Annotated in this window: 38 protein-coding genes (1 of these 38 cut by a window edge); 27 read left to right on the top strand and 11 right to left on the bottom strand. The window is 67.9% G+C overall.

What is annotated here, in order from left to right; all coding sequences use genetic code 11:
- The first annotated feature begins 668 nt into the window (after nt 1-668).
- The 7 genes from flgA to E2F49_RS16370 all read left to right on the top strand — a co-directional run bounded on the left by flgA (nt 669) and on the right by E2F49_RS16370 (nt 7,276).
- Nucleotides 669-1,355, top strand: coding sequence for a flagellar basal body P-ring formation chaperone FlgA (gene flgA / locus E2F49_RS09195; RefSeq protein ID WP_165971182.1), 687 nt, complete (start codon nt 669-671; stop codon nt 1,353-1,355).
- Between the two features lie 107 nt (nt 1,356-1,462).
- On the top strand, nt 1,463-1,777 hold the full coding sequence (gene flgM / locus E2F49_RS09190) for a flagellar biosynthesis anti-sigma factor FlgM (protein ID WP_133393626.1): 315 nt from the start codon (nt 1,463-1,465) through the stop codon (nt 1,775-1,777).
- Entirely contained in the window at nt 1,777-2,112 is a 336-nt protein-coding gene (locus E2F49_RS09185) for a flagellar protein FlgN (protein WP_133393625.1), read from the top strand. Before flgM ends, E2F49_RS09185 begins: the two co-directional genes overlap by 1 nt.
- Before the next feature lie 311 nt (nt 2,113-2,423).
- Nucleotides 2,424-4,409 carry a M1 family metallopeptidase gene (locus E2F49_RS09180; RefSeq protein ID WP_133393624.1) on the top strand — a complete coding sequence of 662 codons (1,986 nt, stop codon included), beginning with the start codon at nt 2,424-2,426 and terminating at the stop codon, nt 4,407-4,409.
- 4 nt (nt 4,410-4,413) lie between these two features.
- A complete protein-coding gene (locus E2F49_RS09175) occupies nt 4,414-5,397 on the top strand; it encodes an alpha/beta fold hydrolase (protein ID WP_133393623.1) in 984 nt (327 codons plus the stop codon).
- Nucleotides 5,394-6,125, top strand: a complete 732-nt coding sequence (locus tag E2F49_RS09170; RefSeq protein WP_133393622.1) for a hypothetical protein — start codon at nt 5,394-5,396, stop codon at nt 6,123-6,125. The genes E2F49_RS09175 and E2F49_RS09170 overlap by 4 nt, the downstream gene beginning before the upstream one ends.
- Nucleotides 6,126-6,733: 608 nt before the next feature.
- Complete coding sequence (locus E2F49_RS16370) at nt 6,734-7,276, top strand: hypothetical protein (RefSeq protein ID WP_165971181.1); 543 nt, start codon at nt 6,734-6,736, stop codon at nt 7,274-7,276.
- Between the two features lie 99 nt (nt 7,277-7,375).
- Here E2F49_RS16370 and E2F49_RS09160 read toward each other — a convergent pair whose 3' ends face one another.
- Complete coding sequence (locus E2F49_RS09160) at nt 7,376-8,878, bottom strand: MATE family efflux transporter (protein ID WP_133393620.1); 1,503 nt, start codon at nt 8,876-8,878, stop codon at nt 7,376-7,378.
- Between the two features lie 375 nt (nt 8,879-9,253).
- Here E2F49_RS09160 and E2F49_RS09155 point away from each other — a divergent pair, with 375 nt between their 5' ends.
- Both E2F49_RS09155 and E2F49_RS16365 read left to right on the top strand, forming a co-directional pair.
- Complete coding sequence (locus E2F49_RS09155; RefSeq protein WP_165971180.1) at nt 9,254-10,741, top strand: peptidoglycan-binding protein; 1,488 nt, start codon at nt 9,254-9,256, stop codon at nt 10,739-10,741.
- 146 nt (nt 10,742-10,887) lie between these two features.
- Nucleotides 10,888-11,064, top strand: a complete 177-nt coding sequence (locus E2F49_RS16365; RefSeq protein ID WP_165971179.1) for a hypothetical protein — start codon at nt 10,888-10,890, stop codon at nt 11,062-11,064.
- 36 nt (nt 11,065-11,100) lie between these two features.
- Here E2F49_RS16365 and E2F49_RS09150 read toward each other — a convergent pair whose 3' ends face one another.
- The 3 genes from E2F49_RS09150 to E2F49_RS09140 form a co-directional block, all read right to left on the bottom strand.
- Nucleotides 11,101-12,786: a hypothetical protein gene (locus E2F49_RS09150; RefSeq protein ID WP_133393618.1), complete on the bottom strand. Its 1,686-nt coding sequence runs from the start codon at nt 12,784-12,786 to the stop codon at nt 11,101-11,103.
- Complete coding sequence (locus tag E2F49_RS09145; RefSeq protein WP_133393617.1) at nt 12,783-14,513, bottom strand: hypothetical protein; 1,731 nt, start codon at nt 14,511-14,513, stop codon at nt 12,783-12,785. Before E2F49_RS09145 ends, E2F49_RS09150 begins: the two co-directional genes overlap by 4 nt.
- Before the next feature lie 164 nt (nt 14,514-14,677).
- Nucleotides 14,678-15,628 carry a carbohydrate kinase family protein gene (locus tag E2F49_RS09140; protein WP_133393616.1) on the bottom strand — a complete coding sequence of 317 codons (951 nt, stop codon included), beginning with the start codon at nt 15,626-15,628 and terminating at the stop codon, nt 14,678-14,680.
- 219 nt (nt 15,629-15,847) lie between these two features.
- Between E2F49_RS09140 and E2F49_RS09135 the strand changes: the two genes are divergently transcribed.
- The 15 genes from E2F49_RS09135 (at nt 15,848) to rarD (ending at nt 33,606) form a co-directional block, all read left to right on the top strand.
- Nucleotides 15,848-16,891 carry a rod shape-determining protein gene (locus E2F49_RS09135; protein ID WP_055251649.1) on the top strand — a complete coding sequence of 348 codons (1,044 nt, stop codon included), beginning with the start codon at nt 15,848-15,850 and terminating at the stop codon, nt 16,889-16,891.
- Nucleotides 16,892-17,119: 228 nt separating this feature from the next.
- A complete protein-coding gene (gene mreC, locus E2F49_RS09130) occupies nt 17,120-18,184 on the top strand; it encodes a rod shape-determining protein MreC (RefSeq protein ID WP_133393615.1) in 1,065 nt (354 codons plus the stop codon).
- Nucleotides 18,181-18,660, top strand: a complete 480-nt coding sequence (gene mreD, locus E2F49_RS09125) for a rod shape-determining protein MreD (protein ID WP_133393614.1) — start codon at nt 18,181-18,183, stop codon at nt 18,658-18,660. Before mreC ends, mreD begins: the two co-directional genes overlap by 4 nt.
- Before the next feature lie 14 nt (nt 18,661-18,674).
- Nucleotides 18,675-20,699 (top strand): penicillin-binding protein 2, encoded by a 2,025-nt coding sequence (gene mrdA, locus E2F49_RS09120; protein ID WP_133393613.1) that lies wholly within the window; start codon nt 18,675-18,677, stop codon nt 20,697-20,699.
- A complete protein-coding gene (gene rodA / locus E2F49_RS09115) occupies nt 20,696-21,805 on the top strand; it encodes a rod shape-determining protein RodA (RefSeq protein ID WP_133393612.1) in 1,110 nt (369 codons plus the stop codon). Before mrdA ends, rodA begins: the two co-directional genes overlap by 4 nt.
- A gap of 581 nt (nt 21,806-22,386) precedes the next feature.
- Nucleotides 22,387-23,517 carry a lytic murein transglycosylase B gene (gene mltB, locus E2F49_RS09110; RefSeq protein WP_133393611.1) on the top strand — a complete coding sequence of 377 codons (1,131 nt, stop codon included), beginning with the start codon at nt 22,387-22,389 and terminating at the stop codon, nt 23,515-23,517.
- Complete coding sequence (locus E2F49_RS09105; protein WP_133393610.1) at nt 23,514-24,884, top strand: septal ring lytic transglycosylase RlpA family protein; 1,371 nt, start codon at nt 23,514-23,516, stop codon at nt 24,882-24,884. The genes mltB and E2F49_RS09105 overlap by 4 nt, the downstream gene beginning before the upstream one ends.
- Nucleotides 24,885-24,939: 55 nt before the next feature.
- Nucleotides 24,940-26,181, top strand: coding sequence for a D-alanyl-D-alanine carboxypeptidase family protein (locus E2F49_RS09100; RefSeq protein WP_425481361.1), 1,242 nt, complete (start codon nt 24,940-24,942; stop codon nt 26,179-26,181).
- Between the two features lie 101 nt (nt 26,182-26,282).
- On the top strand, nt 26,283-26,561 hold the full coding sequence (locus tag E2F49_RS09095; RefSeq protein WP_133393609.1) for a DUF493 family protein: 279 nt from the start codon (nt 26,283-26,285) through the stop codon (nt 26,559-26,561).
- A gap of 22 nt (nt 26,562-26,583) precedes the next feature.
- Nucleotides 26,584-27,051 carry a BLUF domain-containing protein gene (locus tag E2F49_RS09090; protein ID WP_133393608.1) on the top strand — a complete coding sequence of 156 codons (468 nt, stop codon included), beginning with the start codon at nt 26,584-26,586 and terminating at the stop codon, nt 27,049-27,051.
- Nucleotides 27,048-27,704: a lipoyl(octanoyl) transferase LipB gene (gene lipB / locus E2F49_RS09085; RefSeq protein ID WP_165971178.1), complete on the top strand. Its 657-nt coding sequence runs from the start codon at nt 27,048-27,050 to the stop codon at nt 27,702-27,704. The genes E2F49_RS09090 and lipB overlap by 4 nt, the downstream gene beginning before the upstream one ends.
- A gap of 80 nt (nt 27,705-27,784) precedes the next feature.
- The gene (lipA, locus tag E2F49_RS09080) at nt 27,785-28,792 is read left to right on the top strand and encodes a lipoyl synthase (protein ID WP_055251673.1); all 1,008 of its coding nucleotides are present in this window, start codon (nt 27,785-27,787) and stop codon (nt 28,790-28,792) included.
- A gap of 335 nt (nt 28,793-29,127) precedes the next feature.
- Nucleotides 29,128-31,320 (top strand): carboxy terminal-processing peptidase, encoded by a 2,193-nt coding sequence (locus E2F49_RS09075; protein WP_055251675.1) that lies wholly within the window; start codon nt 29,128-29,130, stop codon nt 31,318-31,320.
- Between the two features lie 439 nt (nt 31,321-31,759).
- The gene (gene yedA / locus E2F49_RS09070) at nt 31,760-32,698 is read left to right on the top strand and encodes a drug/metabolite exporter YedA (protein WP_133393606.1); all 939 of its coding nucleotides are present in this window, start codon (nt 31,760-31,762) and stop codon (nt 32,696-32,698) included.
- Nucleotides 32,695-33,606 (top strand): EamA family transporter RarD, encoded by a 912-nt coding sequence (gene rarD, locus E2F49_RS09065; protein WP_133393605.1) that lies wholly within the window; start codon nt 32,695-32,697, stop codon nt 33,604-33,606. The genes yedA and rarD overlap by 4 nt, the downstream gene beginning before the upstream one ends.
- Nucleotides 33,607-33,700: 94 nt before the next feature.
- On the opposite strand, the gene E2F49_RS09060 is transcribed toward rarD, so the two are convergent.
- Entirely contained in the window at nt 33,701-34,765 is a 1,065-nt protein-coding gene (locus E2F49_RS09060) for an alpha/beta fold hydrolase (protein ID WP_133393604.1), read from the bottom strand.
- Between the two features lie 175 nt (nt 34,766-34,940).
- Here E2F49_RS09060 and E2F49_RS09055 point away from each other — a divergent pair, with 175 nt between their 5' ends.
- On the top strand, nt 34,941-35,558 hold the full coding sequence (locus E2F49_RS09055; protein ID WP_133393603.1) for a nucleotidyltransferase family protein: 618 nt from the start codon (nt 34,941-34,943) through the stop codon (nt 35,556-35,558).
- A gap of 170 nt (nt 35,559-35,728) precedes the next feature.
- On the opposite strand, the gene E2F49_RS16360 is transcribed toward E2F49_RS09055, so the two are convergent.
- The 6 genes from E2F49_RS16360 to E2F49_RS09030 form a co-directional block, all read right to left on the bottom strand.
- On the bottom strand, nt 35,729-35,884 hold the full coding sequence (locus tag E2F49_RS16360; RefSeq protein WP_165971177.1) for a hypothetical protein: 156 nt from the start codon (nt 35,882-35,884) through the stop codon (nt 35,729-35,731).
- 250 nt (nt 35,885-36,134) lie between these two features.
- Complete coding sequence (locus E2F49_RS09050) at nt 36,135-36,443, bottom strand: hypothetical protein (protein WP_133393602.1); 309 nt, start codon at nt 36,441-36,443, stop codon at nt 36,135-36,137.
- Complete coding sequence (locus tag E2F49_RS09045) at nt 36,440-37,768, bottom strand: ABC transporter permease (RefSeq protein ID WP_133393601.1); 1,329 nt, start codon at nt 37,766-37,768, stop codon at nt 36,440-36,442. The genes E2F49_RS09050 and E2F49_RS09045 overlap by 4 nt, the downstream gene beginning before the upstream one ends.
- A 10-nt stretch (nt 37,769-37,778) precedes the next feature.
- Complete coding sequence (locus E2F49_RS09040; RefSeq protein ID WP_133393600.1) at nt 37,779-38,942, bottom strand: ABC transporter permease; 1,164 nt, start codon at nt 38,940-38,942, stop codon at nt 37,779-37,781.
- A gap of 202 nt (nt 38,943-39,144) precedes the next feature.
- Nucleotides 39,145-39,834 (bottom strand): ABC transporter ATP-binding protein, encoded by a 690-nt coding sequence (locus E2F49_RS09035; protein ID WP_425481360.1) that lies wholly within the window; start codon nt 39,832-39,834, stop codon nt 39,145-39,147.
- A gap of 62 nt (nt 39,835-39,896) precedes the next feature.
- Nucleotides 39,897-41,126, bottom strand: coding sequence for an efflux RND transporter periplasmic adaptor subunit (locus tag E2F49_RS09030; protein ID WP_133393599.1), 1,230 nt, complete (start codon nt 41,124-41,126; stop codon nt 39,897-39,899).
- A 231-nt stretch (nt 41,127-41,357) separates the two neighbouring features.
- Between E2F49_RS09030 and E2F49_RS09025 the strand changes: the two genes are divergently transcribed.
- Together E2F49_RS09025 and E2F49_RS09020 are read left to right on the top strand one after the other, a co-directional pair.
- Nucleotides 41,358-42,272 carry an ABC transporter ATP-binding protein gene (locus E2F49_RS09025; protein ID WP_133393598.1) on the top strand — a complete coding sequence of 305 codons (915 nt, stop codon included), beginning with the start codon at nt 41,358-41,360 and terminating at the stop codon, nt 42,270-42,272.
- Nucleotides 42,269-42,946: the 5' portion of an ABC transporter permease gene (locus E2F49_RS09020; protein WP_133393597.1), read on the top strand. The gene runs 102 nt beyond the window's last position; 678 of the gene's 780 nt are visible here — the first part of the coding sequence; its start codon is at nt 42,269-42,271; the stop codon falls past the right edge of the window. Before E2F49_RS09025 ends, E2F49_RS09020 begins: the two co-directional genes overlap by 4 nt.

Genomic DNA, 42,946 nt, shown 5'->3' with positions numbered 1-42,946 from the left:
CAACCCTCCCCCGCAGGCGGGGGAGGGCTCGAAGTCGCTTGCGACCGCTCCACGCCGGGGCGGGCGCCTTCCCCCGTGTGCGGGGGAAGGCCGGGATGGGGGGAGCGGCCCGATCGTCTGGAAAGCGAATCGTGCACGTGGCGTGCCGCTCGAGCCGGACACGCCTGCGCCCTGATGGTTGGCCCCCACCCAAACCTCCCCCGCAGGCGGGGGAGGGGTCGAAGTCGCTTGCGACCGGTCCACGCGTCGGGGCGGACTCCTTCCCCCGCATGCGGGGGAAGGCCGGGATGGGGGGAGCGGCCCGATCGTCTGGAAAGCGAATCGTGCACGTGGCGTGCCGCTCGAGCCGGGCACGCCTGCACCCTGATGGTTGGCCCCCACCCAACCCTCCCCCGCAGGCGGGGGAGGGCTGAAAGCTGCTCGCAATCGGCGTTCCTGGCGGCGACGGATCCACAACACGCACAGGCAGAATCGACCGTCGCCCCAGCGGCTTTCAACAGACGCATGTCTGGTCAAGCTGGGGCCCATCTTGACCTCGGGCTTTACCGCGAAAATGGATGACCAGCACTTCGTGCTGTTGAGAATCGCTTCCAGCGTTCGCTGGGATGACGGCTGGTCGATTGACGTCGGCGACATGCCCCAGGCACACCCCTTGCACCTCCCCGCGCATGGACACTCCGCGCGCCCGATTCCTGACCGCCTGCCTGCCGGCGCTGTTGCTGGCTGCGCCGTTCGCATTGGCCCAGCAGTCCCCGCCGGCGCCCCAGCCGCTCGACACCATCCGCGCCGCGGCGCTGCAGGCCGTCGGCGGGCACGACGCCACAGGCGAGGCCCGCCTCGACTCGCGCCTACGCCTGGCCGCGTGCAGCCAGCCGCTCGAGGCGGTCGCCACCGGCCCGCGCATCGCCCAGGTCCGCTGCGGCGACACGCCGGGCTGGCGTCTGTACGTGCCGGTGACGCTGCGCCGCGAGGCCGACGTCGTCGTGGTCACCGGTCCGGTGCGCGCCGGCGAGCCCATCGATCCGGCCCGCCTGAGCGTGCAGCGCCGCGAAGTCGGCCAGCTCGACGGCGCGGTGTTCAGCGATCCGGCCGAACTGGCCGGCCGCATTCCCGCGCGCAGCCTCGGCGCCGGCGACGTGCTGACCGGCAACGACGTGCAGGCCGGCCAGCCGGTGAAGCGGGGCGATCCGGTCGTGCTGGTTTCGCGCGCGGGCGGCGTCGAAGTCCGCCAGCCGGGCATCGCCATGGGCGCGGCGCGGGTCGGCGAACGTGTCGCGGTGCAGAACGCCGGCTCGAGCAAGGTCGTGCGCGGGCGGCTGACGCCGGAGACCGGCGTCGTCGAGGTCGTCCTGTAGACCGCGCTGCAGGCTGAACACGGGGTCGCAGATTCCTGCACGCCGCGCCTCAAGTTCCGCCGGGGCCGGCCGTTATCGTGTTCGTACCGAGCACGAGGAGCCTCCCGATGACCCACAGGATCGACGCACCGCCCCCGGCGGCCCGCGCGGCGGAAGCCGCCGCGATGTCGTCCGTCGGACGCGCCGGCGCCCCGCGCACCGAACCCGTCGCGGCGACCCCGGCGGTCGACCGCGTCATCCTGACCGGCGACGCCGAAGGACTGCAGGCCATGGGACGCGACCTCGCCACCGCACCGCCCGGCATCGACATGGCCCGCGTCAACGCGCTGAAGGCCGCGATCGCCGACGGCAGCTATCGCGTCGACGCGGCGACCGTCGCCACGCGCATGCTCGGTCTCGAGCGCCAGCTGGAGGGCGTCTGATGACCGCGACTGTCCACCTCGACGCGCTCGAAGGCGCGCTGCAGGCCGAGCGCCAGGCGCTGCTGGAAAACGACGTGCTGGCCCTGCTGGCCTCCACCGAAGCCAAGGTCCGCGCCCTGCGCCAGGCCGAAGCCGCACCGCCCGACCTCAGCGCTGCAGACCGCATCGCCGCGCTGCGCATCCTCAACCAGTCCAACAGCGTGCTGCTGGCCCGCCGCCGCCGCGAAGTCGACTGGGCCCTGCGTCACCTGGGCCGCACCGAGTCGACCGGCACCTACGGCGCCAACGGCTACACCGGCAGCCGCGCCCAGGCCCGGCAGCTGGCGGTGGTGTGACGCGCGATCGCGCGCGCTGTCGTTGAGATGAGAAGGCCCGCGCAAGCGGGCCTTCTGCGTTGGAAAGCCCTCCCCCGCGAGCGGGGGAGGGTTGGGTGGGGGCAAACGGTCTGCCGACGAAGCGCCATCGCGAGCGCGGACCTCCCACTTCGCCCCCATCCCAGCCTTCTCCCGCAAGCGGGGGAAGCGGCGGCTTCCCCGCGGACAGGAAGCCCATAGCGCGATGGTCCGTATCCACCCGCCCCACCCCGCACAGAGCCCCCATCGCCCCCGCGCTAGACTGTGCGTCCCTGTCCGCAGTTCTGATCCCTATGCGCTCGAAGCTGGATATCCGCCGGTTCCTGCCGGCCCTGCTGCTCGCCCTGCTGGCCGTCGGTTGCCAGCGCGAATCCGGAGACCCGACCGCCGTGACCCCCACGAACGGCCCGGCCCCCGCCGCGGCGAGCGACCGCGACGAACACTCCTACGCCGAACCCGAAAAGGTCGTCACCGAAGACCTCGCGCTCGACATCGCGCTGGATTTCGACGCGAAGACCATCGCCGGCACCGCGACCTACACGCTGCAGTGGAAGGACCCGTCCGCCACGCAGCTGGTGCTCGACACGCGCGACCTGACGATCTCCAAGGTCGAGGGCGAGGCCAATGGCCAGTGGCAGCCGCTGCAGTACGCACTGGCTGAGGCCGACGCCACGCTCGGCAGCAAGCTCACCATCGAAACGCCGGCGCGCAACGCCAAGGTCCGCGTGACCTACGTGAGCTCGCCGGACGCGTCGGGCCTGCAGTGGCTCACGCCGGAGATGACCGAAGGCAAGCAGCTGCCCTTCATGTTCAGCCAGTCGCAGCAGATCCACGCGCGTTCGTGGGTGCCGCTGCAGGACACGCCGGCGATCCGCTACACCTACACCGCGCACGTCACCTCGCGTCCGGACGTCATGGTGCTGATGAGCGCCAACAACGATCCCGACGCCCAGCGCACCGGCGACTACAGCTTCACGATGCCGCAGAAGATCCCGTCCTACCTGATGGCCATCGCCGCGGGTGACCTGGTCTTCAAGCCGATCTCGGGCCGCGCCGGCGTCTGGGCCGAGCCTGCGATGGTCGACCGCGCCGTCGCCGAGTTCGCCGACACCGAGAAGATGATCGAGGTGACCGAGCAGCTCTACGGCCCCTACCGCTGGGAGCGCTACGACCTGCTGATCCTGCCGCCGTCGTTCCCCTACGGCGGCATGGAGAACCCGCGCCTGTCGTTCATCACCCCGACCGTCATCGTCGGCGACAAGTCGCTGGTCTCGCTGATCGCGCACGAGCTCGCGCACAGCTGGTCGGGCAACCTCGTCACCTTCGCCAGCGCCAAGCACGGCTGGCTCAACGAGGGATTCACCAGCTACGTCGAGAACCGCATCGTCGAGTCGGTGTACGGCAAGGAAACGAGCGACATGGAGTTCGTGATCGCGCGCAATGCACTGCGCGAGAACATCGGCACCATGCCCGAGGCCACGCAGGCGCTGGCGGTCAAGCCGGGCACCGAGCTCGACGCCGACGACGCGCTCAGCGCGGTCGCCTACGACAAGGGCGCGTGGTTCCTGCAGTTCCTCGAGCAGCGCTTCGGCCGCGAGAACTTCGACGCGTTCCTGCGCGGCTACTTCGACCACTTCGCGTTCCAGAGCATCACCACCGAGCAGTTCGTCGCGTATGCGAAGGCCAACCTGCTCGACAAGTATCCCGACACCGTGACCGATGCCGAGATGCAGGAGTGGATCTACGCGCCGGGCATCCCGTCGTACGCGCCGCAGGTGATGTCGCGCAACTTCGGTATCGTCGATTCCGCGCGTCTGGCCTGGCTGGGCAGCGCGCAGCTGCCGCCGCGCCAGATCACCGAGAACTGGTCCACACAGGAATGGCTGCACTTCCTCGACGGCCTGCCGCAGACGCTGACCGTCGAGCAGCTCGCCCAGCTGGACGAGGCCTATTCGTTCACCGGCACCGACAACGGCGAGATCGCGATGCGCTGGTATCCGCTGGCGGTGCGCAGCGGCTACACGCAGGCGAACGAGGCACTGGCCGCGTTCACCGCGCGCGTCGGCCGTCGCAAGCTGATCATGCCGATCTATACCGCACTGGTGCAGACCGAGCCGGGCCTCGCACTGGCCAAGCAGATCTTCGAGCAGGCACGGCCGGGCTACCACCCGATCACGACCGGTTCGGTGGAAAAGCTGATCAACGAAGCCAAGCCGACGCCCGCACCTGCAGCGCCCGCTGCGCCGGCCGACGGTGCTGCACCGGCTTCCACCAACTGAGCCGATGCAGGCACTGAGTCATCCGTTCGCGGCCGCCCTCGTGGCGGCCGCGTGCGTTGCGGGCCTCGCGCTCGGCGCCTTCGCATGGGTGCTGTGGTCGCGACCGCGCGATCTGCTCCGCGTCGAGTACGCGCGTCAGCGACGCGCCTTGCGCCTGTCGGTGCATCGCGAGCGTATCGACGGCCTGCGCTGGTGCTGGACCGCACGCGCCGGCCAGGACGCATCCGCGCCGGTGATCGTGATGCTGCACGGCTACACCGGCAGCAAGGAGAACTGGTACCGGCTGGTACCCGAGCTCGACGCGCGCTATCCGCTCGTCATGCCCGATCTGCCCGGCTGGGGCGAGAGCGAACGCATGGCCGATGCCGACCACGGCTTCGTCGCCGAGGCCGCGCACGTCGCGGCGTTCCTGCGCCATCTCGATGTCGGGCCGGTCGTGTTGCTCGGCCATTCGATGGGCGGCGGCATCGCTGCGCTGGTCGCGGCGAAATATCCGGATCTCGTCGCGCGCGTCGGCCTCATCGACGCCGCGGGCGTGCACTTCGAAGGCAACGCCTTCGGACTCGCCGTGCTCGACGGCCAGAACCCGTTCGGCATCGAGAACACCGCGGCCATCGACCGCTACCTGTCGGTTCTGTTCTTCGATCGCAAGGCGCGTCCGCCGATGCCGTGGCCCGGCCCCATCGCATTCGCGCGCTATCGCCGCAACGAGGCCGCCTTCGAACAGTCGGTGCTCGACCGCATCGGGCGCAGCGACGAGCGCTTCGCACCCGGCGATGCCGCGGCCGACATCCGCCAGCCCGCCGTGCTGATCTGGGGCGCGCACGATGCCGTCATCGATCCCAGTGCGATGGGCCTGTACGCTGCGCGCATGCCGCAGGCGCGTCAGGTGCTGCTCGAGCGCAGCGGCCACATGACCATCATGGAACAGCCGCGCGACGTCGCCGACGCGGTGCACTGGCTGATCGAACGAGGAACGCCCGCATGACATCCCGACACCTGCTCGCCACCGCATTGCTCGCCGCGCTGCTGCCGCTGACCGCCTGCCAGGATCGCGAGGCCCAGGCCGCCGCGCAGGCACAGGCGCAGGCGGCCGCCGCCGAACAGCAGGCCGAGGCGGCCGAACGCGATTTCGAGGCCGCCGTTTCGATCGAAAACTGGGCGCTGGCGAAAGCGCAGGCCGACGTGCTGCTCGCGCGCTTCCCCGACACCCAGGCCGCCGAGCGCGTGCGCGCAAAGTTCGACGACGTCAAGGCCAAGGGCGACGCGTTGCGCGAAGACGCGCGCACCAAAGCCCTGTGGACCTACAACACCGCGAACGTCGAAGGCGGCCAGCAGATCTCGGCGGCGATCTACGCCAAGGACAACATCGATGTCGACGGCAGCGGCGCCAAGCAGGTCAGAATGATCTTCCGCGACCATCCTTCCTGGGGCCGCAGCAGCTACCTCGTGCTACAGGCCGGCGATTTCGACTGCTATCCGAGCTGCCGCGTCAGCGTGCGCGTCGACGACGGCGAACCTCGCCGCATGGCCGCCAACCGCCCGCAGACCGACGAAGCCATCGCGATGTTCATCGACGACGAACGCGCACTGTGGCGGCTGATGGATGGCGCGAAGACGGTGTCGATCGAGTTCCCGGTGAAGGCGGGCGGCACACGCACCGCGGTGTTCGAAGTGGCGGGGTTGGACAGGACCAAGATGCCGAAGTGGGGGTGAGGCGTGTTAAGCGACTCGGCGAGGGCTCGCAACAACGTCGCTTGTGCACTTCGATTCCGGCGAATCCATCGCCACGCCGTCATCCCAGCGAACGCTGGGATCCATTTCGATCTCCGCGCAGTGTCGCCAATCTCACGATCCTAGACTTCGCGAAAATGGATTCCAGCTTGACCAGCCGTGCGGCTGTTGAAAGCCGCTGGAATGACGGTGCAGAGGTCGTCGCGGATTCCGTGAAGCCATCTATCGTCGTTCCAGCGAAAGCTGGAACCCATTCTGATGTTCGCGAAGTGCCGTCGGTCGCGCGGTGGTAGATCCGCGAGAATGGATTCCAGCGTCCGCTGGAATGACGGCGTCAGGTTCTCTTTCGAATCACCTGTCTCCACCTGCCGTCATCCCGGCGAAAGCCGGGATCCATTTTGATCTCCGCGCGTTGTTGCCAATCTCACGATCCTGGTCTTCGCGAAAATGGATTCCAGCTTTCGCTGGAATGACGGTGCAAAGTCGTCGCGGATTCTGGGAAGCCATCCATCGTCGTTCCGGCGAAAGCCGGAACCCATTTTTGATGTTCGCGACGTGCCGTCGGTCGCGCGGTGGTAGATCCCGCGAGAATGAATTCCAGCTTCCGCTGGAATGACAGTGCAGAGGTCGTCGCGGATGCCGAGAAACCATCTATCGTCATTGCGGCGTTCGCCGGAATGAGGGGCCGAATTGGGCGCGAACGCAAGGCCCTACCCGCAATTCGCCCGCGCCACCGACAACCGCTGATTCGCTGCATTTCGCTCGCGCGTCGCCGCCCGCTGCTGCGCGTCGCGTTGCGCACGCAGACCGGACTGGTCCGTCGGATCCGCCGCATCACCGCCACGCGCTGCACGTTGCGTCTCGATCGCGGCCGCACGTCGCTGTGCGCCCGCCACGCGCGCGGTGCTGGTCGGCTGTATCGAGGCGGTCGCGCGCTGCAGGCACCGCTCGCGTGCGGCACTGGTCTGAGCGGGATCGCTTGCCGAACGCGTGCCCGTCGCCGTGGGAATGCGCGGCGTCGGCTCGACCTGGCGCAGCGTCTGCCCGGCACGCGGGGGCGGGTCGGCCGGATTGCGCAGCTGCTGCGCGGCCGTGGGCAGGCAGAAGCCTGCAACCAGCAACGAGGTCGTTAACGCGGCGGCAATACGCATGGCGGGGTTCCGGAATTGCGAAAGCACCTGACGTAGATGCCGGCGACGCCGGTACGGGTCAAGGCGAGGCAATTTCGGGGTTCAGCCGCGGGCCGGCTGTCGCGTGGCCGGCGCCACGTCATTCGGGTCCACACCGGCGAGCGGCGCGGGCGGATGCGACGGCACTTCGGACGGCATTGCGCCCGGCTCGCGCGGCGCGAGCATGCGTGCCTTGCGCCAGCCGCCCCAGCGGTAATAGGCGATCGACAGCAGCATCGCCAGCAGCGCGCTCGCGGGGAAGCTCCACCAGATCGCGTCCACGCCCAGCGTCGGCTGCAGCAGCGTCGCGAACGGCACGCGCACGCCCCACAGCGTGATGCCCAGGATGATCAACGGCGGCAGCACCGCACCGGTCGAGCGCACCACGCCGAACAGCACGAAGGTCACGCCGAAGAACAGGAACGACCAGATGGCGATGCGGTTGAGATGGCGGGCGGTCTCCAGCGCCACGCTGGCGTCGCCGAGGAACAGCGACAGCGCAGCGCGGTCGAGCAGCAGCAACAGCACGATCAGCGCGCCGGTCATCAGGATGTTGAAGCCGACGCCGGTGCCGGCGATCCGCGACACGCGGTCCCAGCGCCCGGCGCCGACGTTCTGCGCGGCCATCGTCGAGCACGCCGCGCCGATCGCCATCGCCGGCATCTGCACGTAGGTCCACAGTTGCAGCGCCGCGCCATAGCCCGCCGTGGTGTCGACACCGTGCGCGTTGACCATCGAGATCATCGCGATCATTGCTGCCGACAGCATCACCATCTGCAGGCCCATCGGCAGGCCCTTGCCCAGCAGCGCGCGCACGATGGTCCAGTCGGGGCGGTAGAGGTGCCGTTCGGTGCGATGGATCCACAGCCGGTGCCTGCGATGCCGAAGCCAGGCGAGCAGGGCGGTCAGGCCGAGCGCGTTCGCGATCAGGCTCGCGAGTGCGGCGCCGGCCATGCCCATTTCGGGCAGCGGCCCGATGCCGAGCATCAGCAACGGCACCAGCACGATGTCGAGCACCACGACCAGCAGCAGGAACAGGAACGGCGTGCGCGCATCGCCGGCGCCGCGCAGGATCGCCGACAGGAACGCGAACGCGTACAGGAACGGCACCGCGAGGAAGATCAGTTTCAGATACGCATCGGCGTGCGGGAGCGCGGCGGCCGGCGTGCCCATCCACTCCAGCACGTGCCGCGACAGCGGCAGGCCGACCAGCGCCACCAGCACCGAGGCCGACAGGAAGAAGGTCGCGCTGGTGCCGATCACGCGCTTGGCGCCCGGCAGATCCTCGCGGCCGATCGCCTGCGCGACGAGGATCGTGGCCGCCATGCCCACGCCGAAGATCGCGCCCAGCAGCAAGAACATGATGTTGTTGGCATTCGCGATCGCCGCCAGCGCGCCTTCGCCGAGAAAGCGCCCGATCCAGATCGCATTCACCGACCCGTTGAGCGACTGCATGACGTTGCCGCCGAGGATCGGCAGCGCGAACGCGAACAGCGTCGGCGCGATGGCGCCGCGGGTCAGATCACGGGGGCGGGCAGGGGTGTCGGCACGTCGGCGTCGCGGCATGCGCGCATTCAAGCGGGAAGCGGATCGCGGCGTGGTGAGGACGAGGTCCGCGCCTCACGCCCGCGGCAATCAGCTCCTTCCCCCGCCCGCGGGGGAAGGCCGGGATGGGGGCAAACCCTCGTCTCGCGCAATCGAGGTCCGCTGGCCATGCCCGTGCCCGCGCTCGATTCCCCTGCACCGGAAAGCGCGCCCCCACCCAACCCTCCCCCGTACACGGGGGAGGGCTCTGGTGCCGCGACCGGTGCGTGGTCCCTGTGCCGGACTCCGAACTGTGACGCCTGCACGCTGGGGCACCCCCCATCTGTCGCCCGCCCGCTGCGCCCGGGACACTGCCTGCATCCCGGGGGGGATTGCCGCCACCAGCAGGAGCCCGTCGTGACCCTCAACACCGTCTCGTCCGATTCCACCCAGCGCGTCCAGCAGCAGGATCTTCCGCCCGCCAGCGAGGCGACGCAGTCCTACACCGCGCAGCGCGGCGACACCCTGTCGGAGATCGCCAAGGCCCACGGCGTGAGCCTCGAAGGGCTGCTCGCATCGAACCCGCAGGTGCTCAACCCCGACGTCATCTACCCCGACCAGGCGATCGCGCTGCCGGCGGGCGTCAAGGCACTCAGTGCCGACACTCCGCAGGTCAACGGCACCGCACCGGCCAACGACACGCAGGGCGCCTACACCGGCGGCCCGCTGGACCGCACCCAGCTCGCCCAGCTGTTCCACGAGGCCGGCTTTCGTGGCGAGAACCTGGTGAGCATGGTCGCCATCTCGATGCGCGAATCCAGCGGCGACCCGGCCGCGTTCAACGGCAACGCCGCCACCGGCGACAAGTCCTACGGCCTGACCCAGATCAACATGATCGGCGGCATGGGGCCTGAGCGCCGCGAAGCCTTCGGCCTGAGCTCGAACGACCAGCTGTTCGACCCGCAGACCAACGCCCGCGTGGCCTTCGAACTCTCGAACAACGGCACCAACCTGTCGCCGTGGGGCGCCTACAAGGGGCTGGCGAACACCTACAACACCGATGTCGCGGCCGCGCGCACGGCCGTGGCCGAGGCGGAGGCGCAGGGCCTGCTGGGCACGCCGTTCAACAACGCCGCACGCACCGACGGTGCCGCGCCCGTGCAGCAGAACGCACCGGCTACCGCCACGCCCACGTTGGAGCGCAACGACCGCGGCCCGGCAGTCACCGATCTGCAGAACCGCCTCCAGGCCGCGGGCTTCAGCCCGGGCACGGCCGATGGCATCTTCGGCGCCCGTACCGAAGGCGCGGTGCGCAGCTACCAGGCCAGCCGCGGCATCGAGGTCGACGGCGTGGTCGGCCCGAACACCTGGGCGCAGCTCAACGGCGCGCCCGCGGTCGGGAAGCCGCCGGCAGCCGAACCGGTCGCGCCGGGCGATGTCGCCCGCGTCAGCGACGGTCCCAGCAACGCCAAGATCGCCAGCCTGCATCCCGAGCTGCGCGGCCAGGCGGCCGAGTTCGTCAACCGCGTCGAGCAGGAACTGGGTATCACCCTGCGCGTGACCTCCGGCTATCGCACCTACGCCGAACAGAACGCGCTGTACGCACAGGGCCGCACGACGCCGGGCGATGTCGTCACGAATGCGCGTGGCGGCTACAGCAACCACAACTTCGCCACCGCCTTCGACGTGGTCGAAGTGCGTCCGAACGGCTCCATCAACTGGGACACCAACTGGGATGCCATCGGCAGCATCGGCACCAGCATGGGGCTGGAGTGGGGCGGCAACTGGACGAGCATCGTCGACAAGCCGCACTTCCAGCTCGACACCGGCCTGAGCACCCGCGACATGCGAGAGCGCGTCGCGGCGGGGAACGTCGACGCGGATGGGTTCATCAACCTGCGTTGATCGAAGCTTCCGACAGCTGCAAACGAAAAGGGCGCCGAAAGGCGCCCTTTTCACGTCCGGATGTCACAAGCCGAATTGCGTCACAGTCGAAGGCTGGAGAAGGCGCTTGCCGTCGGCAAGAATGCTCGCCCTAGATGGAGAACACGATGCTCATCCTGCAAGTCCTGCTGCTCGTCGCCGGTCTGGTCGCCCTCGTCATCGGCTACCGCAAACACAACCGCAATCTGATGCTGGCCGCGGCGCTGGCGCTACTGGTGGCAGGCTCGGTGTCTGAGGTGGTGTCGGGATTCAATGCGTCTCGAGCGCAGCATGAAGCGCAATAGGTAACGGAGCGAGTTCAGCAGGTGAAATTGGAAACACTATTCCCCTTGGTCCTGACCTCGCCAGAGGTGTACCGGAACCGGCATGCGGTAGTGGCGACATGCCATCAGAAATATTGGGCTTAGGTTTGCACGAACAGCGCTCACTCGTTCATGCAGCGGATGCTCGGTCATCACACGATTCAAAAGATTCAGAACATCCTGAAGTGAGTCTTTACACGGCAGGCCTGGTACAGACATACCGTGGTCACGGTTGCCTGCCCAGAAAACTTCGTCAGTTTGATCATCTGGAATCCAAGTCTGATGGGTCATGTGCGGCGCATGCTTTAAGAGCGTAGTACGCAATCTTTCTGCACGGTCCTGATCCCCCGTCATGGCGAGCCAAGTAAGGACGAAGGTGTAGATAATTCCGGCTCGGGTATTCTCCTCAAAATAACTATCGCTACGGTCTTTCGGGTGGGATAGGACTTCACGATATCCTATGGCTGGTGTCGGATAGTGGCGCCGGATGCTGAGCCCACGACAAAGGTGGTCAGCCGTATTTCGGATATAACCGACGACGTTGTGAAGGCGTCCGAGAACGTCTGCGAGGCGCATAAAAAGCGCAAGTTCGATAGCGAAGTCGTCGCGAACAGGAACGGCAAGGGCCGGGTTTGCGTTAATCATCCCAATTGCGATGTCAAGTGCATTGTTTGCTTCCTTCCTTAACGAATCAGCGAACTCGTTGTCCTTGCCGCCGCTGATACAGCTCAGCCATAGTCCGTGAATAGAAACTCTTCCGAGAGTCTCAAAAAGGGCGATGTTCACATCGACGGCGCTACGGGAATTTACCGCCATGGAAAGAGCGTAGCGTTTATCCGCGAAGGGGCCAATCTTATCAATAAGAAGTAGCTCGGAAATGATTAAATGAAGTTTTAAAACTTGATCGAAATGAGCCGATCTTTCATTTTGAATCGATCCCTTCGCGAGGCGGCTGGCGTCGCAGTAGGGCCAGCTGCGCAGGAGCACTAGATCAGAGGCGCGATAGGCTGCTTCTAGGTTTTTAGCGTCACGGGCCCAAACAAAAAGTATCCAAAGGCATAAATAAGCTTTTCGTAGTTGGCGTGTTCGCTCTTTATGATTGTTTGAATCAACGAAGATGGCGTTTAACAAATTTCGAAAATGACGGTATGCGACGTCGGGCTGATCGAGCATGGCGAGAGCTTTCTGAAACATCCCTCTGTGTTCGCCCTCGATCAATTCTGAACGCAGCACGCCACTGAGGATAAGGTCAGCGATCCTATCCCCATTCCATTCGGTGAAATGGATGTTGGATCTCTCGTTTGTCCGACAGAATCCGCTCCATTGCGCACGAACATCCTCACGCATCTCGCCGCCCATTCCAACACAGATGACTATGGGTAAGTTCGCCAGATGGGGTGGGATACGATTCGGAATATAGTCGTCAAGGATTTCATTCAAAGATGGCCGTAAGGCCTGTTGTCCAGTGTCCCAGTGCTCTCGCGTCAGGTCTCCCGACTTGATACTGAAGAGGAACAGGCTTGTAACGCCGCCGCGATCCGAATCAGGCCCCACGGCGGCGACGTCGACGCCAGCCTGTCGTGTGCCACGTCTGGGGCGAGTAATAACCTCAAAGCCGCTTTCGCTGAGTAGAGAGGGCAGGATCGCGTCTAGTTCATCGCGCTCGCGAAGTGAGCGTAAGTAGTGCATCACGACAATCTTCATTTAACTTCCCGCTCCTCGAGTCTGAACTGGATGAGCATGTAGTCGATTCCTATCGGATCCACTATGTTTAGAGCTGGTAGCTCGGAGGATATGGAGAATGACGTCATCTCTGTTCGGGTAAGCTTGTTTGTGCCGTCAGCCGCATACACTGGTGTCAAAGATGAGTTGCCGTAAAGCAAGTACTGTTTGGTAAAAAGCTCATCAAGGATAGATTTTCTGCTTGCCTGTTCGGAGCCTCTCTCTGCTTCATCTTGCCAATAAATCCGCTCTGTCTCGCGCTGTCTTTCGCTGGGCTGCATTTCGACTAATTGTTCAATTCCATCCATTCCACTCTTAAGCGAATCTTTTTTAGCAAGAATCTCAATGAGGCCGGCGCTGTTAGGGTGTCCATCAGCGATGTAGGCCTCAAGATGTTTGACGATTGCGCTGTCGTAGCTTAGTAGCAGTGGGTCGTAGATTAGGCTCAAGACCTCATTCGCGACCTCTCTCGATCCGTCTTTGAGTACTGCCAGTGGAATAGTAATCGCCGCCAGTGGATCTATATAGAACCACCCGATCGATTTGCGGCAGATAAATATTTGGTCTGAAGGGCTCTCCGGGAGCGAAGATGCTGCAATTGAGAACGGAGCAGAATCTTTCCCAATGCTACTGATTCTGCTCGCTACGCTGCTATGGATATGCCTTCCTCCATCGAGCAGCCAGCATAAAACCGTGTGGCCAAGGGTATCGGGCCCATCGCGCTCTAGTGCGTGGAAGGTGCTGTCGAACGAGTCTAGGGTTATTCGCCCCTCAGAGCGCTCGATCAAATTGGAGAGTAGCCGTGCCACGCGCCCGGAGTGGCCGTTGGTCACGAGTTGGTATGCGGCATGATCAATGTGCGAAATCGTACCTGCATTCTTTGGATCGACATGAGTAATCGAATTGAGGCATGACTCAACAGCATTTTCTGAAAGGCCTTCTAGGTGCATCCACAGAAGGTTTGCAGCGAGGTGTATTGCTGCCGGTTTGTGAGTGAATAGATAATGATCCAGTGCTTTGTCGAAATCTGCTGGTGCAGGCGTCTTTCGCCTGTCAGCTGCACGGTAGCCGGCCTCGAGGCATCGAAGGGTTATGGCCTCGTCGTCGTTGTGCATCGCTTGAAGGATAGTTAGGAGCGCTTCTTCATACTGATCACCTAGTTCCATAGCGCCTAGGGCTCTGATTGCTGAGAGCTTTGCTTCATGTTCGCCAGTCCGCACGAAGATTAGACTCTCCTGCACGTCGACGTTTACTCGGAGGACGGTAGATAGGTGGCGAAGCGCGTGTTCTTCTCCGGAGCGCGCAGTCTCGTATATTCCTTGGGGTCTATTCGGCGCTCTTTTTGTCCACTCCCCTAGTGCGATGCTCGGGGCGCCCGCTGCCATATCAGTGCCTCCCGCGTCTACAAGGCGGGAGGCAAATTTGAGTATTTCAAGCTGATCTACATCCAGAAGTGGTATGAGCTCGCAAAGGAAGTGCTGGACAGAGAAAAATCGTGTCCCTTCTAACTCTGCGAGTGCGTCTTCGATGTTGAGATTAATCGATGGCGCGTCCGCAGCCTTCAATAAGCGCGAAAGCATTTCGAGTAACGCAGAGTCGGTTTCTCTGGCGCGCCAGTATTCGTTAAGTGTGGCAGTGCGAACGAGGCCTTGAGTTCTAAGTTGAGAAGCTAAGCTCGGCTCGTCTATAGATGTGTTCTTGGTCGCCATCAGTCCGTCCATTGGATTTTCAAGAAGTTGAGGCGTAAAGCGACTCCAATTTCTCGTGCAAGCCCGTTGGCATCAGGGGCATTGAACGTCTTTATTCTTCTCCAAAACGAAACGGGGCGCCCAAGAGGGCGCCCCGTGTCTTCCAATTGCCGATGCGGCGCAAGTTAGCCCGCCGTCTTGCTCTCCAACGCATACCCGAACTGCTGCCGGAACTGCAGCGAGAATTCGGCGTAGTCGAAACGCTGGTTCTGCGTGCCGGGGTGCTCGACCTTCAGTGCGCCCATCAGGTTGCCGATGCGGCCGATGGTCAGCCAGTCGCAGCGCTTTTCGATGCCGAACAGCAGGCCGGCGCGGAAGGCGTCGCCGCAGCCGGTCGGGTCGGTGACACGGCGCTCGTGCGCCGGCGGGATGTCGTGGGTCTGGCCTTCGGCGTGGATGACGACGCCCTTGGGGCCGCGGGTGCAGATGTAGGCGGTGACCTTGCCGGCGATGGTCTTCTCGTCCCAGCCAGTGCGTTCCTGCAGCAGGTTGGACTCGTAATCGTTGACGACGACGTAGTCGGCCAGCTCGATGAAGTCGCGCAGTTCCTCGCCGTTGAACAGCGGCATGGCTTGGCCGGGGTCGAAGATGAAGGGGACGCCGCCTTCGTGGAACTCCTTCGCGTTCTGCAGCATGCCTTCACGACCGTCCGGGCCGACGAGGCCGATGGTCACGCCCGGCACGTCCTTCACGTGGTTCTCGTGGCTGCGCATCATCGCGCCCGGGTGGAAGGCGGTGATCTGGTTGTTGTCCAGATCGGTGGTGATGAAGGCCTGCGGCGTGAACAGGTCGGGGATCTCGCGGACCTGCGACAGGTTGATGCCGTGTTCTTCGAACCATTCGCGGTAAGGACCGAAGTCCTGGCCCACGGTACCCATCGGAATCGGATCGCCGCCCAGCAGTTTCAGGTTGTAGGCGATGTTGCCCGCGCAGCCGCCGAATTCGCGGCGCATCCGCGGCACCAGGAACGACACGTTCAGGATGTGCACCTTGTCCGGCAGGATGTGGTTCTTGAACTGGTCGGGGAACACCATGATGGTGTCGTAGGCCAGGGAGCCGCAGATCAGTGCAGACATCGGGCAGAAACTCGGTCGGTATCGGCCGCACAGATTAGCGGCCGGGGCCCGAGGAGGCCAGCGACGGGGCGCGCTGGAAGCCCGTTCCGCGCCCGCCGCGGGCGCGTCGCAGATGCGGAACCGGCGCGCAATACGGGGTGCTCCGGGGCCGCGAGGGGGCGGCTTTTTTGCTAGGCTAGCGTGCTTCGTTTCGCCCCCTAAGCCGGACGCCATCTCCCGATGTTCAAGAAGTTCCGCGGTCTGTTCTCCAACGACCTGTCCATCGACCTGGGCACCGCCAATACCCTCATCTTCGTCCGCGGCCAGGGCATCGTGCTCAACGAGCCGTCGGTCGTGGCCGTGCGCCAGGACCGGACCGCCGGCCAGAAGGTTGTCGCCGCCGTCGGCACCGAGGCCAAGCAGATGCTCGGCCGCACGCCCGGCAACATCACCACGCATCGCCCGATGAAGGACGGCGTCATCGCCGATTTCACCTACACCGAGGAAATGCTGAAGTACTTCATCAAGAAGGTGCACAAGTCGCGCTTCCTGCGCCCCAGCCCCCGCGTGCTGATCTGCGTGCCGGCCGGTTCGACCCAGGTGGAAAAGCGCGCCATCAAGGACTCGGCGCTGGAAGCCGGTGCGCGTGACGTGTCGCTGATCGAGGAGCCGATGGCGGCCGCGATCGGCGCCGGCATGCCGGTCACCGAGGCGCGCGGTTCGATGGTCGTCGACATCGGCGGCGGCACCACGGAAGTCGCGGTCATCGCGCTCAACGGCATTGTCTACTCGCAGTCGGCCCGCATCGGCGGCGACCGTTTCGACGAGTCGATCATCAATTACGTGCGCCGCAACCACGGCATGTTGATCGGCGAGTCCACCGCCGAGCGCATCAAGCTGGAAATCGGCTGCGCCTATCCCCCGGAGCACCCGGTGGAGATCGAAGTCTCGGGCCGTCACCTGGCCGAGGGCGTGCCGAAGATCGTCTCGATTAGCTCCAACGAAGTGCTCGACGCACTGCGCGAGCCGTTGTCGGGCATCGTCGAGGCGGTGAAGCAGGCGCTGGAGCAGACTCCGCCGGAACTGTGCGCCGACGTCGCCGAGCGCGGCATCGTGCTGACCGGCGGCGGCGCGCTGCTGCGCGATCTCGACCGCCTGATCAGCGAGGCCACCGGCCTGCACGTGCAGGTGGCCGAAGATCCGCTGACCTGCGTGGCACGCGGCGGTGGCCGTGCGCTGGAACTGCTGGACCTGCACGGCAACGAGTTCTTCGCGGCCGAGTGATGGGGGCGACGGCGATCGGAGTGGGTTTTCCGGTGTTCGCCGTTTGCGGTTGTTCGATCTGGAGTGACCGCGTCGAGCCTCTGGCCCCGTCATCCCAACGCAAGTTGGGATCCATTTTCGGGGCCTGCGCCAAGATCAAAATGGGCCCCAGCTTCCGCTGGGGCGACGGCGAAGGGCTTGCACGATGCGTGGGCTTGCCGCTGACATGACCCCGAGCGACCATCCCTGATGTCCTCCTACGCCAGCTCTCCCGCGCCCAGGCCCGGCGATGTCGCGGGCACGCTGCGTCTGCTCGCCTATCTCGCGCTGTCGTGTGCGCTGGTGGTCAGCGATCACCAGGGCGGCTGGCTGTCGCAGTTCCGCCAGCAGGCCAGCGTGGCGATGCAGCCGCTGTGGTGGCTGGCTGGCTTGCCGTCGCGGCTGGGCGAGAGCATGCGCAACGATGCCGCCACGCGCACCCAGCTGGCCGCCGACAACCGGCGCCTGCGCAACGAACTGCTGGTGCTCAACGCCGGCCAGGCGCGTCTGCGCGTGGAAGCGGTCGAGAACGCGCGGCTGCGTGCGCTGCTGGGCGCGGTGGAGCAGGGCAGCCTCGACGTGCAGCTGGCGCCGATCCTCGACGTCGACCAGGACCCCACGCGCCAGCGGCTGCTGCTCGATGCCGGCAGCCGCAACGGCGTGCGCGTGGGCCAGAGCGTCATCGATGCCGGCGGCCTGCTGGGCCAAGTCATCAGCGTCACGCCGCTGACCTCGACCGTGCTGCTGGTGACCGATCTGGAGCATGCGGTGCCGGTGATCATCGCCCGCAACGGCGTGCGGCTGGTCGCCTACGGCAGCGGCCGCGCCGACCACCTGGCGCTGCGCAACATCCCGCTGTCGGCCGACGTGGAAGTGGGCGACACGCTGGTGACGTCGGGTCTGGGCGGGCGCTTTCCGCCGGGGTTCCCGGTCGGCACGATCACCGAGCTGCAGCCCGACGACAGCCGCGCCTTCCTGACCGGCGATCTCGAACCCGCCGCCCAGCTCGACCGCGGCCGCGACGTGCTGCTGCTGCGCGACGTCGTGGTGCCGGTCACGACCGCCGATCTCGAAGCCGCGGCCGCCGAACGCGAGGCCGCCGCGCGCGCGCAGGCCGAGGCGGACGCTGCCGGCACGCCGCCGGAGGACGCGCCTGCCGACGGCCAGCCCGCCGATGCCACGACACCTGCCGCCGGTGAAACGCCCGCGCCGTCGCCCGCCACGCAGGCACCCGCGCCCACGCCACCGGCACCGACGCAGGCGCCGACGCGATGAGCCGCAAGCGCAATCCCTGGATCCTGCCGCTCAGCATCTTCATCGCGCTGCTGCTGGGTCTGTTGCCGTTGCCGCCGGGTCTCCAGCCGTTCCGGCCGTTCTGGTTGGCGCTGGTGGTCGCGTACTGGGTGATCGAGGATCCCGACCGCGCCGGCCTGGGTTTCGCGTTCGCGATGGGCCTGGTCGCCGATCTCGCTTTCGGCGGCCTGCTCGGCGAACAGGCGCTGCGGCTGGTCATGATGGCCTTCATCCTGCAGCGCTTCCGCTCGCAACTGCGCTTCTTCCCGGTCACCCAGCAGGCGCTGGCGATGGGCGGCCTGCTGCTCAACGACCGCATCATCAGTGCGGCGATCCATTTCGCGCTGGGCGTGCCGCAGCTGCCGTGGAGTTACTGGATCGCGCCGGTGATCGGCATGCTGCTGTGGGCGCCGCTGTATCTGGTGATGGACGCGCTGCGCTTCGGGCGCAAGTCCTGAGCGTGGCCTGACGCATGGCCAGGCGCGGGCGCCGTCCCGACATCCGCAACAACGCCACCGAAGCGGCTGCGTTCCGCACGCGTGCGCTGATCGGCTTCGGCGCGGTGGTGATCGCGCTGGGTGTGCTGGCGGGCTGGTACTTCAAGCTGCAGGTCGTCGACCACGACATCTACGCCAAGCGCTCGGAGGCCAACCGCATCAAGCCGCGCCCGGTGGTGCCCGGGCGCGGGCTGATCCTCGACCGCAAGGGCCGCATCCTCGCCGAGAACGAGCAGGCCTACCGCCTCGAAGTCACGCCCGAGGAAGCCGGCGACACGCGGCGCCTGATCACTGAACTGTCGCGGATCATCGCGCTGTCGCCCGACGATATCGAACGCTTCGACCGCGAGCGCCGCGGCCAGCGCGGGTTCCGCGCGATCACGCTCAAGCTGCGCATCAGCGAAGACGAGATGGCGCGCTTCGCGCTCGACCGCTGGCGTTTCCCCGGCGTCGAGGTGGTGCCGTATCTCAACCGCTACTACCCCTACGGCGATCTGTTCGCGCACGTGGTCGGTTACGTCGGTCGCACCGATGAAAGCGACGTCGCGCGCTACGGCCAGGCGCATCTGCTGTATCCGCAGACCGGCCGCACCGGACTGGAACGGTATTACGACGAGCAACTGCGCGGCAAGATCGGCTACGAGCAGGTCGAGACCAACGTGGAAGGCCGCGCGCTGCGTCGCCTCGGCCTGGTACCCGCGACGGCCGGCACCGATCTGCGTCTGAGCGTGGACGCCGATCTGCAGCAGGCGATGGTGCTGGCCTTCGGCGGCCTGCACGGCTCTGCCGTGGCGGTGGATCCGGCGACCGGCAACATCCTCGGCATGGTCAGCCTGCCGAGCTTCGATGCGAACCTGTTCGTCAACGGCATCTCGCACACCGACTACCGCCGGCTGATGGACGATCCGGCACGTCCGCTGTTCAACCGCAACGTACTCGGTGGCGGGCCGCCCGGTTCGACGATCAAGCCGCTGGTCGCGCTGGCCGGCGTGGACAGCGGGCTGCGCACGCCCGAATCGCGGGTGTTTTCGACCGGCGAGTTCTTCATTCCCGGCCAGCGCCGCGGTTATCGCGATGCCGCGCGCGGCGCTGGCTGGACCGACCTGCGCGATTCGATCGCCCGGTCGATCAACTACTACTACTACCAGCTCGCCTACGAGATGGGCATCGAGCGCTTCGACCAGTACATGACGCGCTACGGCTTCGGCCAGCCGACCGGCATCGACCTGCTGGGCGAGAACGCCGGCGTGGTGCCGTCGCCGCGCTTCAAGGCGCAGCGCTCGCGCGAGCCCTGGTACGCGGGCGAGACCGTCATCGCCGGCATCGGCCAGGGCTACTGGGTGGCGACCGCGCTGCAGCTTGCGCGTGGCACCGCGGCGATCGCCAACGGCGGCCGGCTCAACACGCTGCATCTGGCCGCCGAGCGCCGCGACGGCTTCGACGCCGAATGGACCGCGGTGCCGCGCCCGGCGCCGACCGCGATTACCGACAACCCCGCGCATCTGCGCGCGGTGCAGGAAGGCATGATCACCACGATCCACGGCCGCGGCACCGGCACGCGCATGGCGATCGGCGCCGAGTACCGCATGGCCGGCAAGACCGGCACCGCGCAGCGCGTCAGCCGTCGCGGCAGCGCGAGCATGGACCCGCGCAACCTGCCGTATCACCTGCGCCACCAGGCGCTGTTCGTCGGCTATGCGCCGGCCGAGAATCCGACGATCGCACTCGCGATCACCGTCGAGCACGGCGGCTACGGTGGCAGCACCGCTGCGCCGATCGCGCGGCGCATCTTCGATGCCTGGCTGCTGGGCAAGATGCCGGAGGTGGAGATCGATGCCGCCACCGGCGCGCCGGCCGCGGTCGCGGCCACGGTGCCCGACGCCACGGCCGCGCTCGCGCCCGAGCCGTCGTTTGCCGCGGTGGTCGCCGGCGTGCGCACTGCGCCGCGCGATGCCAACGGGCAGTTCCCCGGCTTGCCACCGGCGGAGGTGCGCCCTTGAACGTGATCCTGCGCTGGCTGCTGGAGATGCTGCAGCGTTTCACGCGCACGCTGGACTGGCCGCTGCTGGGCGCGCTGGTCGCGCTGATGTGCATCGGCCTGGCCGTGCTGCACAGCGCGACCAACCAGAACATGGCGATGGTGATGTCGCAGGGCAGCCGCTTCGTCGTGGGCCTGGGCGCGATGTGGGGGCTCTCGCGCATTCCGGCGGTGCAGCTGCGGCGTTTCACGCCAGCGGCGTACGTCGCATCGCTGCTGCCGCTGGTCGCCGTGCTGTTCATGGGCACCGGGCGCAGCGGCCAGCACTGGCTCAATCTCGGCGTGTTCTACATGCAGCCGGCCGAACTGATGAAGCTCTCGCTGCCGATGATGGCAGCCTGGTGGCTGGGCCAGCAGCCCACGCCGCCGCGACTCGGCACGATCGCGATCGCGGCGGGCATCATCGGCCTGCCGACCGGCCTGATCCTGCTGCAGCCCGACCTCGGAACGGCGGTGCTGGTCGCCTCGGGCGGCGTGTTCGCGCTGTATCTGGCCGGACTGTCGTGGTGGTGGTTCGTCGGCGGCGCCGCGGCCGCCGCAGTCGCCGTGCCGGCGGCGTGGTTCTGGTATTTCCAGCAGTACCAGAAGGACCGCATCCTGACCTTCCTCGATCCCGAATCCGATCCGCTCGGCACCGGCTGGAACATCATCCAGTCGAAGATTGCGATCGGCTCGGGCGGGCTGACGGGGCAGGGCTGGGGCGACGGCTCGCAGTCGCATCTGAACTACGTGCCCGAGCACACCACCGACTTCATCTTCGCCGTGCTCAGCGAGGAGTTCGGCTGGTTCGGCGTGGTCGTCGTGCTGGCCCTGTACCTGTTCATCGTCGGCCGCTGCCTGTGGATCGCAAGCGAGGCGCGCGACGGCTTTTCGCGATTGCTGGTCGGCAGTCTGGGCCTGGCGCTGTTCGTCTACGTGATCGTCAACGGCGGCATGATTTCCGGCCTGCTGCCGGTGGTTGGCGTGCCGATGCCGCTGCTGAGTTTCGGCGGGACCGCGGCGGTGTCGCTGCTCGCCGGTTTCGGTGTGGTGATGGCCGTGCAGGCGAGCGGCACGCGTCGGCGCTAGGGGGCTTTTGGCTTCTCCCGTGGCTTCGAGGACGCTTGTGCCCCAGCTCGGCTTCGGAAGCAGCGTTGCGCCGTCCGGGGATTACTCCTCGGCTCGGTCAGGCATCCATGCCTGACTCGCCGCCGCTGACCATCCATGGTCCGCTCTCCGCAACCCCCGGCCCGCACAACGCGCTGCGGCTCGAAGTTCTCGACTTCTATCAAGCAAGCGGCGCTCGATCTAGACGAAGGCACGGTCTGAAAGTTCGAGGCAGCGGACTGGCGGCCGGTGGCCGCGCCGAGCGCGCCAAGGATGGCGCGCGCCCGAGTCAAGGCAGGGTAAGAGAGGTCTGCTTGCGCGGCACTGCCGCGCGTCCTCTCGAACGCACGGCGCGCTGCGCCGGGCCGGACCGCGAAGCGGCCTTGACCGAGGGATAAGCGGCTTCCGGCCGCCAGGCCGATGCCTTCCCGAAGTCGGCTTTGCTCGATGACCAATCAATCGCTTCGCATTCGACCTGCCTGACTGTCGCGATGCTGACCGGCGGCGAGCGCGTCGGCGCAACGCTGCGTTGCCCGCGCATGTGCGTGCTACCCTCGCCGCCGATGAGCCGACGCCCGTTTTTCCGACTCGCCGTGGCCGCGCTGCCGTTCGCATTGGCAGCGTGTGCGACTCCCGTCAATCCGTCCGATGGCCATGCCGAGGACTACGGTGCGGTGACCCCGCTGCCGGAAGCCGCGCGTCCCGAGGGCGCCCTGCTGCCGCCGGTGCCGCAACCGCCCGAGCGTCCGGTCGCGCCGACGTCGGTCACCGATCCGGCGATACCGCGCGCGACGCGCGTGGACAACTTCGTCGACTACACCGTGCAGACCTACGGCGCCGATCCCGCCTATGTGCGCAGCGTGCTCGCGCAGGCGCAGGTGCAGCAGGCGATCCTCACCGCGATCAGCCGCCCGGCCGAAGCCGTGCGTCCGTGGCGCGACTACCGACCGATCTTCATCAACGACGCGCGCATCAACGGCGGCGTGGCGTTCTATCGCGAGAACCGCGCGGCGCTCGACCGCGTGGCCGCCGAGACCGGCGTGCCGGCCGAGTACATCGTCGCGATCATCGGCGTGGAGACCAGCTACGGCCGCGTCACCGGCAACTGGAAGGTGATCGACGCGCTGTACACGCTGGCCTTCGACTACGCGCCGCGCGCACCGTTCTTCGCCGGCGAGCTCGCCCAACTGTTCGCGCTGCAGAAGGCCGAGCCGCAACTCGACGTGCTGCAGCTCAAGGGCAGCTACGCCGGTGCGATGGGCATGGGCCAGTTCATGCCGTCGAGCTATCGCCTGTGGGCGAAGGACGGTGACGGCGATGGCCAGCGCGACCTGCTGACCCACAAGCCGGACGTGTTCGCGTCGATCGCCAACTACTTCGTCGTGCACGGTTGGCAGCGCGGCGCACCGGTCGTCGCGCGCGCGCAGCGCGCCGAGGGCGCAGCCGACTTCAAGCCCGAGAACTGGGAGCCGGTGTATCCGCTGGCCAATCTGGCCGCACGCGGCTACACGCCCGCACCCGGCCAGCCGACCGCCGAAGGCGCCACGCTGCTGTCGCTCGATGGCGAGGCCGGCATGGAGTACTGGCTGGCGTATCGCAACTTCTACGTGATCACCCGCTACAACCGTTCGCCGATGTATTCGCTGTCGGTGCACCAGCTGGCGCAGGCGATCCGCGCCGGGGTCGGTCCGTGATCCGCTGGCTGCTGCCGCTGGCCGCGCTGGTGCTGCTTTCGGGCTGCGCCGGCAATGCCAAGCGTGCGGCGGCCCCGGCGTCGGGCAGCACCGTGGGTTCGACCGCGCCGGCGCACGTGCCGGCCGGTCAGCGTCGCGTCTCGCCGTACGCACCGGCGCAGGAAGATCCGAACACGCGCGGCCACTACACCGCAGGCGGGCTGTATCGGCCCGGCGTGCCCGACAGCCTGCCGGACTACCTGCCGAACGTGGACGCGATTCCCGAGCCCGAAGTCGTCGATCTGCCGCGCTCAGCGGTCGGCAACCGCAGTCCCTACCAGGTGCTGGGCAAGAGCTACACGGTGCTCGACGACCACAGCGAATTTTCCGAGACCGGCACGGCTTCGTACTACGGCGCCAAGTTTCACGGCCGCCTGACCTCGAACCGCGAGGTCTACGACATGTACGCGTTCACCGCCGCACACAAATCGCTTCCGCTGCCGAGCTTCGCGCGCGTGACCAACCTCGACAACGGCAAGTCGGTGATCGTGCGCGTCAACGACCGCGGGCCGTTCCACGAAGGTCGCGTCGTCGATCTGAGTTATGCGGCGGCGGTGAAGATCGGCATCCACCCCGCCGGCACCGGCCGCGTCGAAGTGCGCGCGCTGAGCCCGGGCGAGAATGCCCGCAACGATTACGAGGCCGTCGCCGCCGCGACGCCGGCGGCCACGCCGGCCGCAGCGCCGCCGCCGGCGCGCGTGCGCGGCAGCAACCGGCGCGCGGCCACGGTGCCCGCCACCGCGACGGCCGCGCTCGCCCCGGCCGCGACGACCTCGGCCGCGGGCAGCGCGATGGACGCGATCGTCGAAGCGCTGCCGATCGCATCCGCCAATGCCGGCGAGCGTCCCGCGCCGTCGCCCGCGGCGCCTGCCGCGAGTGCAGCGGACGGTCGCTTCAACATGTACCAGAACGGCAAGGTCATGACGGCCGACGACTTCGACGCCTGGCTCGCCGCGCGCGGGCTCAAGCTCGAGAACGGTCGCCAGGTGCCGATCAACCCGGTGCCGGCCACGACCGCGCCCGCCACCCAGGCACCGGCGCCCGTCACCACCGCGGTGGTCCAGGCCGCACCGCGCCCGTCGCCGGTCGCGACGGCAGGCGGCGTGACCCTGCAGGTCGCCGCCTTCGGCGCCCGCGCCAACGCCGAGCGCGCGCTGGCGACGCTGCGTGGTGCCGGCATCGCCGCCGCGCAGCTGCAGGACGGCACCGCCGCCGGCAAGCCGGTCTGGCGCCTGCGCGTGGGCCCGGTCGAAGCGACGCAGGTCGCCGAGATGACCTCGCGCGTCGCCGGCCTCGGCTTCGGTGCGCCGACCGTCGTCCGCGATTGAACGTTTTCCCTCAACCACCGGCCGACGCGGCCGGGTCCCCGGAGTTCCGTCTTACATGAAAGTGTCCGTAGTCGTTTCGCGCATGTTGCTGGCCGCGCTGGCCACCGCCACGGTCGGCATCGCCGTTGCGCAGGATCCCGCGCCCACGCCGCAGCCGACGCCCCGGCCGGCCACGCCGGCCGCCGCCGCGCCCGCGCTCAGCGACGAACTGCCGACCCCGCCGCCGCCGAGCATCACCGGCACGGCCTGGGTGCTGATGGACTACGCTACTGGCCAGATCCTGGCGGGTGAGAACGCCGACCAGCGCGTCGAGCCGGCCAGCATCACCAAGGTGATGACCAGCTACGTGATCGCCGCCGAACTGGCCGCCGGCAAGGTCAAGCCCGACGACCAGGTGCTGATGAGCGAGAACGCCTGGCGCAAGGGCGGCGCGGGCACCGACGGCAGCTACAGCGGCTTCCCGGTCAACCAGACCGCACCGCTGCTGGACATGGAAATCGGCATGGTCGTGCAGTCGGGCAACGACGCCGCGATCGCGCTGGCCGAGCACGTCGCCGGCAGCGAGGAGGCCTTCGCCCAGCTGATGAACGCCTACGCCGCGCGCATCGGCATGAAGAACAGCCACTTCGAGAACGCGACCGGCCTGTCGGGCCCGGAGCACTACTCGACCGCGCACGACCTGGCGATCCTGGGCCGCGCGATGGTGCGCGACTTCCCCGAGGAATACGCGCACAACAAGATCAAGGAATTCACCGTCGGGCCGATCACCCAGCACAACCGCAACCGCCTGCTGTGGCGCGACGACAGCGTCGACGGCATCAAGACCGGCCACCACAGCGGCGCGGGCTACTGCCTGATGGCCTCGGCCCTGCGTGGCGACCAGCGCCTGATCTCGGTGGTCATGGGCTCGACCAGCGAATCGCAGCGCGCCACCGATTCGCTGGCGCTGCTCAACTGGGGCTTCCGCTTCTTCGAGACCCATGCCGTCTACGACGCCGGCAAGGCCGTCTCCACGCAGAAGGTCTGGAAGGGCAAGGCCAACGAAGTGAACCTCGGCGTCGCCGAGCCGATGCTGGTCTCGATGCCGCGCGGCAAGTACGCCCAGCTCAAGCCGTCGATGGACATCCCGCAGGTCATCGAGGCTCCCATCGAGAAGGGCCAGCAGATCGGCACCGTGCGCGTCGAACTCGACGGCAAGGTCATCGCCGAGCGCCCGCTGGTCGCGCTGGAAGCGGTCGAGGAGGCCGGCTTCTTCAAGCGCCTGTGGCACGAGTTCCTGATGTGGTGGAACGCCTGACCGGCGCCATCGCATGCATCAGGGAAGGCCGGCGCAAGCCGGCCTTCTTCATTCTGTAACGGACGCTTGGGTTCGGCCGCCGGCGCCCCGATAATCCGCGCATGGACATCACTTCCGACAACCCCGAGCACGGCTTCCAGTTTCCCGGCACCTTCGAGATCACCGCGATGGGCGGTGCCGACGCGGGTCTGGAAACCGAGATCCCGCGCCTGCTGACCGATGCCGGCATCACCGTGCTGCACGAGACGGTGACGTCGCGCGCATCGAGCGCGGGCAAGTACGTGTCGATCAAGCTGCAGATCCGCGCCGAGTCGCGCGCGCAGTACGACGCCGCTCACGTGGCGCTGCGCGGGCATCCCGAAGTGAAGTGGACGCTCTGACGCCCGACCGGAAGTTCTGACGATGATCCGCCAGCTGCTCTACCGCAGCGGCCAGCTCGCCGAGTTCACGGCGGCCGACATCGGCCGTCTGCTGTCGCGTGCGCGTGCGTTCAACACGGGTCAGGGCATCGGCGGCCTGCTGCTGCATCACGATGGCCTGTTCATGCAGCTGCTCGAAGGTCCCGTCGCCGCGGTGGACGCGCTGTACGCGCGCATCGCCGCCGACCCGCGCCATTGCGAAGTGCGCCTGCTGGTGCGCGCCGAACGTCACGCGCCGCTGCTGGCCGGGCCGGGCATGGCCTGGGCCGAGACGCCCTACGACGGCGAAGCGCTGGTGTTTCCCGATGTGGAGACCGACCGGTGCGCGCTGGACCGTCTGGAGACCGCGGGCGGCGATCGTGTCGCCGCGGCGATGCGCGCCTTTCTGCAGGGCGCACCGGTGCCCGGCGGCGGCCTCGGGTGCGCGCGGGTCATGGAGCGCGTGCTGTGAGCGCGTTGCCGGCGATCGTCCGCCACCTCGGCCGCCAGCCGTATGCGCCGGTGTGGCAGGCGATGCAGCGCTTCACCGATGCGCGCTGCGCCGACACCACCGACGAGCTGTGGGTCGTCGAACACGATCCGGTGTTCACCCTCGGTCAGGCCGGCAAGCCCGAGCACGTGCTCGCGCCCGGCGACATTCCCGTCGTGCAGGTCGATCGCGGCGGGCAGGTGACCTATCACGGCCCCGGCCAGCTGGTGGTCTACCCGCTGCTGGATCTGCACCGGCTGAAGATCGGCGTGCGCGAGTACGTCTGCAGGATCGAGCAGGCCATCATCGACACCCTCGCCGACTGGAACATCGAGGCCCAGCGGCGCGAAGGCGCGCCGGGTGTCTACGTCAACGACGCCAAGATCGCCGCGCTCGGCATCCGCGTGCGCCGTGGCCGCACCTTCCACGGCCTGGCCTTCAACGTGGCGATGGATCTCGAACCCTTCCAGCGCATCAATCCGTGCGGCTATCAGGGCCTGCAGGTCGTCGCGTTGAGCGATCTTGGCGGCCCGTTGTCGCTTGATCGGGTGGCGATCGTGCTGCTCGAACACCTCGCGGCGCAGTTCGGGCTGGCGCCTGCCGAAGGTCCGCCGCCGGCCCTGCCCGCTGAATGACACGCTGTATCCCTGGTCCCTCGGCAGACAGTGCCGGACCGGGGGCCTACAATGACCCTCCGACCGTCGCTGCGCCCGCCATGTCTTCCTTGACCGACAAATCGATCCCGTTGCAGGTGGTGTCCGCGCCGCCGCCGGCGTCGCTGCAGACCGGCGTCAAGCAGGTCGCGGGCGACAAGATCGCGCGCTCGCCAGTGCAGTTCGCCGACGCGCCCGTGCTGCGCAAGCCGTCGTGGATCCGCGTGCGCATTCCGTCGAACGGCGCCGTCGCGGCGCTGAAGTCGAAGTTGCGCGAGAACCGTCTGGTCACGGTCTGCGAGGAAGCCAGCTGCCCGAACATCCACGAGTGCTTCGGCCACGGTACCGCGACCTTCATGATCCTCGGCGAGGTCTGCACCCGCCGCTGCTCGTTCTGCGACGTCGCCCACGGTCGCCCCAAGCCGCCGGATGCGAGCGAACCGCTGAACCTCGCGAACACGATCGCCGACATGGGCCTGAAGTACGTCGTGATCACGTCGGTCGACCGTGACGACCTGCGCGACGGCGGTGCCCAGCATTTCGTCGACTGCATCCGCGAAGTGCGCAAGCAGTCGCCGCACATCCGCATCGAGGTGCTGACGCCGGACTTCCGCGGCAAGGGCCGCATGGAGCGCGCGCTGGAGATCCTCCAGAGCGATCCGCCCGACGTGTTCAACCACAACGTCGAGACCGTGCCGGACCTCTACCGCAACGTGCGCCCCGGCGCGGACTACCAGTGGTCGCTCGACCTGCTGAAGAAGTTCAAGGCCCAGCACCCGGGCGTGCCGACCAAGTCCGGCATCATGCTCGGTCTCGGCGAGACGATGGAGCAGGTGCAGGGCACACTGCGCGATCTGCGCGCGCACGACGTGGACATGGTCACCATCGGCCAGTACCTGCAGCCGTCCGCGCACCATCACCCGGTGCTGCGCTACTGGACGCCCGAGGAGTTCAAGGCGCTCGAGGACTACGGCATGGCGCTGGGCTTCAGCCACGTGGCGTCCGGCCCGCTGGTGCGGTCCTCGTACCACGCCGACCAGCAGGCGATGGGCGCCGGCGTCGCCGCCTGACCGTCGGATTCCGGAGCGCGCTGACGCGCGCGCCGGCTGCTGCGAAATGATGCCTGCCCGCCTTCCTCCGGGCGCAGGTTTCCTTGGATTTTCAGACGGTCACTGTCTGGCCGGGAACGCCATGCGCGCGAAGGCTTGGACCCGCGGCGGCGCCTTGCCGCATCCCTGCAGGACTCGGCGGATGACGCCCCGTTAAACACAGCGTCGTTCCACACGGTTTTGCGTGTGCCCGATTGCGCGTGGCCTGCAACTTCCGGCACTGTCGGACCGTCTGTTCACGTTCCAGGCTGCAATGCATGTCGCATGATGGCCGTATCCGCAATCCAGGACCCCGCATGAAAGCTTCCCGCGTCGTTTCCGGTTCCCTGATCGCTCTCGCGTTGGCGGTGCCGCTCGCGCTGATGGCCCGGCCGGACACCATCGCCAACGTGCCTGCGACGCCGAACGCCGACCAGGTGGCGGCCTCGAAGCTGGTCTACGGATTGCTGTCCGACAGCCGCTACGCCTACCGTCCGCGCGCGCTCGACGGCAGCCTGTCGGGCGAGATCTTCGACCGCTACTTCGAGAATCTCGACGCCGGCAAGCTGTTCTTCACCCAGCAGGACATCACCCGCTTCGAACCGCTGCGTGCCGGCATGGGTCCGGCGGTGCGCGATGGCGACGTCGCGCCGGCGCTGGAAGTGTTCACGCTCTACAAGCAGCGCGTCGCCGAGCGCATCGCCTATGCCCGCGAGCTGCTCAAGCAGGACATCTTCGACTTCAGCGGCAACGACCGCTGGGAATACGACCGCGAGGATGCGCCGTGGGCCGCCGACGCGGCCGAACTCGACGCCCTGTGGCGCCAGTCGGTGCGTAACGACTGGCTGCGTCTGGAGCTGGCCGGCAAGGCGCCCGAGGAAATCCGCAAGACCCTTGACCGTCGATACCTCAACACCGCCAACACGGTCGCCGCGCTCAACAGCGAAGACGCCTTCAGCAGCTTCCTCAACGCCTACACCGGCTCGATCGATCCGCACACCGACTATTTCAATCCGCGTGCGGCGCGCCTGTTCAACCAGAGCATGTCGCTGTCGCTCGAAGGCATCGGCGCGCAGCTGCAGAAGCAGGACGACGTGGTGGTGATCCGCGAGGTCATCGCCGGTGGTCCGGCTGCGCTGAGCAACCGCTTCAAGCCCGGCGATCGCATCGTCGGTGTCGGACAGGGCACCAACGGTCCGATGGAAGACGTGATCGGCTGGCGCATCGACGACGTGGTCGACAAGATCAAGGGCCCGAAGGACACGCAGGTGCGCCTGGACGTGATTCCCGCTGCCGCCACGCTCGACAGCGAGCCGGTACGCATCACGCTGACCCGCGCGCGGGTGCGTCTGGAAGAGCAGGCCGCCAAGGCCGAGACGCTGACCCTGCCGCCGGACCAGGCCGGTGGTCGCGACAAGCAGATCGGCGTCATCAAGCTGCCCGCGTTCTACCAGGACTTCGAAGGCCGCCGGAACCGCAATGGCGAGTACGCCTCGGCGACGCGCGACGTCGCGCGCCTGCTGGAAGAGTTCAAGGCCAAGAACGTCGACGGTGTGGTGCTCGACCTGCGCAACAACGGCGGCGGCTCGCTCAACGAGGCGGTCGAACTGACCGGTCTGTTCATCGATCAGGGCCCGGTCGTGCAGGTGCGCGAATCGGGCGGCCGCGTCGGCGTGCAGGGCGACCGCGATCCGGGCGTCGCTTGGGACGGCCCGCTGGCGGTGCTGATCAATCGCGGATCGGCCTCGGCGTCGGAGATCGTCGCCGGCGCCATCCAGGATTACGGCCGCGGCCTGATCATCGGCGAGACCACCTTCGGCAAGGGCACGGTGCAGAACCTGGTCGACCTCGACCGCTGGCCGGCCAACGAGACCAAGCGCTTCGGCCAGGTCAAGCTGACGATCGCGCAGTTCTTCCTGCCCGGCGGCAGCAGCACGCAGAACAAGGGCGTCGAGCCGGACGTGCACTTCCCGGTGACGGTCGACGCGACCGAGTTCGGCGAGAGCACCTACGACAACGCGCTGCCGTGGACCCGCATCGCCGCGGTGCCGCACACGCAGTACGGCGACTTCTCGCCGCTGATCCCGAAGCTCGAGGCGCAGCACAAGGCGCGCGTGTCGACCGACAAGGAATTCGTGTGGCTGGCCGAGGACATCGCCGAAGCCCGCACCGAACGCGAGAAGAAGTGGATCTCGCTCAATCTCGAGGAGCGTCGCGCCGAACGTGACCGCCAGGTCGCCAAGCGCCAGACGCGTCAGGAAGAGCGCCGCGCGCTGGGTCTGGAACTGGACCCGCTGTCGGATGATTACAGCGACGACGGCCTGCAGGCCAACGAGCGCGCGATCGCCCAGCAGAATCGCCTGGAGAAGGCCGCCGAAGATCGTCCGGACCCGCTGCTGCGCGAATCGGCGGCGATCCTCGCCGACGCGGTGCGCATGCTCAACGCGGACCGCGACCTGTCGGCGACGGTGCTGCCGGTGTCGACCGCGCCTGGGCGCTGGGCGCGCTGATCGGCTGACAGTTCTGTTCGAACGAAGCCGCCGCGGGTGACCGCGGCGGCTTTTTTGTGCATCGAAGGGCGAGTGGCGGCAACTCGCCGGCTCGTCTCCGTTCCCATGAAGCAACCCCTTCCCCCGCGGAGCGGGGGAAGGTTGGGATGGGGGCGAACGATCCGGCTGCGCAAACAATGATCTGCCGGCGGCAATTGGACGCCCGATGCTTCAGCGCTGATGTCTGACGGTTCGCCCCCACCCAACCCTCCCCCGTGCACGGGGGAGGGCTTTGTTCCGCGCGCGAGTCTCGTCTGGCGACATCTCCGCAAGCATTGCGGCTGTCTCGGAAGGCATAGCCACAGCACCGCTGCAACACCACCATTCCAGCCGTGCAACGGGCCGCGGGCGTAGAATTCCGCTCCGCATTCGCGGCTTCTCCTCCTTCTCCGGAACCCCCATGAGCGTCGCGCCGGTGTCGCGTCCCGCCTCGGTCCTGGCCATCGCGCTGGCGCTGGCGGCCGTCTATCTCGTCTGGGGGTCGACGTATCTGGCGATCCGCTTCGCCCTGGAGGGCGGATATCCGCCGCTGCTGATGGCGGGCATGCGTTTCATCGTGGCAGGTGGGCTGATGTACGCCGCGCTGCGGCTGCGCGGTGTGCCGGCGCCGACGCGCAACCAGTGGAAGACCCTGCTCGCGATGGGTGTGCTTCTGCTCGGTCTGGGCAACGGCATGGTCTGCATCGCCGAACAGAGCGTGTCGTCGGGTCTCGCCGCGGTCGCGGTCGCCTCGGCGCCGATCTGGATCGCGCTGTTCTCGGCCATGCGCGGCGATCGTCCCTCGCGCGTGGAATGGGCCGGTCTCGCAGTCGGCTTCGCCGGCGTGCTGTGGCTCAACGCCGGCAGTTCGCTGACCGCGACGCCGGTCGGACTGGTCGCGCTGCTGATCGCGCCGCTGGCTTGGGCCTTCGGTTCGGTGTGGAGCCGCGGACGCGACCTGCCGTCGCCGTTCATGGCGGCCGCGGCGCAGATGCTCGCCGGCGGCGTGATCATCCTCGCGGTCGGCCTGCTGATCGGCGAGCGCTTCCACGAACTGCCCACCCTCAAGGGCACGCTGTCGGTGGCGTATCTCGCGTCGTTCGGGTCGATCATCGGCTTCACCGCCTACGTCTGGCTGCTTCACAACGTGCGCCCGACGCTCGCAGGCAGCTACGCCTACGTCAATCCGGCGATCGCCGTGCTGCTGGGCGCGTGGCTCGCGTACGAGCGCTTCCACGTCAACGATCTCGGCGCGATGGCCGTGATCCTGGTCGCGGTGGTCGCGATCACGCTCGGCCGCGCGCGGGCGAAGAAGGCGGTGCCGACGCCGGCCGCCGCGCTCGCGGGAGAAGAGCCGTGATCGATGCCGCACAGAGCCGCCGCGGCCTGTGGATCGCGGTCGCGGCCTTCGTCATCTGGGGCCTGATGCCGCTGTACTGGCACGTGCTGCGGCATGTGCCGTCGCTGCAGATCGTGCTGCACCGGTCGATCTGGTGCGCGATTCTCGTCGCCGCGTTTCTGACCCTCCGCCAGGGCCGCGGCTGGCTGCGCGAGATCCTCGCGCAACCGAAGCTCGCCGGCATGCTCGCGATGTCGGGCTGCCTGATCGCGGCGAACTGGGCGCTCTACGTGTGGGCCGTCAACAGCGGCCACGTGGTCGAGGCGAGCCTGGGCTACTTCATCAATCCGCTGCTCAACGTGGTGATCGGCGTCGCCTTCCTGCGCGAGCGCCTGTCGGTGCCGCAGTGGGTCGCGGTGGCGCTCGCCGCCGGCGGCGTCGCCTGGCTGACCTTCAACTACGGCAGTTTTCCGTGGATCGCGCTGTGCCTGGCGACCTCGTTCGCGCTGTACGGACTGATCCGCAAGTTCGCGGCGGTCGAGGCGGTGCAGGGGCTCGGTGTCGAGAACCTGTTCGTGTTCGGCCCAGCGCTGATCGCGCTGGTCTGGATCGAAAGCCGGGGCGGCGGTGGTTTCTTCTCGCTGGCCTGGGGCGGCTGGACCGATGTGCTGCTGGTGATGGGCGGCGCGCTGACCGCGATTCCGCTGATCTGCTTCGCCTACGCGGTGCGCCGCGTGCCGCTGACCGTCGTCGGCCTGCTGCAGTACATCGGCCCGACGCTGCAGCTGCTGCTGGGCGTGTTCTTCTTCGGCGAGGCGTTCGGCATCGATCGGGCGATCGGCTTCGGCTTCATCTGGGTCGGTCTGGTGGTGTTCGCCGTCGACGGTTACCTGCAGGCGCGGCGGCGGATCGTGGCGCAGCAGGCGTAACAGGCACGCTTCGCCGGTGTGGGAGCGCGCTTGCGCGCGATGACGGTCACCGGGAAAGCCCTTCGCGCGCGAGCGCGCTCCCACACGGCAGCGCTCAGCGCGCGGCCAGAGCGATCTGCGGGCAGGCCGGTGCGCCGAACCAGTCGACGACGGTCGGCGCGAGGCGATCGAGGCGCATCGGCAGGCTGAGGTGATCCTCGCCGGCGAGTTCGAGGTAGCGCGCATCGGGCAGGGCGGCGGCCAGCGCCCGGCCGTGCGACACCGGCACGTGGCGGTCCGCGCTGCCGTGGACCAGCAGCACGCAGCCCGGCGTCTGGGCGAGTGCGGTGCCGACATCGATACCGTCGAGCCGCAGCGACAGCGTATCGCCGGCGCTGGCGATCGCCGCGTCGAGCACCGCCGCGTCGATGCGCCAGCGCAGCCAGGTGCGGGTGATCCGTGCATGCCAGCTGCCACCGGTCTCGGCGAGCATATGCGGGACCATGTCGCGGATCGCGCCGCCGGCATTGTCGAACGACTCCAGTGCGACCACGCGCTCGGCGCCGAGGCGCGGATCGGCGGCGGCGAACAGCGCGGTCGCCGCGCCGTAGGACACGCCGAACACGTGCAGCGGGCCGACCACCTCGCCCGACTCGCGCAAGGCGGCGACCGCATCGACCACGTCGTCGGCCTCACGTGTGCCGTAGCCGGCAGGGCCATGGCCGGAGCGTCCGTGGTTGCGCAGATCGAGGGTGATCGCGCGATAGCCGGCCTCGGCCAGTGCCAGCGACCACGGCAGCAACGAGCCGCCGTCCATCATCCAGCCGTGCAGCAGCACGACGGTGCCGCGCGGCGCCGCTGCAGGTGCGGACGGCGCGTGGAAGTCCAGATCGAATTCGACGCCGTGCAGATCATTCGCCGGGCGTGTCCACGCGTAGGCCATGCCGTAGTCGCCCGGATCGAGCGCACGCCAGTACACCGGCACGCCAGCCGAGGTGTCGACCAGTCCACTGCGATGCGGCAGCCGCGCGAATGCGGCGTCGACGCGTGCGGTCTGCAGTAGCGGCGACGCGCCCGGCGGGGCCACCAGCTTCGAGGCCAGCGTGTGCGCGATGCCCGGCCAGGACGAGAATCCGGCGAGCAGCAGACAGACGGCGATGACGGCGACGACGCGGAGCATGGCGATGGGCGAGGGCAGACGGCCGCGCAGACTATCGACGCGCGCCCGGGCGTCGCTATCGCATCCGCATGACAACGGCGTTACAGACGGTCGCCGTTCATCGGTGTGACGCGGTCCGGGGACGGCGCTTCTGGCAGAGTGCAGCGATGCCCGAGCACCACTCCGGACCCACCCGATGACCGCCGCGCACGCCGCGATCGTGCTGGCCGCGGGCGGCAGCACACGCCTGGGCCGGCCTAAGCAACTGCTGCGGCGCGATGGCGAAAGCCTGGTCGCACGCGTGGTGCGCTTGGCGGCGGAGACGCGACCGTGCCGGCTGGTCGTGATGCTGGGCGCCTACCACGACGCCGTGGCGGCGGAACTCGCGCCGTCGCGGCACACGCTGGAACTGTGCGAGGTCGCCGACTGGCGCGAAGGTCTGGCGGCCAGCCTGTTCGCCGCTGCGGCGCAGCTGAAGGCGCATCGCGGCCCGGTGCTCGTCACCGGTATCGACCAGCCCGCGCTCAACGCCCTGCATCTGCGCGCGCTGCTGGACGGTTCCCGCACGGTGCGCTCGGGTTGCGCGGCGGTGATGCACGGCGAACGACCCGGGTCGCCGGCGGTGCTGTCGCATGCGCTGTTCGCGCAGGTCGACATGCTGGCAGGCGACCGCGGCTTCGGCGCGTTGCTCGCGGCATTGCCGGAGAAGGATCTGTTCCAGCTGCAGGCGCCGATGCTGATGCAGGACATCGATACTGCGGAAGACGTGCAGCAGGCGCTGGCGGATGGGTTGCTGGATCGAACGGGGCACTGATGCGATCGATCGTTGAGAACCGTGATGGATGCTCGAACGCGCTAGTAACTGCTCCTTTCCCCGCGCGCGTCATCGTCTGTGATGGCTGACGGTTCGCCCCCACCCAACCCTCCCCCGTACGACGGGGAGGGCTCACAGCGCATCTTGCGCCGCTCGGAGACGGTGAGGCCTCACTGCATCCGCGACAGCATCCACAGCACGACCGCGGTGCCGACCCGGAGCGGGACCTGTTCCAGCTGCAGGCGCCGATGCTGATGCAGGACATCGACACTGCGGAAGACGTGCAGCAGGCGTTGGCGGATGGGTTGCTGGATCGATCGGGGCACTGATGCGATCGATCGGGTTGCGACCCGTGATGGATGCTCGAACGCGCCAGGAACTGCTCCTTCCCCCGCGTGCGGGGGAAGGCTGGGATGGGGGCGAACACCCAGATCGAAGCATCAAGAGAGACGTGCGGTCTCGTGTTTCCGCTCGCGTCATCGTCTGCGGTGTCCGACGGTTTGCCCCCACCCAACCCTCCCCCGTGCGACGGGGGAGGGCTCGAAGCGCATTCCGCGTCGCCTGGGTGTGGGAGCCTCACTGCATCCGCGACAGCATCCACAGCACGACCGCGGTGCCGACCACGCCGATCACCAGCGCCGCGCGGCGCCAGCGCTGCGCGCGACGGCGGTAGCGGGCGACGCGCTCGTCGTTGAGCGCGTTCGCGCGTGCGATCCATGGTGCGGTGTCCTGCTCGGCTTTCGCGTAGATCGCCGCGCTGCGCGCGGGATCGGCTTCGGCCTGCAACGCGGCGTCCTCGTAGCGTTCGAAGGCGCGGGCCTGCAGCGCCTGGATCTCGCGTGCGATATCGGCATTCGACAACGCGTCGGGCGCAGACGGGCTCATGCCGCGCGCAAGGCCGTGGTCACCGGCAGCTGCGCCGCGCGCACCGCCGGGAACAGGCCGCCGACGAAGCCGATCGCCAACGCCCACTTCAGCCCGCTCCACAGCAACGCCGGTGTCACCAGGAATTCGAAGGTCATCTGTCCCACGCCGCCTGCCAGTGTCGACGCACCATAGCCGTCGAACACCACCCAGGCGATGAAGCCGCCGAGCACGCCGCCCAGCAGGGCCAGCAGCATCGTCTCCAGCATCACCGCCACGACCACCGGCAGGCCGCGGAAGCCGATCGCGCGCAGCGTCGCGATCTCGCGCGCACGCGCGGCCACGGTCGCGAACATGGTGTTGAGCGCGCCGAACACCGCGCCCACCGCCATGATGCTGCCGACCACGATGCCGATGATGCGCAGCACCTTGCTCATGCCCTCGGACTGCTTGGCGAAATAGTCCAGCGTGGTGCTGACCTCGACCTGGGTGCGCGGGTCGGCGTCCAGCGTGGCCTTGAACGCCTTGAACGCATCGGCGCTGGTCAGGCGCGCGGTGATCGACGCGCGGCTGGAACCGCGGCGGTAGGTCGTCGCGACGACTTCCGCATCGGCCCAGATTTCCGAGTCGTTCGCATCGTTCGATTCGAACGCGCCCACGACCTCCCAGGTGTCGCTGCCCAGGCGAACGGTCTGGCCCGGCTCGAGGCCCGCGAACTGTCGGCGCGCACCCTTGCCGACGATCAGTTCGCGGCGTCCGGTCTCGAACATGCGGCCTTCGACGATGCGCAGGTTCGGTCGCACCTGGAAGGCCAGCTCGCCGACGCCCCGGAACTGCACGCTGCCGTCCTCGTCGGGCGCACCGCCGCGCAGCGGCAGGTTGGCGGCGACGACGAGTTCGGGCGACGCCAGCGGACGACCGCTCGCATCGCGGGCGATTTCCGGCGCCTGCACCACGGTGTTGATCAGCGAGCGGTCGATGACCGACATCACCTCGGCTGCCGAGCCGCCGCGCAGCACGATCGCCGTCGACGCATCGCCGGTGCTGCCGACAGTGTGGCGATAGCCCTCGGCCATCGACAGCAGCGCGACCAGCACCGCAACGACGCCGGCGATGCCGATCACCACCACCGACGAGGCGCCGAGGCGCTGGCCCAGCGTGCTGATGCCGACATGGCTGACCGATGCGGCCTGACGACCGCCGTGGCTCAGCAGCATCCACAGCGCGGCGATCACCGCGAGCGCGAGCAGCACGTACCAGGGCGCGAGGATCCAGACGACCAGCGCGATGACCAGCGCGAAGACGAGGCCGGCGTTCTGCAGCACGGATTTCAGGAACGGATGCATGGCGGTCTCCTCAGCGGCCCGCGAGGGCATCGACGATGTTCAGGCGCATCGCGCGCACGGCCGGCAACGCGCCGACGACGATGCCGATGGCGACCATCAGGCACAGGCCCAGCGCCCAGTTTTCCCAGCCCACGCTCAGCCGCAGCATGTCGCCGGCGAACGCGGTCACGCCGGCGCTGATCACCGTCGCCAGACCCAGGCCCAGCGTGCCGCCGAACAGCACCAGCACCACCGACTCGGCGAGCACGAGCATCAGCACCGCGGTGCTGGAAAAACCGATGGTCTTGAGCACGGCGAGTTCGGACGTGCGCTCGCGCACCGCCTGCGCCATGGTGTTGCCGGTCAGCAGCAGCAGGGTGAAGAACACCGCGCCCATGATCGCGCCGACGATCAGGCCGATGTCGGCCATCTGCTTGAGCTGCGAGGCGAACGCGGCGGCCTCGGTCATGGTGCGGGTCTCGTTGGGCGAGTTGGCCGACAGCGCGTCGATCGCCTTGGCCGCGCGGTCGGCGCGTCGCACGTCGGACACGCGGCTGATGTACCAGCCCACGTCACCGTCGACATAGGGCGTGGACTCGGCGAAGTAGTCCCAGTGCATCAGCAGCAGCTGGTCGTTGAAGCCGCCGCCCTTGGCGTCCTTGTTGCGCATCACGCCGACGATGTCGAACGACCAGTTCAGCGAGCCGTCGCTGTTGGGGAAGATCGACGACTGCAGCGGAATGCGCTCGCCGACCTTCCAGTCGAAACGCTGCATCAGCTTCTCGCCGACCAGCACGCCGGTGCGCGTGCGCGCGAAGGCCTCACGCTCGGCCTTGTCGACGACGATCTCGGGATAGAGATCGAGATAGTTCGGCGCGACCGCGAAGGTGAAGAGCTGGTTGCGCGGCCCCTGGTAGGTGCCGCCGAACCAGTTGGCGTAGGTGACCGCCTCGATGTTGTCGACCAGTTCGATGCGCTTGCCCAGGGCCTGCGGCAAAGTCTCGATGAAGGACAGCCGCGACGAGGTCTGCAGGCGCTGCGCACCGTCGGCGTTCTGGCCCATCTGCGCGAATGCCACGCGGATACCGTCGAGCAGGCCGAACAGCAGGAAGGCCGCGACGATCGACATGACCGTCAGCGCGGTGCGGGTCTTGCGGCGCATCAGCGCCGCCCAGATCAGATGCAGGTATTTCATGGGATGTCCTGCTGTGTGCTTTCAGGAGTTCAATGCGGGCTTTGCGCCTTCCCCCGCGTGCGGGGGAAGGCCGGGATGGGGGCGAAGCGTCAGCTCAAGAGGAAATCGAACTGGTCAGGACGTCTGAGCAATCGCTCTTCTCGCTCACTGACCGTTTGCCCCCACCCAACCCTCCCCCGCAGGCGGGGGAGGGCTCAGGCGATCACGCCGCTTGCGCGTGCTCGCCGACCAGCGTGCCCTTGTCCAGATGCAGCGTATGACTCGCGTACTCGGCCGCCTTCGGGTCGTGGGTGACCATGACGATGGTCTTGCCGTGTTCGCGGTTGAGCGTCTGCAGCAGGCCCAGGATATCTTCGGCCGACTGGCGATCGAGATCGCCGGTCGGCTCGTCGCAGATCAGCAGTGTCGGGTCGGACACGATCGCGCGGGCGATCGCGACGCGCTGCTGCTGGCCGCCCGAGAGTTCGTTGGGTTTGTGCTTCGTGCGGTCCGCAAGCCCCACCAGCGTCAGCGCGATCTCGGCATTGCGCTTGCGCTGCGCGCCCGAGAGCTTCGTCAGCAGCAGCGGCAGCTCGACATTCTTCTGCGCGGTCAGCGCCGGCATCAGGTTGTAGAACTGGAACACGTATCCGACGTTGCGGCTGCGCCAGCCAGACAGCTGTCCGCCGCCCATGTTGTCGATGCGCTCGCCGTTGACGGCGATCTCGCCGCCGCTGGGCGTGTCGAGCCCGCCGATCAGGTTCAGCAGCGTGGTCTTGCCCGAGCCCGACGGGCCCATCAGCGCGACGAAATCGCCCTCGGCGATATCGAGGTTCACCCCGTGCAGCACCTCGACCTTCTCCGGTCCGCGCTGGTAGGTCTTGGTGAGATTGCGGATCGACACCAGTGCCATCGTCATTCCCCCTATCGATATTGCAAAGCGCAGCGATTCCGCGGGCGGATGCCCGCGGCCCCTTATTCCTTGACCTGCACGCGGCTGCCGTCGGCGAGCGCATCGGGGGCACCCACCACCAGCTCGTCGCCGGGCGTCACGCCCCTGGCGATCTCGACATTGCCGCCAACGCGTTCGCCCACTTCGACGGCGCGCTGGCGCACCACGTCGCCATCGACGACGAACACCACCTGCGCGCCGTGGCGCTCGGACAGCACCGTCGCCGGCACGCGCAGCAGGCGCGGCGCGTCGGCGTCCTGCGCGGGACGCGCCTGTTCGAGGAAGCTCACCGTCGCGCCCATGTCCGGCACGATGCGCGCGTCCTTGGCGTCGAGCGCGATGCGCACCTTGACTGTCGCCTTGCCGCGATCGGCAGTCGGCACGATGGCGATCACGCTGCCGGGAATCTTCCAGTCCTGGTAGGCGTTGAGCGTGGTCTCGACCGGCATGCCGGGCTTGACGCGGCCGATGTAGGACTCACCCACGTCCACTTCGACTTCCAGCGAATCCATGTCGACCAGGGTGCCGATGCCGGTGCGTGTAAAACCGCCACCGGCCGACAGCGGCGACACGATTTCCCCCGGCTGTGCGGCCTTGGCGACGACCACGCCGGAGAACGGCGCGCGCACCAGCGTGTCGTCGACGCCGATGCCCGAGATGCGCAGCTGCTCGTTCGCAACGGTCGCATTGCGACGCGCGGTGGCGAGCTGCGCACGCAGGGCATCACGCTGGGCGACGGCCTGTTCGTACTGCGCCTTGGACACCAACTGCTGGCCGACCAGGGCCTGCAGTCGATCGGCATTCGCCGCTGCTTCGGTCAACTGCGCCTGCACACCGGCCACCTGGCTGCGCGCGGCTTCGAGCTGCGCGGCCGACAGATCGCGGCGCGCGTCGGCGTCGATCGGATCGAGGGTGGCGAGAATCTCGCCTTCCTCGACGCGCTGGCCTTCCTCGATGCGCACCTCGCGCACGCGGCCGGTGATCTTGGCCGACACCGTCGCCATGCGCCGCGCGACGACGTAGCCGCTGGCATCGAGCACCGAGCCACCGGCAGCGCCCGCGGCCGTCGGTGCGGCGACGACGGTGGTCTCCACCTCGACGGCGCGCTTGCCCAGCACCAGCACGCCGATCACCAGCAGCACGAGCAGCAGGACGGCGATGGCGAGGCCGATCCACAGGCCACGACGCGACGGCGGCGGTGGCGCGCTGCGGTCGATGCGGAGTTCCTTCAACAGATCGGCGTTCGTGTTCATCGCAACCTTGGACGGCAGGACCGCGGCCAGTGTGACCGCCGCCCCGAGGGGATTCCAACCTGCCGGAAGTCAGGACCTGACCTGCGGCCGGCGCTCCGGGAGCGGCCAGAGTGTGCGCAGCGCCGGCTCCCGCTACACCTGACGACTGTCATGCGCCGGATGTGACGCACGCGAATGCCGGCGCCGGCCGGCACGCGGAAGACTGGCGTCCTTCCACGATGGAGCGCGCCCATGTCCGACCCGGACTTCCACGACACCGACGTACTGGCGCGCCTGCGTGGCGTGCGCCGCAAGCGCGGCGCAGTGCAGGCGCTCGACGGTGTCGATCTCGCGCTGCCGGCCGGCCGCGTGACCGCGTTGCTGGGCGTCAACGGCGCCGGCAAGACCACGGCGATTGAAGTGCTGCTGGGCCTGCAGCCCGCCGACGCGGGCGAAGCCACGCTGTTCGGCCGCTCGCCGTTCGCACACGACGCCAAGGCGCAGGTCGGCGCGATGCTGCAGCAGACGCAGCTGCCGGAGCGGCTGACGGTCGCCGAGCTGCTGGCGCTGGTGCGCAGCTGGTATGCGGCGCCGCGCAGCATCGCCGACTGCGCGGCGCTGGCCGGGCTCGACGGTCTGATGACGCGGCGCTACGGCCGCCTGTCCGGCGGGCAGCAGCGTCGCGTGCAGTTCGCGGTCGCGCTGTGCGGGCGGCCGTCACTGCTGTTCCTCGACGAGCCCACGACCGGTCTGGATATCGACGCGCGCCAGCAGGTGTGGCGGGCGATCCGCGAACTCGTCGCCGAGGGCGCCGGCGTGCTGCTGACCACGCATTACCTCGAGGAAGCCGAAGCGCTGGCCGATCGCGTCGTCGTGCTCGACCGTGGCCGCGTGCGCATGGCGGGCAGCGTCGCCGAGGTGCGCGCGCAGGTCGTGCAGCGTCACGTCGCCTGCGACACGCAGCTGTCCGAGGCCACGATCGCCGCGTGGCCGGGCGTGACGCAGGTCGCCCGCGACGGTGCGCGCGTGTCGATCGTCGCGGGCGATGCCGATGCGCTCGTGCGCCGTCTGCTGGCGGCCGATGCCGCGCTGGCGAATCTCGAGGTCCGGCGCGCCGGACTGGCCGAGGCCTTCGTCCAGATGACCACCGAACGGGAGGCCGCATGAAGCTCGACGCGATCCGTCACGCCGCACCGCCGCCTCCGTCGGTGTTCCGGGCGCACCTGCAGGAACTGCGCTGCGAGCTGCTGCGCATGCTGCGCGAGCCGATGTACGTGATTCCGACGCTGCTGTTCCCGGCGCTGTTCTACGCGATGTTCGGCCTGCTGATGGGCGGGCGCAGCGGCGGTGGCGCCGCGCAGTACCTGCTGGCGACCTACGGCGTGTTCGGCACGCTGGGCGCGGCGCTGTTCGGCTTCGGCGTCACCGTGGCCAACGACCGCGAGCGCGGGCTGTTCGCGCTGCGTCGCGCGCTGCCGGCGCCGCGGTCGTCGTGGATCACCGCGCGTCTCGCCAAGGCGATGCTGTTCTCGCTGGTCGTGTCGCTGGAACTCGCGCTGCTCGCCAGCATGTTCGGCGGCGTCTCGCTGTCGCCGATGCAGTGGGCCGCGTTGTGGGGTATCAACGTGCTCGGCGCGATTCCGTTCGGCGCGATCGGCCTGCTGCTGGGCGTGACCTGCAGCGCGAACGCAGCACCGGCGGTGGTCAACATCCTGTTCCTGCCGATGGCCTTCCTGTCCGGCCTGTGGCTGCCGCTGTCGATGTTGCCCGATGTCTTCGCGCGCCTCGCACCGGTGTGGCCGGCCTGGCACCACGCGCAGCTCGCCCTGGGCGTGGTCGGA

The sequence above is a fragment of the Luteimonas terrae genome, assembly GCF_004358165.1.
Classification (GTDB): Bacteria; Pseudomonadota; Gammaproteobacteria; order Xanthomonadales; family Xanthomonadaceae; genus Luteimonas; species Luteimonas terrae.
The sequence above is the reverse complement of the archived record's forward strand: the minus strand, read 5'-3'. Positions and strand labels throughout refer to the sequence as shown.

Coding starts and splice junctions, on each gene's coding strand:
- flgA (WP_165971182.1), top strand. CDS start 669: ATGGACACTCCGCGCGCCCGATTCCTGACCGCCTGCCTGCCGGCGCTG.
- flgM (WP_133393626.1), top strand. CDS start 1,463: ATGACCCACAGGATCGACGCACCGCCCCCGGCGGCCCGCGCGGCGGAA.
- E2F49_RS09185 (WP_133393625.1), top strand. CDS start 1,777: ATGACCGCGACTGTCCACCTCGACGCGCTCGAAGGCGCGCTGCAGGCC.
- E2F49_RS09180 (WP_133393624.1), top strand. CDS start 2,424: ATGCGCTCGAAGCTGGATATCCGCCGGTTCCTGCCGGCCCTGCTGCTC.
- E2F49_RS09175 (WP_133393623.1), top strand. CDS start 4,414: ATGCAGGCACTGAGTCATCCGTTCGCGGCCGCCCTCGTGGCGGCCGCG.
- E2F49_RS09170 (WP_133393622.1), top strand. CDS start 5,394: ATGACATCCCGACACCTGCTCGCCACCGCATTGCTCGCCGCGCTGCTG.
- E2F49_RS16370 (WP_165971181.1), top strand. CDS start 6,734: ATGAATTCCAGCTTCCGCTGGAATGACAGTGCAGAGGTCGTCGCGGAT.
- E2F49_RS09160 (WP_133393620.1), bottom strand. CDS start 8,878: ATGCCGCGACGCCGACGTGCCGACACCCCTGCCCGCCCCCGTGATCTG.
- E2F49_RS16365 (WP_165971179.1), top strand. CDS start 10,888: ATGCTCATCCTGCAAGTCCTGCTGCTCGTCGCCGGTCTGGTCGCCCTC.
- E2F49_RS09150 (WP_133393618.1), bottom strand. CDS start 12,786: ATGAAGATTGTCGTGATGCACTACTTACGCTCACTTCGCGAGCGCGAT.
- E2F49_RS09145 (WP_133393617.1), bottom strand. CDS start 14,513: ATGGCGACCAAGAACACATCTATAGACGAGCCGAGCTTAGCTTCTCAA.
- E2F49_RS09140 (WP_133393616.1), bottom strand. CDS start 15,628: ATGTCTGCACTGATCTGCGGCTCCCTGGCCTACGACACCATCATGGTG.
- E2F49_RS09135 (WP_055251649.1), top strand. CDS start 15,848: ATGTTCAAGAAGTTCCGCGGTCTGTTCTCCAACGACCTGTCCATCGAC.
- mreC (WP_133393615.1), top strand. CDS start 17,120: ATGTCCTCCTACGCCAGCTCTCCCGCGCCCAGGCCCGGCGATGTCGCG.
- mreD (WP_133393614.1), top strand. CDS start 18,181: ATGAGCCGCAAGCGCAATCCCTGGATCCTGCCGCTCAGCATCTTCATC.
- mrdA (WP_133393613.1), top strand. CDS start 18,675: ATGGCCAGGCGCGGGCGCCGTCCCGACATCCGCAACAACGCCACCGAA.
- mltB (WP_133393611.1), top strand. CDS start 22,387: ATGAGCCGACGCCCGTTTTTCCGACTCGCCGTGGCCGCGCTGCCGTTC.
- E2F49_RS09100 (WP_425481361.1), top strand. CDS start 24,940: ATGAAAGTGTCCGTAGTCGTTTCGCGCATGTTGCTGGCCGCGCTGGCC.
- E2F49_RS09095 (WP_133393609.1), top strand. CDS start 26,283: ATGGACATCACTTCCGACAACCCCGAGCACGGCTTCCAGTTTCCCGGC.
- E2F49_RS09090 (WP_133393608.1), top strand. CDS start 26,584: ATGATCCGCCAGCTGCTCTACCGCAGCGGCCAGCTCGCCGAGTTCACG.
- lipA (WP_055251673.1), top strand. CDS start 27,785: ATGTCTTCCTTGACCGACAAATCGATCCCGTTGCAGGTGGTGTCCGCG.
- E2F49_RS09075 (WP_055251675.1), top strand. CDS start 29,128: ATGAAAGCTTCCCGCGTCGTTTCCGGTTCCCTGATCGCTCTCGCGTTG.
- yedA (WP_133393606.1), top strand. CDS start 31,760: ATGAGCGTCGCGCCGGTGTCGCGTCCCGCCTCGGTCCTGGCCATCGCG.
- E2F49_RS09060 (WP_133393604.1), bottom strand. CDS start 34,765: ATGCTCCGCGTCGTCGCCGTCATCGCCGTCTGTCTGCTGCTCGCCGGA.
- E2F49_RS09055 (WP_133393603.1), top strand. CDS start 34,941: ATGACCGCCGCGCACGCCGCGATCGTGCTGGCCGCGGGCGGCAGCACA.
- E2F49_RS09050 (WP_133393602.1), bottom strand. CDS start 36,443: ATGAGCCCGTCTGCGCCCGACGCGTTGTCGAATGCCGATATCGCACGC.
- E2F49_RS09045 (WP_133393601.1), bottom strand. CDS start 37,768: ATGCATCCGTTCCTGAAATCCGTGCTGCAGAACGCCGGCCTCGTCTTC.
- E2F49_RS09040 (WP_133393600.1), bottom strand. CDS start 38,942: ATGAAATACCTGCATCTGATCTGGGCGGCGCTGATGCGCCGCAAGACC.
- E2F49_RS09035 (WP_425481360.1), bottom strand. CDS start 39,834: ATGGCACTGGTGTCGATCCGCAATCTCACCAAGACCTACCAGCGCGGA.
- E2F49_RS09030 (WP_133393599.1), bottom strand. CDS start 41,126: ATGAACACGAACGCCGATCTGTTGAAGGAACTCCGCATCGACCGCAGC.
- E2F49_RS09025 (WP_133393598.1), top strand. CDS start 41,358: ATGTCCGACCCGGACTTCCACGACACCGACGTACTGGCGCGCCTGCGT.